This window comes from Zarconia sp., assembly GCF_057467645.1.
Genome location: NZ_JBRJXU010000169.1, coordinates 1 through 57,671, shown reverse-complemented (window position 1 = coordinate 57,671; position 57,671 = coordinate 1). Strand labels below are relative to the sequence as shown.

The following is a 57,671-nucleotide window of genomic DNA, read 5'->3' as shown; positions in this document are numbered from 1 at the left end:
GGGGTCTCGATCGTATTTTAGGCGATCGCTCCAAGGGCCGATTGCGGTATGAGAAGATAGACTCCATCCGTGCGATCCGATTCCGACGCGATACCCATGCACCCTATTCTGCAACGCTGCCATAACAGCCTTATCGTCTCTTGCCAAGCCCCGATCGACTCCCCCCTCCACGATCGGGCAGTGATTGCCGCCATGGCGCAAGCAGCGGTGAATCGGGGTGCTGTTGGGGTACGCCTGGATACCCCCGCCCACGTAGAAGCCGCCCGCCAACGCCTGCCGGATACGCCGATTATCGGATTATGGAAACAAACCCTTCCCGGTAGTGACGTTTACATCACCCCTCAGTTTCATCATGCCGAAGCGATCGCCGCTGCGGGGGCAGATATTATCGCGATCGATGCTACCTTGCGAGAACGTCCGGGGGGAGAAACCTTTGCCGATATCGTCGATGGCGTTCGCAAGAAACTGGGCAAACTGGTGATGGCAGATATCGATACCCTCGAAGCGGCGGAAGCGGCGGAAGCGGCTGGGGCAGATATCGTGGGGACGACGCTTTATGGCTACACTGCCCAAACCCAGCATCTGACACCACCGGGATTCGATCTGTTAGAACAAATGGTGAAACACCTCCAGGTTCCCGTCATTTGCGAAGGGGGAATTGCCTCCCCGGAAATGGCGAAACAGGCGTTAGCATTGGGGGCGGATTCGGTGGTTGTGGGGACGGCGATTACGGGAATTGATGCGTTAGTGAAGGCGTATCATTTAGCCGTGACGGGCGAAATGGAATAGAGTTTATTTGTACTCTTGAAAATTTGCCGATCGATGCAAATTCAGCTGGCTTTAACTTAAAAAAAGAGAGAGTCGGATATATTATGTATCCGACTCCCAAAATATCGATTTCAATCGATCGAAACAGAAGCGATCGATTAACGTTTCGCTAACTTCTTCGCCTTCATCTTCCGCAACCGAATCGACTGGGGCGTAATTTCCACCAACTCATCCGATCCGATGTATTCGAGCGCCCGTTCCAAACTCATATCGGCTGGGGCTTGCAACTGCACCAATTCGTCTCCGGTGGAGGAACGGTGGTTCGTCAGTTGCTTGGTTTTGCAGACATTCAAATCCAAATCCTGGGGACGATTGTTTTCCCCGACGATCATGCCTTTATAAACCTTGGTTCCCGGCGTGATGAAGAACACCCCGCGATCTTCCCCATTTTTCAAGGCGTAGAACGTGGCAGTTCCTTCCTCGAAGGCAATAATCACACCGTTGCGACGGGTTTCCATATTGCCACACAGCTGACGATAGTCCAGGAAGCTGTGGTTCATGATGCCCTCACCGCGGGTTAGACGCATGAACTCGCCCCGGAAACCGATTAAACCGCGAGCGGGAATGACAAACTCAAGCTGAGTCCGACCCATGCCGACGCGCATATCCTGCATTTCGCCCTTGCGTTCCCCCAGACGTTCGATGCAGCCACCGACGGCTTCTTCGGGTACATCGAGTATCAAACATTCATAAGGTTCGCAGGGCTGACCGCCAACCTCGCGGAAAATCACTTGGGGTTGGGAAACCTGGAACTCGTAGCCTTCCCGACGCATCGTTTCGATCAGGATACCCAGGTGCAGTTCCCCGCGACCGGAAACGGCAAATTTATCGGGGGAGTCGGTTTCGTCTACCCGCAGGGCGACGTTGGTTTCGAGTTCCCGCATCAGGCGATCGCGCAATTGCCGGGAAGTGACAAAATCTCCCTCTTGTCCGGCGAAGGGGGAATCGTTGATGGAGAAGGTCATCTGCAAGGTGGGTTCGTCCACCTTAATCAGCGGTAGAGCTTGGGGTTCGTTGGGGCAGGTAATGGTTTCGCCGATGTTGGCATTGGCAAATCCGGCAACGGCAACGATTTGTCCGGCACTCGCTTCTTGGAGTTCGATGCGCTTGAGACCTTCAAATCCCATCAGCTTGCTGACTTTGGATTTCACCAGATCTCCCGATTCGGTCACCAATGCCAATTGCTGACCCGCACCGATTTTACCGTTGTGGATGCGACCGATGACGATCCGACCCAGATAATCGGAGTAGTCGAGGGTGGTCACTTGCAGTTGCAGGGGCTTTTCGGGGTCGCCGACTGGGGGCGGAACGTGGCGCAGAATCGCCTCAAATAGGGGTTGCAAATCCTTGGGTTCCCCATCGAGGTCTTCTTTGGCGTAGCCATCTAAGCCGGAAGCAAATAGATAGGGGAAATCGCACTGGTCGTCATCGGCCCCGAGTTCGAGGAACAGGTCGAGGACTTTATCGATCGCACCGTAGGGGTCAGCTTGGGGGCGATCGATTTTATTCACCACCACGATCGGACGCAAGCCTTTCTCCAGGGCTTTTTTAAGCACGAACCGCGTCTGGGGCATCGGACCTTCGTTGGCATCCACGATGAGGATACAGCCATCGACCATGCCCAGAACTCGTTCGACTTCTCCACCGAAATCTGCGTGACCGGGGGTATCGACAATATTAATTGACGTATCTTTGTACTTAACGGCGGTATTTTTTGAGAGAATGGTAATACCCCGTTCTCGCTCTAGATCGTTGGAGTCCATGACACAATCGGGTACGTCTTCTCCCTCTCGGAAGATGCCAGATTGTTTGAGCAATGCGTCCACCAGGGTTGTTTTGCCGTGGTCGACGTGGGCGATAATAGCAACGTTGCGAATTGGGAGAGACATATTTTGTTTGTCTGCGATGTGCCTTGGACAGTTAGCAGGTAGTAAATGTAACGACGAATTATTTTTACAATAGAATTCTTAACAATTTTAACCGATCTCTTCCCATTGCGGAGGGGGAATTGGGGAGAGTAATGAACAATGAACAATTAATAATTCTCTCCTTGTCTCGCTCTCCCGAAGCCCCCGAAGCCCCCGAACCCCCAAAGCCCCCGAAGCCCTCAAATCTCAACGGCGATCGATAACGAACAGCCAGTCTTGCTTGTCTGGGGGGGTTAAAACGATCGCATCCTCAGAAGTCGCATCGGGTAGATCGGTATATTCACCCGATCGCGGGTTGAATTGGCGGATGCTGTAGGTTTGGCCCTTCTCTGCGGTATCGAGTGTCAGGGAAACTTCACGATCGGTATCCCGGATATAAACGGCGTATTGCTCGCCGGGGTTGGCTAACAGATAGTTCGTCCCCCGACCCTGAAGGCGATCTTCGCGGGGTTCGAGTTGCCACCAGTCGAGATCGGTAAAGAAGGTTTTGACGTGCTGCACCTGTTCTTCCCAATCGTCATTTTTGGGGGTATCCACGTTAAACGTATCGGGGTCGCGCCATCCGCCGAAATAGGTCGTTCCCCAACCGGTGACGAAATAGCCTCCAGCCATGGCAATATCCCAAGTTGCGTGGCGAATATCATCGACATCCTTACTATTGGGTTTATCCACCCGTCCGTCACCGTTTTTATCCCGCAGGTAGTAGGCGTACTCCGAGTTAATCACCGGTTTGGGCTGTTCGCGAGCATCCAGGATGCGCTGGCGCAGGCGGCGGTAGCTTTGTTGGAAGTCGCTAAAAGACATCCAATCTTCGGTGCCAAACTGCGCCACAGAAAAGGAGGCTTCCCCCGGATGAATTCCAATCGTGCGATCGTGGGGGTCGCTGCGGACAATTTCGTTGGCCAAATCCCGATACATGGATTTGGGTCCGTGTTCGTTCCATTCTCCAGCAACGTTAAACGCTACGTTGTAGGCACTGTAGCGGGCGATAATATATCGAGCGTAACGCAACCGCGCTTCATCGTCGGGAAATCCCCGCCAGTCTCCCACCTTGGCATCTTTAGCCCAGGCTAAAAATAGCATCACCATGATGCCGCGATCGTGGGCGTATTGCAGCCGCGCGTCCACTTCCTGCCAGAACGCGGGGTTAATCGTCTCGTCGGCATAACTCTCAAAAGCCGCTCCCCCATCGTTCTCATCTGCGAGTAAATTGGTATGGATGTAGTTAAATTGCTGCTCGGCACGCACGTCGATGTAGTGTTTGACCGTTTCGCGATTCAAGTTTTCGGCTTCGTTCGTACTCACCAAACTCCAGTTCGTATCCCCAAACAACCAATAGGGGGTTCCATCTTCATACTCAAAATGGTGAGGATGGGATTCTCGCACCCGAACGCCGCCGGAAAGATTGGATGGGACGCTCGTAAACGAACCCGTCTGACCGTTGAGGCCGCCATCGTTGGATTCGATTTTCCACTGCCAAACCCCTTCGCCGTTAGGGGAAAATCGAACGATCCAGCGATCGCCCCCATCCCAAAAGAGAGGAATCGATTTGGTCGTACCATCGGGTGCGGTAAAGGTTGCTGTTGCCGTGACTTCGTTGTAAGGATTGGTATAGTTGCCGGTGGTGGCGAACGATCGCTCGAATATTCCCAGGGACGGCACTTGCACCTCACCGGTGGCATTGACGGAAACCGTCACCTCGTCGCTGCCAGTCTTCTGGCCATCATCGGCACTCAGCTGCAACACGTAGGTTCCCGCCTTGGAAAATTGAACGGTGGTATCGGGTTGGCTGGCATCTTCAAAGGTCGCCTTTCCCGGTCCGGACACCTGCTGCCATTGGAGAGTGAGGTCGGTATCGGTTGGGCTATCGTCGCTGGCCGTACCGTCGAGTTGAATGGCTTTAGAAACCGCTACGGTTTGAGGAGATCCGGCACTCACGACCGGCGCGCGATCGATTGGCGTTTCCGGTGCTGTATTTTGGGGTGGGGCGGGTTGGCGGCAACCGACAGTGAGGGTGCAAGCGGCGATCGTCAAAGAGAGAGTTTTCGATCGAAGTGTAGAAGACCAGAAGGTTTTCATAGCAGGAAAGTTTGTTGCGCTCTCGGTATTCGTACAATGGGGAATCTTCCCTAAAGTGTAGACGAACAGCTATGGATACTGATACTTGCCCCCCGCCTGGTGGAGTGTCCATCAAAAGTGATACAAATCATGAGTCGGTGCGATCGCCAAAGCCATATTAGAAGAAGACAGTCTATCCCAACACGACGATGACGACCAATCTTCCCGGCTATCACCTGAGCGAAACTCTCTACCAAGGCACTCGCACCCTCGTCCATCGCGCCACTCGCACCAGAGATAGCCAACCCGTCATCATCAAATTTCTGCGAAACGAATACCCCAGCTTCAGCGAACTGGTTCAGTTCCGCAATCAATATACCATTGCCAAAAACCTCGATTTGCCCGGAATTGTCCAACCTTTATCTTTAGAAACCCACGGCAACGGTTACGCCTTGGTGATGCCTGATGATGGTTATGTTTCCCTCGGAAAGTGGCAAAAAGAACAATTTTCCCTCTCGGACTTCCTGACTATCGCCATTCAACTCGCCGAGATTCTCCACGGACTCTATCAAAACCGGGTCATCCACAAAGACATCAAACCGGCCAACATCCTCATTCATCCGGAAACCAAACAGGTCAAACTCATTGACTTTTCCATCTCTTCTCTGCTGCCCAAAGAAACCCTCCAAATTAGCAATCCCAACGTCTTAGAGGGAACCCTTGCCTACATCTCCCCAGAACAAACCGGACGGATGAATCGTGGTATCGACTACCGCACCGATTTCTATTCCCTGGGTGTGACCTTCTACGAACTCCTCACGGGAAAACTCCCCTTCCAAAGTGAGGATCCCATGGAGTTGGTACATTGTCACATTGCTAAATCTCCCATGGCATTGGGGAATGGGGAATGGGGAACGGGAAATGGAGAAGAGATTCCCTCGGTTATTTCCGATCTCCTGCTCAAACTAATGGCGAAGAATGCTGAAGATCGGTATCAGAGTGCTTTGGGGTTGAAATACGACTTAGAGAAATGTTTGTATCAATGGAAAGAAGCCGGCGAAATCGAGCCGTTTGAGTTGGGCGAACGGGATATTTGCGATCGCTTCACCATTCCTGAAAAGCTCTACGGACGCGAAGGAGAAGTCCAAACGTTACTCGATGCATTCGAGAGGGTGGCTCAAGGCGCATCAGAGATGATGCTGGTGGCGGGATTCTCCGGTATCGGTAAAACGGCTGTGGTCAATGAAGTCCACAAACCCATCGTTCGCCAACGGGGTTATTTTATCAAAGGGAAATTCGACCAATTCAACCGCAACATTCCCTTTAGTGCCTTCGTGAGTGCCTTCCGTGACTTGATGGGTCAACTCCTGAGTGAATCCGATGAAGAATTAGCCAACTGGAAAGCTAAGATTCTCGAAGCCGTGGGCCTCAACGGTCAAGTCCTCATTGATGTCATTCCGGAACTCGAGCGTGTAATCGGCTCACAGCCTCCTGCAACAGAGCTTTCGGGTACGGCTGCCCAGAATCGGTTCAATCTCCTGTTTCAGAAATTCATTGCCGTTTTCACCACCCCAGAACACCCATTAGTGATGTTTCTCGATGACTTGCAATGGGCAGATTCGGCTTCATTGAATTTAATGAACGTGTTGATGGGGGAGAGTGAGACGGGATATTTATTACTCTTGGGAGCCTATCGAGATAATGAGGTGTTTCCAGCTCATCCGTTGATGTTAAGTTTGGGGGAATTAGAAAAGCACAAGGCAACAGTTTCAAGCATTACTTTGGCTTCCTTGCCCATACTCAATATTAATCAGTTGATTGCTGAAACTCTTAGTTGTACCTCCAAGTTAGCTCAACCTTTGACCGAGCTAGTTTATCAAAAGACGAAGGGGAATCCATTTTTTACCACCCAGTTTTTGAAGGGATTACAGGTCGATGAGTTGATTATCTTCAATGGAGACTTGGGATATTGGGAATGTGACTTAGTTCGGGTTCGAGATGCGGCTCTGACCGATGATGTGGTGGAGTTTATGGCGACTCAGTTGCAGAAATTGTCCGAAGTCACCCAAGCTGTGTTGAAGTTCGCCGCTTGTATTGGCAATCAGTTTGACCTGGAAACCTTGGCAATTGTGTGTGAGTCCCCAGTTGAGGCTGTAGCAGCAGACTTGTGGAGTGCCCTACGAGAAGGCTTGGTTATTCCCATTACCCAAGCATACAAGTTTTTCCAGGTTGGGGAAAAAGAAGAAAAATATTCAGACGATGTTTCCGTTGGCTATCGTTTTCTACACGATCGCGTTCAACAAGCAGCTTATTCCCTCATTCCTGAAGACCAAAAACAAGCAAGTCATCTCCAAATTGGTCAACTACTCCAACAAAACTTATCAGAGATGGAGAAGGAACAAAATCTGTTTGAGATTGTTGGACATTTGAATTTAGGTCGGGAGTTAATCACTCAAGCTAAAGAACGAGAAGCCTTAGCCCGACTGAACTTAGCCGCCGGACAGAAAGCCTGCAATTCTACAGCCTATGTAGCCGCCAGAAGTTTTGTGCGAACCGGACTTGAGCTACTGACCGCGAACTGCTGGCAAACTCAGTATGAATTAACCCTTAATCTTTATGTGGCTGCGGCAGAAACTGCTTACTTAAATGGTAACTTTGAGAGCATGGAAGCCCTAGCCGTGAGAGTCTTAAAAGAAGCTCAAACAATTTTAGACAAAGTTAAAATTTATGAGATTCAAATCAGCGCACTGACAACCCAGAGTCAGATGTTGGAAGCGCTCGTCCTAGGTCAAGAGGCGTTGGGATTATTGGGAATTGAATTTTCATCTGAACCTGACGAAGTCTTGACACAAAAAGCACTACAAACCCTTACCGAACAACTCCAGGGCAAACAGATTGAGGAATTAATCGATCTACCGGTGATGAGCGATCCACAGACCATTGCCGCGATGCAACTGTTAGCAATGCTGTTTGCTCCTATTTTTCTGGCAAAGCCTGTCTTGCTACCCCTGCATTGCTCCATCATGGTAAGCCTATCCCTCAAATTTGGCAATGCATCTGCATCAACAATCGGTTATGCCGGTTATGGCATGGTGCTATCTGCCTTTTTGGGAGAGGTTGAAAGGGGCTATTGTTTCGGGCGAGCGGCACTGAACTTACTCGATTTGTTCAAGGTGCAGGAGTATAAGTCTCTAACTTTACTTTTATTTGGCGCTTTTCTCCAACATCGTCGAGAAGCACTGGGGACAAAAATCTCATCAACAGCGAAAGAGGGCTATCTCGCAGGAATGGAAACGGGTAACTTTCTATATGCTGGCTACAATATGAGCAATTATTTCCATCATAATTTCTTTGCCGGAGCATCTTTCGATGATTGGGAACCAGAAATAGATAAGTATTGTGTTGTCTTAGCGGGTATGAAGCAAGATTCGGCTCTAATTTACCTGAAGATACAACAACAGATGGTTGATAACTTGAGGAAATCTGTCAATGAACCAGATTTATTAAGTGGCACGGCTTACGATGAAACCTTGATGCTTCCTAAACATCATCAGGATAATGAACTCACAGCCATCGCTCGTATCTATATCGATAAGCTGATGCTTGCTTATCTCTTTGGTAACTATACCAATGCGCGAGACTACACTGCCCAAGCTAATCTCCATTTAATGGCTGTTGTCGGAACAATTCATATCCCAATTTTCTACTTCTACGCCGGATTAACCGATTTGGCACGATGCTCTAACCAGTCAGAAATTGAACTAGAAAATACTCTGACTTCAGTGGAAACCCATCAAACCACTCTAGCTCAGTGGGCAAATTATGCCCCCATGAATCATCAACACAAAGTCGATCTTGTGGAGGCTGAAAAATGTCGGGTTTTGGGAGAGAAAGTAGAAGCGATCGAATTATACGATCGCGCCATTGCCGGAGCCAAAGCCAACGAATACCTCCAAGAAGAAGCCCTCGCCAACGAACTCGCCGCTAAATTCTACCTCAACTGGGGCAAAGAGAAAATCGCCCAAACCTACATGGTGGAAGCCTACTATTGCTACGCCCGCTGGGGAGCGGGAGCCAAAACCGACCATCTTGAAGCCACCTATCCCCAACTGCTGACCCCCATCCTCCAACAACCCCAATCGTCCCTGACTCTAAACAGCACCACTACCCTCACCTCCGAACAAAGCGTTCGCACCTCTACCTCCACCACGACTTCCCTTCTCGATATCTCCGCAGCCATCAAAGCCTCCCAAGCTCTCTCGGAGGAAATCGAACTCGAAGCCTTGCTCTCCCAACTGATGCAAATCGCGATCGAAAATGCCGGAGCAGATAAAGGCGCATTAATCTTGAACAATGCCGAAACCTGGGAAGTCGTCGCTCAGTGCATCGAGGAAACCTGCAAGTTATCCGCTACTCCCCTCGATAATGCTCGGACTCTTCCAGCCAGCATCGTTCGTGCCGTCCAACGCACCCAAAAAACCGTCATTCTCGATCGCGCGGACAAAGACACTCGCTTTGCATCAGATACTTATCTGGGACAACAGCAACCCAAAAGCTTATTCTGCACCCCGATTCTTAACCAAAGTCGGCTCATTGGCATCCTCTACCTCGAAAACAACCTCAGTGCGGGAGCCTTTACTCCAGAACGAGTGGAAGTGCTCAATTTAGTCTGTTCCCAGGCGGCAATTTCCATCGAAAATGCCCGACTCTACGAACAATCTCAAAACTATGCCAAACAACTTGAAGGTACGGTGCAAGAACTTCAGCAGACGCAGCAACAATTGCAGAAATCGTTTGAAGACTTGAAACAAGCACAACTGCAAATGGTGCAAAGCGAAAAGATGTCGGCATTAGGGAATCTCGTGGCGGGTGTGGCTCACGAAATCAACAATCCCGTGGGCTTTATTGGCGGCAACCTCCAACCCGCTCAGGATTACGTAGACGACTTATTGGGATTAATTGACTTATATCAAGAGGAAAATCCCCATCCCAGTGAAGCCATCGAAGACGAAATTGAAGCTATCGACTTAGACTTTCTGCGCTCGGATTTACCCAAACTGATTGATTCGATGAAACTGGGGGTCGATCGCATCGCCCATATCAGTAACAGTTTGCGGACGTTTTCGCGCACGGACAAAGAACACAAAGTCCCCTTCAACCTCCACGATGGCATCGACAGCACTTTGCTCATTCTCAAACATCGTCTCAAAGCCAACGAACAGCGTCCGGCGATCGAAATCGTCAAAGAATACGGCAACATTCCAGAGGTACAGTGTTTCCCCGGACAACTCAATCAAGTATTTATGAATCTGATTGCCAATGCCATCGATGCTTTAGACGAAGGGAACGCCGATCGCCGTTTTGAGGAGATTGCTGCAAATCCCAACCAAATTACCATTCAAACCCACATCCAAGAGGAGGGAGTCACCATCAGAATTTCAGATAACGGGGTGGGGATGCCAGAAGAAGTCCAAAAACGGATATTCGAGCAAGGATTCACCACCAAAGGGGTGGGAAAAGGCACGGGGTTAGGAATGGCGATCGCTCGTCAGATTATCGAAGAGAAACATGGGGGTACGATATCTTGTACTTCCGAACCCGGAAAAGGAACCGAGTTCGCAGTCTGTTTGCGATAGATTGTGCACATCTGCGGGACACCCGGCAAAAAAAAGTGGCTCGACTTTCAGCTATACTTCGGCTCGACGCGATGGATCGAACTCGAAGCACGCGGGAACCGAAACAATCATCACCATCGAGACGTTCCCGTTGTCGCCAGGAGATGCGAACTGTTTGCGCTCCCCCCGTATCCGAAACCTCTCGGGTCAGACACGGGCAACTCCTGAAGCGTGAAAAACGACCCTGGCTCGGGGATAATAAGGGTGACGAACCTATAGGGTTCCTCTCGTGAGGGGTCATAAACCGGAATCATTCATGCACTTTCAACCGTTTTGGCGCTGGAGTCGGCGCATGGCAATCTCTCCAATCGTCAGGTTCGCAACGGTGGGATTCGTGCAACTGGGTAACGAGGGAATTCTATTCGAGCAACGATACTGCCGTTCGAGTCATGCAAGGAGGCAAAACACCGGCAGATTCCCCTCTCCCCTCCCCGAACGCAATCGAAAAGAATGTTGGGTGTGCGCTTCGATCGAATATATTTCTCTCTCCAGGTTTGCCAAAATTGACTCAATGGGTTCTGGAGTGGGTTCACCATGGAATACTCGTCAAATCGCGAGGATTACGAATTCGATCGGTCTTGAATTTCAACCTCCCCAGATGCAATTACCTGACGGTTTGGGTCCCAGAAACAAGATGATGAGGCAATTCATCTAACCCTGAGAGATCGTCTAATCCTAACAGACAGACCCGCAGAGGGAACTGTTAAAATCCAGTTAACTTTCGGCAACCGATTCATGAGTGATACCGTTCTAGACGTTCGCAACCTTCAAGTTCAATTCCAAACCAACGATAATCTCGTTCGAGCCGTGGACGGTATCGATTTCCAGGTTCGACGGGGTCAAACCCTCGGCATTGTGGGGGAGTCGGGTTCGGGAAAGTCCGTTACCTCCCTGGCAATTATGAACCTCGTCCCCACGCCACCGGGAAAAATCGCTGATGGGGAAATTTGGTTTCGCGATGCCGCCACAGACGATCGCCCGACGGAACCGGTTAACTTGTTGCAACTGTCTCCTTCCCAAATGCGAAACTATCGGGGAGGGCGGATCTCGATGATTTTTCAAGAACCGATGAGTTCCCTCAATCCGGTTTATACCATTGGGTTTCAGCTCGTCGAAGCGATTCGATTGCATCAAGATATCTCCAAATCCGATGCCCGCAAACAGGCGATCTCCAGCTTGCAGGAAGTACAACTCCTCCCTGACGATGACAAAATTCGGGAACAGGCACTCGACAAGTTGCGATCGAGCGCATCAGATGAGGCAACTCCTCACGCGCGGGAGATTACCCGGCAAATCGATCGCCTCAAACAAGAAATGCTCGATCGCTACCCCCACCAACTTTCCGGGGGGCAAATTCAGCGGGTGATGATTGCCATGGCGATCTCGTGCGATCCCACTCTGTTGATTGCCGACGAACCCACCACAGCCTTGGATGTCACCGTCCAGTCCACCATCCTCAATCTCATGCGGCAGTTGCGCGATCGTCGCGGCATGTCGATGATATTCATTACCCACGATTTGGGGGTGATTGCTGAAATCGCCGATACCGTGGCGGTGATGTATCGCGGGAAAATCGTCGAAACCGGAACCGTGCGCGATATCTTCCTGGCTCCCCAACATCCCTACACCCGAGGCTTGCTCGCCTGTCGTCCCACCCCCACCAAGCGGTTGCGATATTTGCCCACCGTTGCTGATTTTCTGAATGTCGATCGCAACGATGACACCTCCGAGGGCAATAATATTTCTTCCGATCGGGAAACCGCCAATGGATCTCCCCGGCAGGCTTCCCCCGCGCAAGCGTCACCGATTCAAATCGAAGAAGTCAGCGAAATCGAAATGGCCACCCGATTTGCTCGCTTGCGCCAACAACCCCCCTTACTTCAGGTGGAAAATCTGCAAGTGGGCTTCCCGATCCGGGGTTCCTTCGGGCAAACCCAACGTTACACCATGGCCGTTAACGGTGTTTCCTTTGAGGTTTATCCCGGAGAAACCTTGGGTTTGGTGGGAGAATCTGGCTGCGGCAAAACCACCCTCTCTCGCACCCTGATGCGCCTGATCGAACCCATGGGGGGACAGGCGATATTTGATGGTGCGAACATCTTCGAGATTCAAGGGAAACCCTTGCGCCAACTACGGCGGGATATCCAAATTATTTTCCAAGACCCCTTTAGCTCTCTCAACCCTCGCATTCCCATCGGCGAAGCGGTGATGGAACCGTTAAAAATCCACGGCAAAGACCAAAACCGCCGGCAAAATAGAGAACGAGTGCGGTATCTTTTAGATCGAGTGGGTTTAAATCCCGGGTGGAGCGATCGCTATCCTCACGAGTTTTCTGGCGGTCAGCGACAGCGAATTTGCATTGCCCGATCTCTGGCGCTCAACCCGCGATTTATTATCTGCGATGAGTCGGTTTCAGCCCTAGATGTGTCGGTACAGGCACAGGTACTCAACTTGCTCAAAGAGTTGCAGGCAGAATTCGGCTTAACCTACATTTTTATTTCTCACGATCTGAGCGTGGTCAAATTTATGAGCGATCGGATTATGGTGATGAACCGAGGCAAAATCGAAGAGATCGGCCCGGCAGAAATGATTTATCACAGCCCCCAGCAAGAATATACTCGCAAACTGATTGCGTCGATTCCCACCGGAGATCTAGAAAAACGCAACGTTCGGGTTCAAGAGCGGTGAGGTCGAATTGGGCCGAAAAAGAATGGAAAATTGAAATCTCTTTTCAAAGGGAAAAGCCATCGATTGAAACCGCGATCGGACCGTTCGCCCCCGGGTCGGCTCAATACTCGAAAACTAACAATGGCTGGTATGGTGGTGAGGGGGCAAATGGCGATCGGCTCTGAGCTTCGAGAGCGGTAGCTCAGAAATTAAGAGTGTCTTCTAATACTCCCAGACGCTCTCATTCGTTGCGTCTTCCAATCCATAGCCAGCTCGCCGATCGACCGTTTGCGTTCACCTCAAAACCCCACATCTTGGGGGGGTCACATGAGGATAAACATTTAATAAACTACCCACGAACAACGATCGATAGGGAAGCGGACGTATGAAACTCAAGTACCCAAAACATTCTCACATTTCCCTGGCACTGGCAATGGCAGCTTCCTCGATTCCGATCGCGGCAGCCTCTCCAACATGGGCGAAAACTGTAACGCCGTCAGTCAAAACCGCTACAGAACCCCTCGAGGAGATCTCCAAACTCCAACTCGACAGCATCGCCAAAGGAGAAACTTTACCACCGGTCACGGTCTCGCTCGAAACCCTCCAAATCGCCCAAACGCCCGCACCAGAACCGAACTTATCGCCAGAATCCGCATCCCCAACCCAGAGCGAGTCAGCAAGGTCGATCGATTCCGAAAACTCCGAGATCGCTGAGATTCGCGAACCGGATGCCCTCGATCCTCAACTGCAAGAACTTCAAGGTCAAGGACTCTCCCCACAGCAATTCTCAATCGATTATCGACCCCAATCTCCCATTCTGGGCGCTCGGGAGATTCAATTTTCCCCCGAAACCATCCGGCAAACCCAGCGCCCGAGGGCAGAAGAACTCGAATTTAACGACGAACATATCGGCGATCTGTCGAATCCCGTCCGAGGGCCTTTTAGAATTGAAGACCCGATCGTTTTCACCACCACCGACCTCGAAGAGCGAGAAACGGGTTTTTTCGCCGAGATTTCCCCCGCATCTAGCCGCGCGAAAGGGGCTTACGGAATTGCCACCCTCGGTGCAACGGGGTCTGGGGGGAATATCTTCGCCCTCGATATTGAAGGGGGACAGCGCACGGCCGGACTGGACCTGAGTTATACCCAAGCCGCTATCGTCGGGGAAAATGACAGCAGCATCGGCTATCGCATTAGCGCCTTTACCGATCGCGCCCCCAACGATAACTTTTTAGCGGGTGGGACGACGGTATTCCTGCCAATGGGATTTCGGCACGTTCCCTGGGTGAATCGCACCGGCGGGGAAGTGAGCGTGTTCGTTCCTTCTTCAGAGAACTTCGTGTTCGTTCCCAGCGTTCGTTACCAAAACGTTCAAATCAGCCGGGGGGCTTTCAACGATGAGGATATTCCCCGCGACGAGCGCGGCAATCGCCTCAGCTTTGCCGATGACGGCACTGACGATTTGCTTAGCGTGGGGTTAGCGGCTCAGTACGTGGATGTCTCGCGCGATCGACGTGCCGACGTGGTTGTCGAAGGGACTAAGTTTCAACTGGGCACCGAACAGTTTATTCCCATTGGAGATGCTGACGTAACGGCCAACCGCCTCAGCGGGGGACTCGTGCAATATTTCCCGGCGAATCTCTTTGGGTTTGCCGACGGTCCGAGCGTCTTCGTTATCGGTTTAGCCGCGGGTACGTTTATTGGCGATTTGCCCCCCTACGAAGCGTTTAGCTTGGGGGGTTCGTCTTCCGTACGCGGCTATGGAGATGGCGGACTGGGATCGGGACGTAGTTTTGTCAGTGCCACCCTTGAATATCGTTTCCCGATCGCCAACTTCCGCAGCGACACCATCCAAAATCTACGTGGTGCGCTCTTTGTCGATTACGGTTCGGCATTGGGTTCCCAGGGTAACGTCCCGGGTCAACCGGGGGAAGAGCGAGATAAACCCGGTAATGGAGCGGGATTTGGTGTCGGTTTGGGCGCCCAAGTCGATTTTTTGAACTACGTATGGGTCGATTTTGCGATTAACGATGAAGGTCGCACGGAATTTTCGTTTAATATCGGCGATCGCTTCTAATCGCTCTTTCTAAAAGCACTTTCTCAAAGACCTTTCTCAAAGCTCGAATCAAGGGTAGGCATCCCGACCGTTTGTCGGATTTTAGATCGCTAGACACGCTCTCGACGGAGCTACTCACTTGAGTTGGGGTTCACGATCGCATTGTGCCCAGTGCCAGGAAATGGTGGGGTGTTTGCCTATTTCTTGGCGAGGGTCGATCGGGGTAACGATCGATCTAAAACTGGCATGACTCGCAAAACCGGACTCCGATTCCCAGATGGCTGAGCCTACAGAGTGGGGGTTTGCCATTGCGATGGCGAGTCTAACCCGCAATGTTTTCGAGTAGCTGCCAGCAGTCGCTATTGGCGATCGCATCTTTGACCGTTTCAAACATCATGTGACAGTGGTTGTCTTTCTGAAGGGGTAATTCTTCGTTCTTAACGACAAACCTCATGCGTATTTCCTCTGTGAACTCAACGGGTCGATCGATGAGGACTTCCACGGAAACGAGCTTGGCAAACGCTACCCGACCGGGGACTTCGCGAGCCATCATGTAGTCCCCAGTATCGTAAACGATATCGAGATTGCAAGACTCTAGCACTTGGGCTAATTGAGTTCGCAGTTGCTCCAAGGGCGTAGAAATTGTAAATAATCCTGTGTAGCGAGCCATCGGTAACTCCAGGGCGCGACATCAAGATCCATCCTATCGGATCGAACCGAGAGTTGCTGAAGTTTGGATGACACTTCACGATAACCTCAATAAAGAGAGGGATTTGACTCTGAAGCAAAACTGGCGTTACTTAACTTCGGGGAATTTGCGAACTTGGTAGGCGAAGGAGTCGAGATATCGAAAGGTATGGCGACCCATTTTGCGCTTAAACGCGCGATCGGTTTGCTCTAAGACGGCTTCGGGAATGCTTTGCCATGCCTCAAAGGTTTGCCAGCGAATGACCAAAATTACTAGATCGTCGGCATCCGCTTCGATCCAGACTTCTTTGCCCAAGAAACCCGAATAGTTCTCGAGCATTTGCGTCCAAAGAAGCCGATCGAATTCTATGAATTTTTCTCGCATGGGGGGACGCACCTGAATTTTGAGCCATTCAATGACCATCGATGGTTGAGTTTTTGGGGAATGGGGTGTTGGGTGATGGGGGGATGGGGAGACAAGGGGACAAGGGGACAAGGGGACAAGGGAGACAAGGGAGACAAGGGGACAAGGGAGACAAGGGGACAAGGGAGACAAGGGGACAAGGGAGACAAGGGGACAAGGGAGACAAGGAGGATCTTGGAAGAGTGTCGCCACTAATCCATTGTCAATTGTGTATTGTCTATTCACTCCTTCCCTGCCCACGGTCACTTGTATCCTAACCAATGTTGCGATTGTACGTATGGCAGTCGCTACTGTAGGCGCGGACATGGGGTGATTGTGATGATTGACACGCGAGCAAGATGTTTGTACGCTCCGCACACGCGCGCGAATGCACGAATTGTCCTCACGAACAGGCGCGGTTTCTATCTTTCTATATCTGAACGAACCCGGGGACATCGACGATCGGGTTAAATCCGGATATTTAACCCCTAGATAATTATCGATCGAGTAGCGTCATCACTCGATCGAAACTTATAATTTCAGGCAAATCCGTCAGTTCTAAATAAGCCGATCGAATGCAAGTAAAATAGTTTTGAATACGGAAATAGCTAAGTTACGCATAATGGCTGATGAAAGCAAATCTGTAACAGCTTATTCTAAATAAAAAAGTGATTTGATTCGGTACGCTTTGCGATCGTAATTACATACACCTCGGTTGCGATCGGAATCACATATAAACCGTTCCCCGATCGCTGACAATCTTGACTTTATGCGTTCATTGCTTTATGTTTAGTGGTGCGACAAATCATAGGCTGACAGCTCTAAGCACTCAGTCTTGTGACCCGAAAACCTCTCTATAATTAACCCAAAAAAAGGTTGACATAGAGAGGTATTTCGGTATAGTTTCTTTAAGTGAGTGTAATATCGATACAAGCATCCAAAATGCGGTTGAGCCTATGATTTGTCGCAAAATCTACCAGGATTCCTCCGTTTTCGTGCAAGTTGAGAGCGCACCACTGATTAGCTGAAGTCGGAAAAACGAGAATTTTTGGGTGTAACTCCACGGCTGTTTTATGTCTTGGATATTGTCGTTCGAGCTGAGGAGACATTCTCAGTTCGAGCGACCCTTAGAGTATTGCTATCCCTGTAACAAAAACCAATCTCGTCAATTCATCGTTTTTTCCGTTCTGATGCCGATCGCTACGAACTTCTAATGCATGCCAAAAAATAGAAAATCATGGAATCCAAGCATCACGAAAACGAACAAGTGGCATCGGGTTTGATTTCTCTGAAATTCAACCTCACCCAAAAAACCATTATTGCCATTCTCAGTTCGCTCTCTTTATTCAGTAGCGGTTTCTACGCTGGATTTGCCCACGGGTAGAATCTCTCGAAAATCGGCGAACCCCCATCGCTAGCCGCACCCGAACCATCTGAACGCTCTTAAGGTTCTTTTTAAATCGGTGTTCGATTCGTTCTCGACTTTAAAACTGAGGTGGAACCGATGCGATCGCCTATTCTGGTGTGATGAAGGCGATCGCAATTGAGTCGCATTTTTATCGCTCTGGCCCGAGATCGTTGGGGGATTGCGTGAGGTCTATTGCTAAGCCGAAAATCTCAGTCATCGCATTGACCGGTGGCACACCAGCAAAACCTCCTCACCAATAGGTATTATCCCCCCGAAGCCCCCGAAGCCTCCGAAGCCCATCGTCACTTGTGTCCGCGCCCGATATGGTGACTGCTATCGCTTCGACCGAACGACCTCATCGGTAAATAGTTGGGTTGAATCCCTTCTTTCGCCTTCGATCGCACCTTGTCAAATCCATTCAGAATCTTGCTATTGACCCCCATTTCAGATCCGGATTGCCCATCGCCTGCACCGTTAACTGAAATAATCCGAAAACTCAAGACAGACACTTCGTACCGATCGTGATTCATTCCTTTGGCATTTCAACCCAAGATAATGTAACCCCAAATTCCCCTCTCGAGCGTCCTATCAAAATTATGGCCTTGGGGGATTCGATTACCGATGGCTACCACATTCCGGGGGGATATCGCACCGACTTGTGGTACCGCCTGACCAAACGCGGGTATCCCATTCGCTTTGTCGGTTCCCTGAGTAACGGCCCGGAAATCCTCACCCAGAAGCAGCATGAAGGACATTCCGGCTGGACGATCGACCAAATCCGCCGCCAAATTGAAGGATGGTTGGCTCAGTCTCAACCGGATATCATTTTGCTCACCATCGGCACCAACGACGCGATCCGATCTCCTCAAATCGAAGGTGCTGTCGAGCGCCTTAACTATCTAATTGACGAAATTTTCGCCCAACTGCCTCAGGTAGATCTTCTCGTCGCCTCTCTTCCCCCCATCGGGGAACCGGTCATTAACGAGCGAGTGTTGTACTACAACCACCAGGTGAAGGAATTAGTATCGCGAAAACAGAGCGAACGGCAGCATCTCTATTTCGTCGAGACCCACTATATCTTCGACTTGGACGACTTACCCGATGGAGTTCATCCCAATCGGGAAGGGTTTCGCAAAATGGCGATCGTCTGGGATACTGCTCTAGTGCCAATTTTGAACCAAATGTGCTGACGGCTCAGGTCGGAACCAACTCTCCCGGACGGAGTTGAGACCATTTTCCCTGCTCTAGCTTAAAGCTCTCGCAGCCGACGACATCCCATTCCATCTCGACGAGATCTTCCTGGGGACGGATATTGACGTTTATCGTCGGTTCGACGGGTTCAAAATCTGGGGTGCTGGTTAGATGCGGCTGTTGGTGCTGCATCTCAACAGCGTGGTACGTTAGACAGCGATCGACATAGTGACAGTTTACGCAAATACACATAATTCGACCTCCAGGGATTTGTTCCTATATCTTAGGCAGAAAATCCATTTCTGGGGCATTCAATGGAGTTTCGTTAAGTCATTTGGCCCCTCGGTGGGGGCGCATTTAAATTGGGGATGAGGGAATAGACGAGGTGACGCAGTACGCCCAGAGAGAATAAGGGGGATAATAGAAAATTTAGGTTCCGCTGGGCCAGCCGAGCTTTCTCTGCTTTCAAGGGAATGCTTTTCGCAATAGATGGGTTCGCGAAGCGTCTCTTGCAGCAGAATCTCTCGTCGGGAATCAACATGATGTTGAAGGTTTTGCTCCCCCCGCTCACATTCACCAAAATCTAAAAAACCCATCCTTGTAAGCTCTACCCCCAAGAGCTACCGAAGCCGACGGTCGCTTGTCTCTAACTCACCAATGTAACGACTTACATATCCTCTCTACTCACTTATCCCAATGTGCTAATGTTTCCTCGCAGCACCATCTGTACTCTATCTCCTCAAACCTGGCCCTTTAGTTTGGAATGGTTGCCCCCATCGACGTATCTCGTCGGGGGTGCGGTGCGTGATGCCTTACTCGATCGCGCGTCGGACTATTTCGATCTCGACTTCGTGCTGCCGGAAAATACTGTAGAAACCGCTCGCAAACTGGCCCGCCAGTACAATGCCGGATTTGTTCTGCTCGATCCCCAGCGACAGATTGCCCGCGTCGTGTTTGAAGCGGGAACGGCAGATTTTGCCCAGCAGGAAGGGGAAACCCTCGAAGCCGACTTGCACCGCCGGGATTTTACGACCAACGCGATCGCCTACAATCCGCACGCGAAAACCTTTTTCGACCCCCTGGACGGTCGTGAGGATTTGCAGCGCCGTTGCCTGCGGATGGTGACCCCAGAAAATCTCAAAGACGATCCCCTGCGATTGCTAAGGGCGTACCGACAAGCGGCGCAACTGGGGTTTACCCTGGAACCGGATACCGAGGCGGCTATTCGTCAATTTGCCCCGCTTCTGGAGCGGGTGGCCGCCGAACGGGTCAACTCCGAATGCGGCTACCTCCTGGGAACGGCAAAGGGGACGCCATGGCTGATTCGCGCCTGGGAAGATAGATTGCTCTGTGTTTGGTTTCCATCCGCGAGTGCAGAGGGCATCGCGCGGCTGTCACAAATCGATCGGGTCGTGGAAGAGGCGATCGCCGCTCACCCGGATTTAGCCCCCCTCCTGATGCGAGAAATTCGTCCCACCTTGAGAACCACCGGCATCGCGATCGCCAAACTCGCCACTTTGGTAGCACCCGACCCCCAACTCGCGGAACGGGAACTTCTGCGACTGAAGTATTCTCGTCCGGAAATTCGCAGCGTTGTCTCCTTGCTCGCGGCTTGGAGTCAAGCCAATTCCACCGAAGCGATCGAACAATTATCGATTCGGGAGCTATTTTTCTGGTTTAAAGGGATCGGTGACGTGTTGCCGGCGTTTGCAGTCTTTGCCCTCGCCTCCGGTGTTTCCCCAGATGCGATCGCCCCCTTAGTCGCGCGCTACCTCGATCCGGACGATCCGGTGGCGCACCCGCAACCCCTGGTGAGTGGGAAAGACTTGATGCAGGCGATCGATATTCCCAAAGGTCCGCAAATCGGTCGTCTGCTAACAGCAGTTCAGATTGCCCGCGCTCAAGGTAAAATTTCGACCCCCGGCGAGGCGATCGAATTTGCCAAAATCTTGCAATCGGTGGAAGAGAGTGGGTGAGAGCTTCGGGAGCAGGGGAGGCTTCGGACGCTCCGGATGCGGAGAGGGGGAGACAAGGGAGACAAGGGAGACAAGGGAGACAAGGGAGACAAGGGAGACAAGGGAGACAAGGGAGACAAGGGAGACAAGGGAGACAAGGGAGACAAGGGAGATGAATTTTCCCCACACCCAACACCCCACTTCACGGTGAAGCGCGAAGTATTCAACCGAACGGGATGTTCACATGGCTGAATTTTCATGGCGTAATTCACACTCTCCATCCCCGCGTCTCCCCGTCTCCCCGTCTCCCCATCACATTCCCCCTTCCCGAGAAACTCGTAGCGTCAAGAGCGCAAACAGCTATCTGTGTAAAAATCAAAGCTAAATCCTTACATTTCTTTAGAGTTGAATCCAAATGCCAGTTGTCAGCTTAATTCCAGCGCGTTCCTACCAACTCGATTCGCTGCGATCGCTTGTGGAAACCTTGCTCGAACCGATGGGGGGAATGGCAGCGATCGTCAACCGAGGCGATCGGGTTCTTCTCAAGCCCAATCTTCTCACCGGAGCGCGTCCGACGAAAGAATGCGTGACTCGCGTGGAGTTGGTCGTTGTCGTTGCCCAGATGGTGAAAGAGGTTGGGGGAAAACCCTTCCTCGGTGACAGTCCCGCCTTTGGTAGCGCCCGGGGGGTTGCCGAAGCTAATGGGTATTTGCCCCTCCTCAAACAGTTCGACATTCCGATCGTGGAGTTTCGCGGACAGCGATATCAAACGAGCGAAGGTGACTTCAACCATCTGCGATTGAGTAAAGAGGCGATGGAAGCCGACGTGCTGATTAATTTGCCCAAAGTTAAATCTCACATGCAGCTGACGATGACGTTGGGGGTGAAGAATCTTTTCGGTTGCGTTCCCGGTAAGATGAAGGCATGGTGGCACGTCGAAGCTGGTAAGGATGCCGATCGCTTTGGGACGATGTTGGTCGAAACCGCCCGCACCCTCGCTCCCAATTTAACGATTATCGATGGGATTATCGGTCACGAAGGCAACGGTCCCAGTGGCGGCGAACCTCGCGAACTGGGGGTTTTAGGGGCATCCCGAAACGTATTCGCCCTCGATCGCGCGTTGCTCGATATCCTCCAAGTCGAACCGGAAATCGTGCCAACCGTTGCGGCTTCTCAACGGCTGGGGTTGTGTCCGGAACTCAGCGAAATTGAATTTCCCCTATCCCATCCCCGCGAATTGCAGTTCGCGGACTGGAAACTCCCCGATGCGATCGCCCCGATTGATTTTGGGTTGCCTCGAATTGCCCGTTCGACCTTTAAACATCTCTACATTCGCTGGATTAAGGAACCCATGAATGCCTATGGGAAGCGCTAAGCATGGGTTTAATGTTGAAGACTTGAAGACGCAATCCCCATTGGTGACAGGTTTTGCTTATGTGCTATCGGTCAAGGGTTGTGGGGTGTGGGGTGTAGGAATTAAGCGCAACCCGAGCCATCTCTTCTTTTAAGTCTCTCGGTCGGCGTTTCCTTGCGCAAGGGGAGCGTTCCCTGGCGTCTGTCGCGCGAACTCGGGGTCCGACCGTTCCCCACGCCCCCAAAGCTCCCGATGCCCCCGATGCTCACTTGAACCGGAATAGTCAGCATTGAACCAAACGCAATCTTACCCGGCCATAGACCCTTGCAGCTCCATGCGTCTAGACCAAAGCAAATTTTTATACGCTTCGTGTTCCACTTTGAACACTTGAGAATTCAAGCTGGCAATAATTTCTTGACCTTCTTGGGTGACTTCGAGATGCTCCAAGGCTGTTTGAATGAGGGGATGGACCACATTCCAGTAAAAGTCGGGGTAGCCTCGACGTAAATCTCCCGGATGTCGGTATCCGAGGGTTTGGTTCATCCCCGTTTCTTCAAACTCGTAGAACAAAGCGCTAATTTTGTGCAAGTAGCGCGGGTCTCCCAGTTGTCCGATCAGGTCGGCAGCCCGCAACAAGCCGGGAAAATCAGTCGTATCTCGATGGAATTCCCCGACTGGAACTGGGAAACGAGTCAGTTCGATGAGTTGCTTGATGAATTCTGTATCGATGAGCCTGTGACTTGCGAAACGCTCCTCGATGAAGAGTTTACCGCGATCGACATGATAGGGGGTGAGGCTAGCATCCGTGGCTCCTGGGGGCAGTGCGACAATGCGATCGTTGACTCCCGTGGCGTACAATCGATCGGCTGCCGAATCGCGACGACAAACGCCTTTGACGTAACCGACATCGTGACATAGAGCGGCAATCGTAAAGTGCAGCCACTCTTCGGGAGAAATTCCGCCATGGGAAATATGCTTGCCTCGCAGAATTTCTTGCCCGACTAACGTCACGAAAATCGTATGTTCGACATTGTGATAGAGGGCATCGCTATTGGCAATTTGTTCGAGTGCCATGCCACCGACCCAGGCAATCAGCTCGGTATAGTTGGCATTAAAACCACCATAAATATGATGATAACTATCTTGTAAACGAGCGATAAAGTTATCGATCGTCAGTCGTGTTGGATTGTACATATCGATTTTGTACCCCGGTCTGTCAGGAGAGTTAGCTTACCCTAAAGCCATATCAAAAGTTTGGCATGACTTTCTTAAAGATGGAACCAGGAAAACTCATAGATTTTTTATATTTTAGTGAGCCTTTAAGCGCTTCTACAACCCGTTGGCGACTCATTTGAAAAAACCTCATAAAATCTCATAAAATCTCATGAAATTTTCAATGGGTAGCGATGTGAGTCCGAGCAACTGCTGTTGAAAATCAGTAAAATTGCTTATTGTTACTAGAATCTTTACAAAACAGTTTGCCAAAAATACCGATTTCGGAGATCCTTGCCTCAACAATGGGCAAACAGCGGGTATAAGGTCGGGATCGCCCAGGCTGACGACCAAAATTCGCCCTCTCGGCTGTGAACGGTCCTGGGTGAATAGACGGAGTTCGTACCCGCTGAGGAAAGATTGCTGTAAAATTAAACGACCCTGGGTTTGGGTTGGCAAGATCTCGAAAAAACTGCGATCGCTTTGACAAATTCACTGTGGTGGGTTCGTTTGGCTCGACCGCGGTCTCTCTCTCTCCTCGCAAATCGAGCCTATCGCTACCAATTTTGTCGTGATGGATAGACAAGTCGCCTTAGAGTTTATCGATCGATTAACGTTTGAAAAAACGGGAAAACATTTAAGCGATCTCGAGCGTAAAGTTTTTTTGGGGTCTTGGGAAGGGAAAACTTACGAAAAAATTTATCCGATCAACCCTCAATACATTGAAAAAGATGTTGGATACAAACTTTGGAAAAAACTCTCTCAGGTTTTAGGAGAAAAAGTTAAAAAAAAGACAATTAAAGGTGCGATAGAACGAGCGCATCATGATGACGATTGGCGAAAGACTGCTGCTTCGATCGAACCGGAACAAAAGTCGCGCTCGCAACCCAAAACCCTCTTTATTTCCTACCGAGCCGAACAGCCAGATTTAAGTTTGGCAGTCGAACTGAGTCGGATTGCAGTGCGCGCCGGATATCAAACCAATCTCGGTCGAGATGAATTAACCCACATCGATCGACAGTTGCAACAATGCGATTACTTTATCCTTTTGTTATCTCCCCCTTCCGCCGGTCGCGAGATGGCCATCGAACAGTTGCGACGCATCAAAGAATTACGGGATGCTCGGGGGACATCTAAACCCATGGCGATCGCCATTCGGATCGATTGTCCCTGGGATTTCCCGCTCAACCACGATCTGCGGGAGTACCTCCACCACAGCTATCAATATGAATGGCACTCCCGTGCAGATACCCTCGAACTCATCCGAGCCGTTTTGAATTTGCTCGATCGAAACGAGATGGCACCGCCACCGACGGCATTAAAATCCTCATTGGATGCCACGGGTGAAACTGGCAAAATCCCGGCGATTTTCGATTCGTTACCCTTACCCGTTGCCGAACCGGAACTACCCAACGGACAGGTGCGACTGGCAAGTGCGTTTTACATCGAGCGATCGCCCAACGAAAAACTCTGCTACAAGGAGATTGCCACACCCGGGGCGTTAATCCGGATTAAAGCCCCCCGCCAAATGGGTAAAACCTCCCTGATGGCACGCATTCTCTACGATGCTCGCGAGCGCGGATATCGAACGGTTCCCCTCAGTTTTCAACACGCCGATACGGCTGTTTTCACCAATTTAAACCAGCTTTTGCAGTGGTTTTGTGCCAAGATTGCCTGGAAGCTGCGGCTGCCTTACCAGGTCGACGAACATTGGAGCAGCTATTTTGGCAGCAAAGACAACTGTACGGCCTATTTTGAAGATTGTCTGCTGTGCGATACCGAAGCCCCCCTGGTGTTGGGTTTAGATGAGGTCGATCGGGTTTTTCAACATCCCAAAATTGCCGACGATTTCTTCGGCTTGCTGCGTGCCTGGTACGAAGAGGCGGGGTACGGCGATGGTAACAGCCAGTTGTGGCAGCGGTTGCGCTTGGTGGTGGTTCATTCGACGGAAGTGTACGTTCCCCTAAATGTCAACCAATCGCCATTTAACGTCGGATTGCCCATCGAATTACCAGAGTTCAATATCGAACAGGTGCGCGATATCACCCAACGCCACGGACTCCAGTGGTCTAAAGATCGGGTGGAGAGATTGATGGGATTGGTGGGGGGTCATCCCTATCTCGTGCGGTTGGCACTGTACCACATTGCCCAAGGACAACTGACCCTCGAAGCGCTATTGCAAACGGCGGCAACGGAAGCGGGACTCTACGGCGACCACCTGCGCCGCCACCTTTGGAGTTTGCAGAAGCACCCGGAACTGGCCGATGCTTTCGGTCGGGCGATCGCGAGTTCTACTGCTGTCGAACTCGAATCGGCGATCGCCTTCAAATTGCACAGTATGGGACTGGTTCACTTGCAAGGCAATTACGTGATGCCTCGCTTTGAGTTATATCGGCAGTATTTCGTCGATCGTTTGGGGGAGGGATTGAAAAGTTAAAGTTATAGATAAGTACCCTTTTCATTACAAATTTTCAGCCATGGGGAATAGGGAATGGGGAGTGGGGAACGGGGAATGGAAAATACTTGCTCCCACCGCGTGTTCTAACACGACGGCATATAGCTATAACAACTGCCACAGTGATAATTTTTCGATTTCGATGCTATTAACGTCAGTTTTGGATAAGACTGTGACCGGTGAGGATGGGGAATGGGGAATGGGGAATGAAGTACCCAACTCACCCGCAAGGAGATTCTCCCTGCTGACGATCGCTCTATTTTGCCCTCAGCTTTCTACAAGCGACCCTCGCCGGCACAAAACCCAATACAATTCGAGCGGGGCAACGCCTTCGGACAGAGGAAATAAGCGATCGCCCTTCGCCCAGGGTACGAACCAATCCGTCGGCGGCCAGGCTTCCGGTGCGAGGTGAGTTCGTTCGTACTCCACCACCGACTCTTCGGAAACGATCTCGAAAGGTAAATCCGCCATCGCCTCGGCCAGTTGCGCTCGGGTAAAAATATACGAATCGGTGACGCGGCTCATTTGCTGGGCGAGCAAATCCGGTTCGTATCCGGGTGCGGCTAAAAATAGACTAAACAGCAACCACCCCCCCGGTGCGATCGCCTCCCACAGCTTTTCCATCAAATGCCGTAACTGTTCCGTGGCGTTGAAATGGGGAATCACTTCCGATAACACCACCAATTGGTAGCGTTGGGGAAGCAGTGACAATTGCCCATCGAGTATATCGCCCACCGTCCCCCGCACCTTCAACCGTTCGCCATCGGCTTCCCGTTGCAATTTGGCGACGAACTCGCCCGATAACTCGATCGCATCCACGGGATGTCCTAAACGCGCCAACGGCAGGGTATTGCGCCCGGTTCCCGCACCGATATCGAGAATGGGAGTCGTGGCAGGGTTTCCCGCCAGAGTCCGGGCAACGGCGATCGCTTTGGCATCGGGATAGCGACCGAAGAAGGGTTCGTCGTGGTTCGCAGCTAATCGATCGCACCGTTCGGCAAGGGTTTCGATCGTGGTGGCAGCGCGGCAGGCTAACCCTTTTCGCGGGGGTGAGGCGGGTTGGTATTCGACGATGAGGCGAGAGTAGGGTGAGGCGAGATAGCCTTTGGCGAGTTCGGCAACTAATCCCCGCCCGAAACTGATGCGTTCGCGATCGGATAGGGGTTGACCCAAAATCGCAAACAGCTGCCCGAATTGCTCGACGTAGCGATCGATGAGGGTGGGAACGCAGGGCAGACTCCAGGTGCCGTGGATTTTGGGTCGATCGGTCACCAGCGACAACTGACCGGTTATTCCGGCTTGGCAGGGTGGCGCGGTTTCGTAGCTAAAAACCAGCCACTGGCGATCGCGATACCCTTCTTCTAGCTTGCTGGCAAATGCCTGACAAAATTGACTCCATTCCGAGGGCGATAGAGGATTCCCCAGGAGAGCGAACAGTTGCTGCAATCGCTGGAGGTCCGCTTTTTGCCGATCGGGTTCGCAGGGAAATGCAACCTCCCCGCGAACGGCAGACCAAAAGGGCAGACCTGCTAGGAGGGATTTGTGGAGAAGATTGGGTTCGGTGACGGGATTTGGGGACACGGGGGTAGGGGAGGCTATATTTCTTCTGTTTCCGTTGGCATAGCTTGCGCTCTGCGCAGATTTCGCGCTTCCGAATTCGTTGTCTGTCGTTTCTCCCCACACCCCACACCCTACACCCCACACCCCCTTCCAACCAAAAACCCGCTTTCGATTGCGAAAACGGGTTTCCTAAAACTTTGCCATCGGTACAAAAGTTTTTTCGAAACTGGGGCTATTTACACCCGGTAAACGTAACTTCTGGAAAACGAGTTTGAGCGACAGCCATCGGTTGCCGTTTTCCTTCTTCCTGCCAGTAGTTAATTACTTCCGTGGCTTTGTTGAGAAGTTCGACTCGTTCGAGTTCGGAAATCCAGTGTTTGGCTTCCATTTCGGCTTTGAGCTGTTCCCAAGCATCGTTCCGAGGCCAAAAGAAGTAGGATGTGAGGGGGCTAGTACCTTTGCCGACTACTTGGTCGACGGCTAGGGCGACATTATCATCTAGCCAGAGAACTTTAAGAATGAATCTGGACAATCAGACCTCCACAGACCAACTTAACGTTGCATATAAAGTTTTACAAACATTTACTATACTACATTCAGGTCGGGGATGGAAAGGCATTCCCACGTTGCAATTGGGGAAATAATAGGGGATGAGTCAAGAATCCAAGAGAATGACGGCTAAAACTGGCGCGATCGCCGTATTTGATATCGATGGGGTGATTCGGGATGTGGGGGGGTCTTATCGCCGCGCCCTCGCCGACACGGTGGAACAGTTTACTGGGGGCGCATTTCGCCCGACTCCCGAAGATATCGATCGCCTCAAAGCAGAGGGACAGTGGAATAACGACTGGGAAGGGTCTCAGGAGTTCGTATATCGGTATTTCGAGAGTCTCGGACGCGATCGCTCGGAGATCGAGATCGATTATGACGAGTTGGTGGCATTTTTCCAATCCCGCTATCGAGGGGAAGACCCGGAAAATCCCGATCGATGGACGGGGTATATTTGCCAGGAACCGCTACTGGTGCGTCGGGAGTATTTTGAGGGACTGACGGCTTCGGACATCGCCTGGGGCTTTTTTAGCGGCGCGACACGGGGTTCGGCAAGTTACATTTTAGAAAAACGTTTGGGGTTGACAGTTCCGACGCTGGTAGCGATGGAAGATGCACCGGGAAAACCCGATCCGACGGGATTGCTCGATACGGTGGCACAACTGGAACAACAGCATCCCGATTGCCAGAACCAGCCCGTTCTCTATGCGGGAGATACCGTTGCCGATTTGTATACTGTCGAAAAAGCCGCGAAATTGTATCGGGATCGTCGCTGGATTGCGGTTGGTATTTTACCCCCTCACGTCCAAACGTCTACAGCACGTCGCGAGGCGTATATTCAGTTACTCGAAGATGCGGGGGCTGCGGTAGTTTTGGAGAATATCGAGCAGTTGGATGGGGCGAAGATTCGATCGCTCCTATAGCTACATCGCCATATGGTTAGGGAACAGTAATCGTAGGCAGGGGAGGCTCCAGGGTGCAGAGGGAGCAGAGGAAGAATGGGAAAAATGCACGCTATGTTTGGTGTCCGAACTGCCTTGGAGATGGCTATATCTCTTTAAATTTTCAAGGGGAGGTCAATCGATTTAATGCAATACATAAACAGCTCAAATAGTGACTCGCAAAATCGACTCGAATGGCTCAAAGAGGAACTCGATCGAGGTAATGTTTCACCGAAACAATTAGAACTTGCAGCGTATTTGGGAGATTTAGACGCGAAAACTTTAGTTGATGTTCGGGAGTCACCAAATCTGGGAGATCTAAGGAGTTGGCTTTACGGTTTGAATATGGGAGGAAAAGCGGCTCTGGTTCGTATTTGTTTCCCTTTTGCACGGGATTGCCTGAGTAATTGGCACTCCTGTATCAGCGATTGGCATTCCGACAAAAATCGGTCAACGAATGGGAACATGGAATGGTTCGATCGACTTCCTAGAGAAGAATGGTTTGAGAATTTTTCAAAAGCCGTCGAAGTGTCCGAACGTTGGGTTTTACAACCCAGTCGAGAGTCCATTCGACTGGCAACAAAACTCCAACACCAACTCTACGATATTCTTTGTCAGATCGATCTGCTTTGTAGCGAGGGAGATTTCCCTGATGAGGGGCTTTATATTGCCCAAGTTTCCTATTATACGATCGGGGCAACGGCATGGAAGGTTGATGAGGCAACTGCTGACTATATCGAGTCAGGAAAGCTGGCAGAAGTAGAGGCGATCGCTAACGCCGGACCCGCTTACGAAATGGTGGAAACGGTCACCATCGCTAACAAAATTTTAAAACAAAAAGATGATGAAATTCGGGCTAGAATTCAAGGTATTTTACGACCTTGGATCTTCAATTCAGAGAAAAAGTCTGATGGCTGACGGCTAATCCCTGAATGCTTCCCTGCCAAATTTTCCAATTTGCGTCACGATACAATAATTAAGAATCGTAAACAAAACGCAAACCAGCCTGCGCACCGCCACATCTACCGGGGAATCATGACCAACTCTCACCGCCCATCCTCCACTGTTGAATCGACTGAGTCTATCGATCGCCTCGAAACCCCGATCGAAGAGCATCCCCAAGAAGCAGCCCAAGAACCGGTCCAAGAACCCCTACGAGTAGCCGAATCCTCACCGCCACCTCCGATGCGCTGGTGGGTGATTTTGGTGATGGCGATCGTCCTGGCGGGAGGTGTGGGATTTTGGCAGGGACGGCAATCCCAAACCCAGTCGGCAGCCCCCTCCGAAGGTAGACCCAGTCGCCCGGTGAAAGTCGATCTAACCCCCATCGAACCCCAAACCCTCCAGGATGCGGAAAGCTTCGAGGGCAACTTAGAAGCGGAAGAACAAGCGGTGTTGCGGGCGGAAGTGGACGGCCGGCTGGTGGATATTTACGTGAGATCGGGGGATTTTGTGGAACGGGGGCAGGTTATCGCCCAAATCGATCGCGCGGAAGCGGAGGTGGAGGTATCCCAAGCAGCAGCCCGTTTGAGCCGTGCCGAGGCGCGTTTGGCGCAGCTTCAGGTGGGGACGCGGGAGGAGGAAATCGCCCAGGCTCGATCGCGGGTCGATCGGGCGGAGGCGGAAGTTCGGGAGGCGCAAGCGGATTTGGATTTACTCAAAGCCGGAACTCGTCCGGAAGAGATTGCCGAAGCCGAAGCGAGTGTGGCGGAAGAAAACAGTGCCGTGGCGGAAGCGGAGTCGCGGTTGGATTTGGCGCGCGATCGCGTCCGGCGCAATACCCAACTCGAAGCGGATGGGGCGATTTCCCGCGACGATCTCGATGCGGCACTGGATGAAGAACGGCGAGCACAGGCGAATTTAGGGCAAGCGAAAGCCGCCGTTGCCGAAGCCCAAGAACGGGTGCGACGACTGAAAAACGGTTCTCGAACTGAGGAAATCGATCGGGCGGCGGCGGAGGTGGCGACGGCGCAAGCAGAGGCAGAAGAGGTGCGGCAGGAGTTGCGAGAGTTGGAAAATGGGGCAACTCCCGAGGAAATCGCCCAGGCGCAGGCGGATGTGGAGTTAGCCCTGGCAGAACTGGAAGCCTCGGATGTGGGAGTGCGGGAAACGGTATTGGTAGCTCCGATTTCCGGGATTATTGGCGATATCGAACCCAAGGTGGGGGACTACCTGCGGGAGGGAGACGAACTCACGAATGTGATTCAGAATTCGGTGCTGAAGCTGAATTTGTCGGTTCCCCTGGAAAGAGCCGCTCAACTGGATTTGGGATTGCCGGTGGAAATTTTCGATACCTTCGATACGGAAGAAAAAGAAGTGTTGGGGGTGGGACGAGTGAGTTTTATTTCGCCAAGTGTCGATGCGGATTCTCAGCTAAAGCCGATCGAAGTGTTAGTGGAAAATGACAATCCTCAGTTAAAAGACGGGCGAGGGGTTATTGCGAAAATTGTGTTTCGCGAACGTCCCAGCGCGATCGTCGTTCCATCTAATGCGATCGTCTTTCAAGGGGAGCAACGATTTGTTTACGTGGCCGAGGGTTCGGAGGAGTTGGTGGCGAAGAAAGTTGCTGTCGAGTTGGGAGATAATCAGGGCGATCGAACGGAGATTATTCGCGGATTGCAACCGGGCGATCGATTAATTGTATCGGGATTGCAGAAAATGGCGGATGGAAAGGCGATCGTGACGGGGGAAAAGTGATGGTTGTTTTCATCCTACTTTAAGTAGGATAGAATATATTACCGATCTCCTGGTGGCAAAAATAAAAACTAAAATATCAGCCACAATAGATACTAAATTGCTCAGTAACCTGGAAGAGCGAACGGGCATGGTGCGATCGCAGCTTCTAGAAATGGCTCTGCGGCACTACCAACGCTTTCTGATTCAGGAAGAACTGGAGCGATTTTACTCGCAACATGAGGAAACTGAGGACGAGCAGTACGCTGCTGACGTTGCTCAGTTTCCTCATGTTGCGATGGCAGATGATTAAGCAGGGATAAGTTTATCTGTTTAAAGCGATTTCCAGTTCCGGAGATAGCAAGAAACGTCCATGGGTTATCGTTTCAGAAAATACCCGAAATCAATATAGCTAAGCGCATGGCGCTTAGGACAAACAGCACAGAGCAGCATCGACAGCTTCGCGCAAGGTTTTTCCTGACTCAATTAGCCGTCGGGCGATTGATTTCATTCGCGCCCACCAACGCTCAATGGGGTTGAGATCCGGTGAGTAGGAAGGTAGCTTCCCTCCTGGCTTGAATTTAAGCCCACAAATTCCACAGCCCGTGCACTCGCACGGGCTGTGGAAGAGCTACAGGGCAAGTGTTTCTCTCCTGTGCTCTAGCTCCCCATCCGGTTCGTGTTTCCCAAAAACAATCAGAATTCTCCCGAGCGCGTGAAATCATTGTACTGAGGTATATTCCGGCTTCTGAGTTTTGTCAGTCAACCAGGTCATTTTCCCTATAGAACCCATGTGACATCTTTCTCGGTGGTGTCTGGCTTTGAAGGAAGTCGTTCATCCAGTTGCTTCATGACAGAGCTGCCTGAGTCGAGTCATTTGCGACAAACAAAGAGTCAATCGATCTAACTGTAAGGCTTGTGGCTCAAAGATGAGATCTCAAATGGGTTCTATACAGAAAAAATGGCGCACGAAAGTGCGCCAGGGCAAGCAATCAGTTAAACGAACTAGGGTTTAGGAATCAAAATTCCTTTTGTAGGAACAAAGACAAGTCAAGTCTAGATACTATTCGCACAGTCCCGTATCGGGATTAAACCGGCCAATCGCACAAGAGCCTGCTAATGCCGATGGAATGAGGGTCACTTCGCTAAGCCGACCCATGTGCTTCATGACAGGCTTTTGGTAAGCACGAACCTTAGAATTGAGTTTGATTTTCATGATTATTGGTACTCCTTGGTAGACCACGCACGAGCGCGATACGTACGTGTTATTACGGCGGTATGCGTGTTATTACTGAATAGTATCGGAAGACCAATGGAAAATCTATATGATTTTGATAAAGATGGCTTGTTTTTTTTAAAGTTAAAATAAATTTGTCGGAATCCAAAGACTGGCAAAACTTGCAAAGTATTCATAGCAAAAGATTTGCCAATTTTTTATCAAACTCACTTTGATAAATTGCATCCAAGTCTTTCCAAAATATGCATCCAAAAGAATAGATTTATAGCTTTAAAAACATGATTTAAATCATCTGCACGTGCTGGGTCAAAATCGTGGTAGTAATTGGCCAAGGGAAAAGATAAGTAACGTCAGTTCGGGTGAAGGATACTTGAAAGTTCTGGTACTGATGTGGATTCGAGTCATGAGTAGAAGAACCTCTCACCCCACAGGCTCTATTCGACTCTAAGCACTCGCGATCGCCCCCGACTCTATCCCCTCCCTACACCCCACCCCCAACCGACACTTTTTATCCCGAACTGACGTTAAGTGCAAAAGTACTCACAATACCCTTCCTCTGAGACCCTAGAAACATTCTTGGTGTTCTAAATCGGTTACGAGAAGACCTTGCAAGTGACACCCGGAAGGGTTGGTGGGCAGTCTATCTGGCGCAAGCTGCACTTTTCTACGAGCGATCGCACTGCTTGCCCGGTACATTTCGACTACTCGCGCACGATTCCCCATACCCCATACCCCATCCTCACCCGAAACTGTTATCCCGTGCCGGACGTTAACTATCCTGAATATCGCTCTAGACTCGAGGAGCGCAACACCGGGTGAGTTCGGGCGTTGAAGTTTGACCGCACCCAGTCATTTTGGTGAGTCAGATGAGCGCCCTTGGAGTTCCCTTTTGGGAGGACGAGCTCGTGGCGAGATGGCAAGACACGAAGCACCCAATGAATTTAACATGGAAGTAGACTGAGACTAGTGTATGGGTGCATCTGCTCCAGGCAGCGACAAGATTTTCAAACCCTTTCTCTATCGAGAGTGGCAATTTTTATGGGTGTCAGTACCGCCAAGTTGATAACGTTCCCTCATGCATCGATGAACCCCGAACAAACCTTTAGGCTGATCGATCGAGTCATTCCTTTTGAAGTATGCCTCTACCATCAGGTCATCCCCTTATCCCTTGAAGGTAGCCGACTTTATATCGGTATGGTCGATCCAGAAGACCATACCGCTCTTTCCTATTTGCGCCAGCTTCTAGGTTATCTCAATTGTTCTTTGGTGCCTCAAGAGATCGAGTCTCAAATGCACCAGACTTGGCTGTCGGCTTACCTCAATCACACCAACAAAGCCAAGCAAGGTCAAGCCCGACCCCAAGGACACCCCACAGAGACCAACACTGAGGAGACCCATCTCCCCTCGCCATCGGAAACGCCCCCGCTAACACCAAGCCACCTCGACCCACCTCAAACCGCCCCCCCAAGCACAAAGCTGGAGACCGTCCCCCCACCCGTCCCAATCCAGAACCTGGTGACGTGCGAGTTACCCGAATTGAAAATCAATCCCCAGCACCTGGCGAGTCCTGCCGAGGTGTTAATCGTGCTACCGCCCCCCCAACTCCTCGAGGAATTGCTCGGACGGGTACTCATGGGTGGCATCGGTCGGCTGTATTTCGAGCGTCAAGCCGATTGCGGACGGGTTCTCTGGAGCCAGGATGGAATGTTGCAGTCGGTCTTAGAAGAACTTCAGTTACCGATATTTCAGGGAACCATCAACGAGTTGAAACGATTAATGGGATTGCCGTTAATTCCCGTCAAACACATCAAGCAGAGCGAAATCGAACGGCGCTATCAACAAGATCGACTGTTGCTGCGTTTTCGGGTCAAGCGAGGGGATTGTGGGGAAGAAGGGACGCTGCAAGTCTTGCGAGGTGCAGCCCTAAAATTCTACCAACAACAAAAAATCGCCGATTTGAGTCGCGATGCGCTGATGACGGCCCAGCAACTCCACAAAAGACTGCACGAAATTCGCCAGTATTACGATCGCCATCAGAATCTCTCGACCCAACAGTTAGAAGTTCTACCGGCGATGGAGCAGATTTTGCAACTCGTGACGACGGAAATTGACAGTTTGCGCAATCGGTAAGTCTTCTTCAGGACTCACTTCCCTCGGAAGTCTCGACCCAGAATTTTCCAGGTTCTAACCATGGGGAGAGTCAGTGATACTATAGAGTTCTAGCGTTCGGGTTGAGGATCTGTTGATAAGCGAACATATAAATCTCAAACTTATCCACACCATTGGTGAAAAAGAAGAAAAGCGCACCGGGCAATGGAATCAGTTCTTTAACAATAGAGTCAGCCACCAACAGGCTCTCATCCTCGAAAAACCAAAAACGCTCGTTCAAACGTACCGTAGGGCATACGGAAACGAGGAAGTATCGACTTCCTAAACGCTTGCGGACAGCCACCACGCGCGGTCTGTTCCGTGTCGGCTCGATTCTCATCCGTCCTATGGGTCTAAAGACGGTAAAATTAGCGGGGATCGAAATCGCGGTCTCGATCGCACGCAAAGGTTGAGGGTTGGCTGGATGAACCAAGAATCTCCGCGACCAAAAGTCTGGAGAGTGCCACATAGACTTAAGGATGTAGTATTTAACATTGAGTAGAGGTTCGTGCATGGCATCCATCCGCAAACTGCACCAGCAACTTGTTAGTAAAGAACGATCGGCCGTTGAAATTACCCAAGAGACCCTGCAACGCCTGGAGACCGTGGAGCCGAAGATCCAAAGCTTCCTGTGGGTGGGAGCTGATGCGGCCCTAGAACAGGCCCGGCGCGTGGATGCTAAAATCGCCGCCGGAGAAGACATCGGGCTGCTTGAAGGTATTCCCATTGCCCTCAAAGATAATTTATGTACCCGAGGCATTCCCACCACCTGCGCGTCTCGCATTCTGGAAAACTTCGTTCCCCCCTACAACGCAACGGTGGTCGAAAAGCTGAGTGCAGCCGGTGCGGTGGTGGTGGGGAAAACGAACCTCGATGAATTTGCCATGGGGGGATCGACGGAAAACTCCGCCTATCACATCACCGCCAATCCTTGGGATCTCACGCGAGTACCGGGAGGCTCTTCGGGGGGATCGGCTGCGGCAGTGGCCGCCGAGGAGTGCGTCGTTTCTCTAGGTTCGGATACCGGGGGATCGATCCGCCAGCCCGCTTCGTTTTGCGGCGTGGTGGGGGTGAAGCCCACCTATGGATTGGTATCTCGTTATGGATTGGTGGCGTTTGCCTCGTCTTTAGATCAGATTGGACCCTTCGGTCGCACCGTGGAGGATACGGCGATTTTGCTAGAGGCGATCGCCGGACACGATCCCAAGGATTCTACCAGTATCAAGACGACGATTCCCAACTACTTGGAATGTTTGAAACCCAATCTGCGTCCGAAAGGTCGCTTGAGAGTCGGGGTGATTCAGGAAACCTTCGGTCAAGGGTTAGATCCGAGCGTCGAAAATGCAGTGAAAGCGGCGATCGAACAACTGCAAGAATTAGGCGCCCAGGTACAAGTCGTCTCCTGCCCCACCTTCCGCTACGGCGTGCCGGCTTATTACGTGTTGGCCCCCTCTGAAGCGTCGGCGAACCTGGCGCGATACGATGGGGTCAAATATGGGATGCGCGTTCCCGATGCAGATAATTTAGTGACGATGTACGGCAAAACCCGCGCTCGCGGTTTTGGGGCGGAAGTCAAACGCCGGATTACCATCGGCACTTACGCTCTTTCTGCCGGATACTACGATGCCTACTACCTGAAGGCGCAAAAAGTCCGCACTCTAATCAAGCGAGACTTTGAGAAAGCTTTCGCCCAAGCCGATGTTCTGGTGAGTCCGACGGCTCCCACCACTGCCTTTACCCAGGGAGAAAAAACCGACGACCCCCTGAGTATGTATTTGTTGGACTTGATGACCATCCCCGTGAATTTGGCGGGTTTGCCCGCACTGAGCGTGCCTTGCGGTTTCGACGAGGGAGGATTGCCCATTGGAATGCAACTGATCGGCAATCTCCTTCAGGAGTCTACGTTATTTGAAGTGGCTTATGCCTACGAGCAATCGACTCCCTGGCACCAGAAAAAACCGACACTGTAGGTTAAGGAGTTGGGGAAACTGGGGGGAAGACTTCGTTGCGTCTTCTCCCGTCAGCAATGTGTGGAAACAGGACAGTTTTCCGCGTGACAAACGCCATCCGATCGAAAGGGGCTGAAGAGTTGCGAGGGTGCGGGCTTTGTCGATCGATCCAAGAGATATTACAATCGCCATCGATCGCCCGATCGGGGGTATAACTTCAAGGGAGGATAATGCAAATTTTGCTATTCAATGGGTCTAAGTTGCCGATGTCTATCGTCTTATTACTGAGCGCGGTATATGGGGGGATTTGTCTGTTTCTGTTGTTTTTTCAGCAGCGACTGATTTTCGTGCCATCATCAGAGGTGACGGTTACTCCCAAGGAATTGGAACTCGACTACGAAGATGTTTGGCTACCCGTACCGCCGAGTTCTCCGGGGGAGGTGGAAAAAATTCACGGTTGGTGGATTCCACAGACGAAACCCGCAGAAGATGGCAAGGTTTTGCTATATTTCCACGGCAATGCCGGTAATATCGGTATCAATCTTTATCAAGCACAACGATTCTACAAACTTGGATTTTCGGTGCTGTTAATTGACTATCGAGGGTATGGAAATAGTAGCGGACCGCATCCAAACGAAGCGCGAGTTTATGAAGATGCAGAAACGGCATTAAATTATTTGATGGGCGATCGCGGAATTGACCCCGATCGCATTTTTTTATACGGTCACTCCTTGGGAGGGGCGATCGCGATTGAAACCGCAACCCGCCATCGAGATATTGCTGGCTTGATTATTCAATGTTCTTTTACCTCAATTTTGGCAGCGGCTAAGAGTAGACCGACGTACTCAATTTTTCCCCTCAAATTTTTACTCGAACCCGAGTTTAATTCGATCGAAAAAGTCCGTTCTCTTGCGATGCCCATCTTATTCATTCACGGCAAAGAAGATACGATCGTTCCGTCTTATATGAGCGAAGAACTCTACGCCGCGACATCCGCCCCCAAACAACTGCATCTGATTCCCAATGCCGGTCATAACGATGTCGCTTCCGTGATGGGCGATGAAAACTATTTCGAGCTAATTCGTCAGTTTTTAGAAGAATTTAAAAATTCAAAACAGATAAACTAGCGATTTTAGAATTTCTAGCTAGTGCAGCGCGGCAGGAATAAGTGACCAGCTCTGAATCCGTGAAAGCCCTCTGTACTCTTAATTTTGCATTTTTAATTCTGCATTTTTAATTATTCTGGGGTGACGCAGGAATGGTTGTATTGGTACGACGAACTCGGAAACCGCTATCTCACTCCTGAAGAACGAGTCAAGCTCGAAGTCCAACGCGCTGAAGATGCCACTCGACCCGCCCAAAAACTCGCTCCCAAGTTAAGAGAGTTGGGAATCGATCCTGAAACTTTATGATTTGGCATGGAGAAAAATACTAAGGCTCGATATCGTAAAACAGTCAGTTTTCAATTCTCCGGTTCGAGTTTTTTTCGCTCGAACGAGGGATTCTCGATGACTCGATGTTGACTTATAGCGCTTCGTCATCAGTTTATTTACACGAATCGAAGAAATAGGTATTTTCTATTCTCCATTCCCCATTCCCCATTCCCCATGACGGAAAATGTGTAATGATACCGGCGCGAACTTCTATAAAATCGTTGTAGCAACCGTAAAATATTTAGCCAATCTCGATCGATGTAGTTTTGCGCAACGAACCTCACCCAATCCCGTCACGGATACTGCCACCTGCCACCGATCGAGTTGGAAGAAAACTCTGGTGCATTTCAGGCGTTTTCCCTCTAATCTATGAATTAAGCGAGTACGGATTGACTGTCTTACGGGCGGAAGATCGAAGAGAAAAAGCAGAGGAAAAAGTTTTTAAACATCGCTTCTCGGACTTGGCTCCTCTTTTTTCCGCCCTGGTCTTTTCTTCACTTGCACGTATCGATCGAACTCTATCGGCGAGGAGGCACGAGCGCTGTGACATATCCCCACAAATTTTCTCGGATTCTCTTGGGTACGGCGGCTGTGCTAATTCCACTCAACATTTTCACCTCAGCCGGGGCTTACGATCGCGACGATTTAGAAGATTTACTCGATAATAATTCCTGCCGTCGGTGCGACCTGCGAGATGCAGACCTCGAAGGGGTGAACCTGCGCGGGGCCGACTTAGAAGATGCCGACTTGCGCGGGGCAGATTTAGAAGATGCGAACCTGCGCGGCGCGAATTTAGAAGATGCGAACCTGCGCGATGCCAATCTTCGGGATGCGAACTTGCGCGATGCCGACCTGCGCGATGCCGACCTGCGCGATGCCGACCTGCGAGATGCAGATTTACGGGATACCCGATTGAGAGGAACCCGATTTGGGAACACTCGCATTAACGATCGCACCCGAGGTTTAGACGATTATTTAGATGATGACGATCGCGATCGCCATAACGATCGAGATCGGGACCGGGACGATATCCGCAGCCGAGAATACGAAGATGAAGTCGAGCGAATTTACCGCGAAGTTCTCGGTCGCCGTCCCGAACGCGACGGTTTGCGCAACTACGTTCGCCTTCTCGAACGCGGGGAGTCCTTGCGCGAAATCCGACGGGAAATTTCCCGCAGCGACGAGGCGCGCAGTTTAATTAACCAAATTTACCGCAACGTTCTCGGTCGCGATGCCGACAATGATGGTTTGCGCCACTATCGGGAAAAACTCGAAGAGGGTTGGGATATCGATCGGGTACAACGGGACATCGAACGCAGCGATGAAGCCCGCAGTCGCAATAATCGATGGTTGCCCGGTGGCGGCGTTGCCCCCATTCCCGAATCGGGCGATCGCGAACGGATCGAACTTTAGCCCTCACGTCAGTTCGGATGGGTTGCAAACTTCATATTGCGATCGTGCGAGCTGCCGATTGGCTCGCAATATGACCCGAAAAAGCGATCGGAACCCGAACTGACGTTTGATTAATTTGACGGCTCAAACAAATACAAATGTAGAAGTGTCTGACAAGTCCAGTTCGATCGTATCCTGAACCACAGCAATTAATTCTCGTACGGAATCTGTGGTGTCAAAGATTTTGGTATGACCGCGATTGGTTTCTCGTAACTCATAATCGGACTCAGCACCACTGAGTTGAATTGTGTCAACCTCAACATCAAAGCCTTTGACGATCGCCCGGTCAGCGTTACCACCTTCAACGTAGAATGGGGTCGTTGTATTTCCCAAAATGAATAAATCTGCCCCATTGTTGCCAATGAGAACATCCCGTTCTCCTGCACCTGGAGTCATACTGTCTCCATCAACTCCGATTAGGGTATCGTTGCCATTACCACCCGCAAGAACGTCATTATCGCTCCCACCGATGAGTCGGTCATTACCCGAACCGCCCTTAAGAGTGTCTCGATCTAAACCCCCCTTGAGAGTGTCATTACCATTTTGACCGAACAGTCGATCGTTACCAGCATTACCAAATACATCATCATTCCCGCCCTTAGCTCGGATGATATCATTTCCGGCTAAGGCATCAATAATCTCATCTGCAACGGTATAGGTCAGGTCGTCATCACCGCTAGTAGGAGTCGGTCCATCATTGACGCCATCGATCGTAATATTGACTGTCGCCGTATCCGTACCACCATTGCCATCGTCAATTGTATAGGTGAAGCTGTCGAAGCCTATGTCTCCAGTATTGAGAGATTCAAATTGGCCGTTGGGGTCGTAATTAAAAGTACCATCGCCCTCTAGAGTTAACAACGCACCAGAAGCCAGTGTCACTTGAGAACCGACATCAGCCGCAACACCATTCACTTCAGTCACCGTTAAGGGATCGCCATCCGGGTCACTATCCGCACCGTTTTCATTGTCAGCCAACACGCTACCGTTGAGGGCGCTATCTTCGTCAGTCGCGACAATATCGTCTATAGCATTGGGTGCAGTATTCTCGGGTAGGACTAAATCGGATTGGGCTTCCCAATAAGTGGCTAATTTATTCCAGGGGTTGTCCGTACAGCCCGGACCGAAATCTGGGTTACAAACATCATCCGTAATGTATATCATTCCGACATTACGCGATTTCGCCAATTGCACGTCCAGTTGCATATCTGATTCGAGTGATTCAGTATGAATTAGGTGTGCGAAACGATCTGCACTGTAATTCTCGACCCAATCCGGTTGATTGTAGTTTTCGCGATAATTGATACCATAGTTCTCGAAAGTCACGAGGGTATCGACGGTATCGACATATGCTTCAATTGTCGAGGTGCCAGGATTGCCAATAATTTTGTCTGAATCGGGAAAGGTTGATTTGATATAGTTTTTGATTTCGGTGTAGTAAGCAATTTTCTCGGGGTCGTTCTGGTTCGACATCTCATCGAGAAAAATACCATCTAGCTGAAAGCCTGTATTGTAGTAGTATTCAGGATCGTTGTAGCGATCGATTTCAGCCTTCACCTCCTCAATGGGTTTATCCCCAAAAGTGGTTGCAACGTAACCGTAAATCACCCCTCCCGCATTTTCAAGATCGAGTAAGGGACTCGATCGATCGGGGTTAGGATGAATGTAGTTTGGATCGATCTGGGAACCTCCCGGCCCGCTACTGGGATTCAGGATAACATTGAGCTTCACGTCCGAGGTGGCTGCCGTCTCAATGAGCGTGTTCCACATATTAGAACCATCAGGGTTGGCGGGATTGCTATATGCAGGTACGAGCAATTCAAGTTCGTTCATTTTTTGAGTTCTGTTCGTTTAACAATCGATCGATAATCGGCGTGAAAGCGAAGGGATGTGCGCAAAAATAATACCTTCACTTTAAGGGTCAAGAGTCTTGGACTCCTATCCGGTATCTTGAGAGGCACGGGTACTTTATTTCTTTGTCCGTCTCTAATGCCGTGCAGCAGAATTTTTTACCCAGTAACATCTCTGGCAAAGTCGGAAATATTAGAGGATTGACAAGTTGAGTGAGCTAGGTACTTTCCGATCGGGTGTATTTAGCCTGCATTATTCATGAGGTTCGACGAAAATTGCCCCAACCCTGGTCTCGCAAGCAGATTGGCACTTTACCAGAAAAACAGTCTGTTTTTTGAGATTCGAGAGAGAGCGGGATTTGAGCTTTTGATGAATAATCCAGGTTAGACCAGTCAATTCGAGTGGAGAACTGATTTTAATCCGCACGCCATTCGATTGGAATTGAAGTGAATTCAATCCCAGTTGAATCTTTGATATTTTTGATGACAATCAAAAATAATTTTTATGATTTAGATATCACACTAGAGCCACAGAGAAACTCTAGACAGAGATACCTAAACCGACAAATCTTGCCAGATAATGGTACGACAAAGCACCATCGTATAATCTTGTTTCTATCTGAAGTGTGGGTGCTTTCACCTCCCCCTTCAGAGCCTGGGTTTTTAGTAGCCCTCAGCTAATTTCAACGCGCTCGCAACCAATTAAAATAGCTGCTTGGGTTGAGGCTTGAACTTTGAGGATGGCGTACTCTATGAGTTCAACACTATAGCTGCGATGGCTGTTAACTTGATTTTCTAGAGTGCTTTAAATATTGCAGATGTCAGTATAGCACAGTCCTAGACGAATAGACATATGGTAGAAATAAAATATAAAATCGATATCTATAGTTCAGTCATCAATTTCTTCTCGCTTTCCCCTTTTACCCTTACGTAAACTGAAGAGTTCGATCGCCGTTTAAGAAATGAATGGAGTCTCAATTCCAACCCTTTGAGACAAGCCTTTGCTCGGACAGAATTGAAAAATAAGCCGTAACGCATCATAAACGGAAACGATGCGTTACGGCGCGATGGGCGACCTTTTACATTTTTCGCCAGTGTCTCAAATGTGCCTCACACATCCGACATCAAGATAACTTCGACAAAATCCCTAACAGCCACTTCGTCCGGGGGGTGAGCAACGTGCGGCGATAGGCATCGGCAGCTTTCTTAATCCCCTCTGCCTGGGTGGGATAGGGATGGATGACCCCAGAGAGGGCGCTTAACCCCAAACCCCCAACAATCGCCGTGGTCACTTCGCTAATCATTTCTCCGGCGTGGCGGGCGACGATGGTAGCCCCGAGAATCTTGTCGGTGCCCCGTTGGTGGAGGATTTTGACGAAGCCTTCCGTTTCTCCATCGGCGATCGCCCGATCGACGCTGCTAAAATCGATTTTAATCGTCTCCGTCTCGATACCTTTGGCTCGAGCATCCCGATCGTACATTCCCACATGGGCAATTTCCGGGTCGGTAAACGTCACCCAGGGCATCACCAAATCGCTGAGTTTGGATTTGCCCAACCCAAAGGGAGAAAACAGGGTATTCTTGATGACGATCCGGGCGGCAGAATCGGCGGCATGGGTGAACTGCCAGGCCATGCAAATATCCCCAGCGGCGTAGATTTTGGGATTGGTGGTTTGCAGGTAATCGTTGACCTTCACCCCTTTGCGATCGTACTCGACGCCAACCCCTTCCAGGTTCAATCCTTCCACGTTCGGGGCCCGTCCTGCCCCCGCTAAAATCTCATCCACGACAACGGATTCTTCTTTGCCGTTACGCATGAAATACAGCACCTTACCGTCAGGGGTCTGTTTTGCCCGAGTCGGCGTTGCCCCCACCACCAACTTAATCCCATCCCGAATCAGCGATTTCTGAACGATATGGGCCCCATCCGCATCTTCCCGGTTGAGAACGTGGTCACCGCGATGAATCAGCGTTACTTGTGCCCCCAATCGTTGGAATGCCTGGGCCAACTCGCAGCCGATGGGACCGCCGCCAATCACAGCCAGGCGTCTGGGAGATTCGGTGAGGGAAAACACTGTCTCGTTGGTGAGATAGCCCACCTCTTCAATACCGTCCACGGGAGGACGAACGGCCCGGGCCCCGGTAGCGATGACGGCTTTCTTGAATCTCAGGGTTTTGTCGCCGACAACGATGGCTTCGGAACTGGCAAACTTGGCACTTCCCAAAAACACATCAATGCCCAAATTCCGGAAGCGTTCGGCGGAATCGTGGTGGCTGATACCCGCCCGGAGTTTGCGCATCCGCTGCATGACGGCTGCAAAGTCCACCTGAATTTCTTCGGGGGGAAACACGCCGAAAGGGTTGGCATCGCGGATATCGGCTACGACCCGAGACGATCGAATCAAACATTTAGACGGAACGCAACCGACGTTGAGACAATCGCCCCCCATCAGGTGACGTTCGACGAGGGCCACTTTCAACCCCAAATCTAAACCCGCAGCCCCGGCAGCCACCACCAATCCGGCGGTTCCCGCCCCAATCACCACTAAATCGTACTGGTCTGCGGGGGTGGGGTTCGTCCAATCGGGGGGGTGGACGTGGGAAATTAACTGCTGGTTGTACTCGTCCATGGGGGGCATGGTGACGGGTTCAAATGCGGAATGTGTCATGGTTTTTTGGGGTGTGGGGAATGGGAAATGGGGAATGGGAAATGGGGAATGGGGAATAGGGAATAGGGAATAGGGAATGGGGAATGGGGAATGGGGAATGGGGAATGGGGAATGGGGAATGGGGAATGCACGCATTCTCTCCCCTTGTCCCCCTCCTCTTATTCTCCAGTGACCGAGAACTGAGTCTCGTCGGAAACGGCTTCATCGAGGGCTTTTTTGGCGACGCGGGTGACGTAGACGGTGACGGCGACGGTGGCTGCAAAACCGATGATGCGAATCGCCCACTGAATGCCGGGATTGGTGGGTTGGTCTGCCCCGCCGATGGTGGCGAGACTGCCGGCGAGGGAACCGATGTAGACGTACATCACCGTACCGGGAATCATGCCGACGGAACCGAGAACGTAGTCTTTGAGGGAAACGCCGGTGAGTCCGTAGGCGTAGTTGAGGAGGTTGAAGGGAAAGACGGGGGAGAGGCGGGTGAGGAGGACGATTTTGAATCCTTCTCGTCCTACGGCTTCGTCAATGGCGGCAAATTTCTTGTTGCCTTCGATTTTTTTGGCAATCCAATCTCGGGCGAGGTAGCGTCCGACGAGGAAGGCACAGGTTGCACCGATGGTTGCGCCGATGAAGACGTACAGGGAACCGAGACCGACGCCGAAGACGACTCCCGCCCCCAGGGTGACGATCGATCCGGGTAAAAAAGCAACGGTCGCGACGATGTAGAGCAGTATAAAGGCAATTGCCCCGGCCGGCCCTAAGTCTTGGATTTGTTGCAGGGCATTTCTGAGGAGTTCTTGGGGATTGAATCCTTGGCTGCTGGCTTCTTGGGCGAGGGCGGGAAGGGTCGCCCCCAGGAAGAAAATGGCAGTCAGTCCGAGGGTTTTGAGACCGTGTCTGAGGTGGATGGGTCGGTTTTTGAGGGGAGGTTTCATCGGTTTATCGAGGGATTTGACTTTGGGGTAGAACTTAGTTTTCGTTCGATCGAGATGTCGGGAGTGGCGACCCGAACTCATTCGGGCTTCGATCGCAACCGCCATCGCAATTAGGACACTGATAAAGGCGAGTTGGGGGAGAGAATTTTAAGGGGGGAGCACACCAATTTTAATTTCGGAATTGGGGATTTTTTTGGGTGGCATTTGCACTCGATATTTGCGGGATTTAACTAAATTGATTCGAAGCAGTTTGCAAGATTATTTCAGGGTTAAAGTTCCCCAAATTGGGTACTTTTTGTTATTAATTTTGCAAAAAGATAAACCCGAACACTGAGTTTTTTTGATTTTTGGATAAATTAATTTTTTAGATGAAGTTATCATCCAGTTCTATTGCAGTTTTGCGTAACCGAAGGTAACATTAAACTGACGGCACCAAATCGCCACCGAACCAAAATTTTGGCGCTCGATATCTTCCGGTAGCGCATATCGCTGGGAGCCTCGAATCTCATTTAAGGGAGCCAGGGCAAAATAATCACTTTCGTTTAAGGCACTGGTTTGAATTTGAGGGGAACGGTGGAGAACGACGACCAAATCCGGTCCGGCATCTGTTTTAAAGTCTTCGCTAAACTCTAAAAATTGGCGATCGCCTTCGGTTACCAGTTTAACCTCTCCGACCGTTGGATGGTCGACAGCGACGAAGGAGCCAGAAATGCTTGGTGGTGAAGTCTCAGCGGTCGGGTCGGGCGTAGAGGATGTTTCGATCGCACTGGAATTAGATGGAGAAGAATCTGTCGGTGTTTCTACCGTAGCTCCTTGAGAAGAAGAGGTATCCGAAGTTGAAGTAGAAACGGGTTGTTTCGAGCAACCAATAGATAATAATAAGACGAGATTTAAGACTAAAACATAGTTGAGTTTCATAATATAATCTCTGTCAAGACGAACAATATCGAGTCAGTTTTTTACCGACTCTTTCACTTTAACAGGGCAATTCCGAATTTAGATGAATCCTTCCTGAGAGGAAAATTGTAAGATGGAAATAACCGAGAGGCGATTTTCTCAGAAACTTTTCATCAATCCATTCGGTCTGCTTGAAAGACCCAGATATTTCACAGAATGCATTCCTCCCCCTTGGCACAACGTACCCTTAAATTGCTCTCATCCCTGAGTTACCGCACCGGAGAACTCGATGGCTATTTGCACGAAATTGCCGTTGGCGTAAGTCAGATTGTTGGTGTGGATTGGTCGGTGGTCACGCTGTTGCTCGAAGAAGATCCCGATTCTCCACCGGGGACGCTGCGCGATCGCCTCCTTGCCAGTAATATCGATTTAGGAGAGGGCAATCGGGTCTACTCCATCCACGGAACCCTCACGGCAACGGTAATTCGTCGCGGTTGTTCTCTGGCGGTCGAAAACGTTTTGGCGCGCACCGAGTACGGCCAAGCCCCAGAGGGATATTGCGCTTATCTGGGGGTTCCCCTGCGGGCGGCATCGGGAAAAACCATCGGTACGATTTGCTCCTTTCACCGCCAACCCCGCCAGTTTAGCGCCGAAGATCTGAGTACGGCAGAACTGTTTGCCGAACGGGCCGCCACGGCGATCGATAACTACCAACTCTACCAGGAGCAGTGCCAGTTCAACCAACGCCTGGAAGCGGAAGTGCAACGGCGTACTGAAGAGTTGCACCAAGCCCAAGCCCAACTGGTGCAACGGGAACGACTCGCCGCCATTGGAGAATTCGCCGCCACCATCGTCCACGAAATCCGCAATCCCCTCACCACCATCGGTATGGGGTTGAACTACTTCAAAAAAACCGCCCTTTCCGAACCCGCCCAAGCCCGAGTCAATCTTTCCCTCGACGAAGCCTCTCGCCTGGAACGATTGTTGGGGGAAATTCTCCTCTACGCTAAACCCCACGCCCTCAACCGCACCGAATTCGATTTGCACGAACCCATCGGCGAAATCCTCGAAGCCATGGGAGAACGGCCGGAAATCCCCCCGATCGAATTTTCCTGTGCTGCCCAAATCCTAACGGTACGAGGCGATCGCGATAAACTCAAACAAGTTTTCATCAACCTGGTGCAAAATGCCTGCGAAGCCTCACCTCTCGGAGAAGCCGTTGCGTGGCGGGTGGAATGCGATGGGAGTTATGTCACTTTGCAAATCTGCAACGGTGGCGAACTGATACCCGCCGATGTCATCCCCAAACTGACGCAACCCTTTTACACCACCAAACCGTCCGGAACTGGGTTGGGATTGGCGATTGTCAAACGCATTGTCGAAGCCCACGACGGAGAATTTTCGATCGCCTCAAATGTGGAAACGGGAACGACGGTAACGGTGCGCTTGCATGGGATGGGTGTTTGAAAAGGGAGATCGTAATTTTCGGTTATTGTGCAAATGTATCGCGATCGGTTTGAGGTCTAGTGCTGCTACGCAGAATTAAAAATGCGTCTTGAAAAGTTGAACGGGACAGAAACTGACACCGCTCACTTTTCGCAAAATGAAAAATGCAATCGGGAAGAGTACATAGAGCTTTCACAGGTTAAGAGCTAAGTCGTTATTTCTGCCGCGCTGCACTAGAGAGCTGTATCCCAGTCATTAGATATCTCCAGAAATCAAAAATAAAATCAATTTAGATACCGAATTGATACATTTTTTAACCCTTTCCCCCTTAACCCTTAACCCTTAACCCTTTTCCTCCAGAAGTCTATTGGAGGCGAGCGCTTGGGATTCGATTCCCTACACCCCACACCCCACACCCTACACCCTTCACCCCATTGGTGTGCAGTTTTGCAAGTGTCCTTGACTGTTGTATTCTCGATCGCTTTAATTTGACATTAAACCGGCATTTGAGTCACATCGAATCGTGAAAATCGAGAAACCGTCCATTTGATGGGCAATACCCCCCAGGAGTCTCGTACCTTGAAATTAATCGCTATTGAATTTTCAAGGTTCGTCATGAAAAAAGCAATCTTCTCTATCGCCCTCGCTGCTGCAACCGCCACACTCGGCGCGAGTTCTGCCCTAGCGCACAACGCCTTTGGAAACGAGCATTTTCAGTGCCACGCCACCCTCACAGCCGTCAATCCCAACGCTCAAATCACCCTACGTTCGGGCCCTGGAACCGATTATTCTAGCTTGGGCTACGGCCTAGTGGGAGATGAAGTCGCCGTTCTCACCGTTGCCCCCCCCGAAATGGATTACGAAATCGATCGATTCGGCTACGGCTGGTATCGCGTCGGCTTCGACGAAAGTGGCGCGAAAGGATGGATTCGCGAAGACTTACTCAACGTGACGTGCGATCCCATCTACGACTAATTGAATTGTCACTCGACAATGGCTAGATAATTGCGATCGCCATTTGACGCAGATTGAGATTCTGGTTGAATATTCATAAATCGGGTAGGGGTCAACGGCAGTTGACCCCTACAGTCCTTGCGTTACAAACTTGACTGTCCTAAGCGCGCTGCGCTTGGGTAGAACCCCTTTCAAAGGAAAGATTTCCCAAAAATCTTGCCCACCCTACCACTCTGACTCATTGTCAATTGTCAATTGTCAATTGTCCATTGCCCCAATTCACATCCGCCGAATCCACCCATTGAGGGTAAACCGACTATCTTCAAACTGTTGAGACGGACAAGATACCGGCATCACCTCGTGGCGGCAACGGCTGTTGAAAAAGACGATCGTGTTATTGGCCGGTTCGATCGTCTTAAAATTATCGTGACCGATGACCGCATCCCCCTGGAGCTGGGTATCGTAAAGCCGCAGTTCTCCCCCCGAATACTGTTGCGGCGTGTTGTTGAAATAGTAAACGTAGGTAAACTCCCGCGTGGCCGTTTTTTCGCTCCCCGCATCGTTGTGAACTTTGTAGAAACAGCCATCGTTATGGGCAGTCAGCTGCATTTCCACCTTCGCGATGGGAAACGAGGGATGCTTGAGTGCATTGAGAACCGAGGGTAAGGTTCTTAAAATTTTTTGCTGGAGAAAATCGTAAAATTCCGGAAAGAGGGTGGCGTACAGCACCGAAGACTGACGGTAGTTTGCTGCTTGCGTCGTTGTGGTAGAGGCAACGAAATCATCGGCATGCGTTAGAGCCATTTCTAGGGCGCGAGCGTTTTCTTGGGCAGAGAGAAAGTTATCGATACGAACGTAGCTGGCGGGTAAAAATTCCGATCGGGGTTGGGTTGCAGTTGCCCCACCCCCAACCTGGGAACCGTTACCGGTGGATGCGGTGGCATACCGAGTCGGCTCTTGAATGGCACCGGCAGAAGAGCGACCCGAAGAGGCGCTGACAGAACCGCCATTGGCATCCGATAAACTCAGTTGAGAGGCCTGGATTTGCGGAGCCGTTCCCGTTATCTCTAAAATCCGAAAGGCGACCTCCGCCCGTTCGAGGGGTGAAAGTTCCTGACTCTTGAGGAGAGTTTCGAGAGTATCGATGGCTTGAGTTGCCAAGTGCTGGAGTTGCTCTCCAGAGGCGAGATTGTTACTCATGCAGTCTTTGAGTTCCCGGACTCGATCGAATTCTGTTACCAGGATACGATCTTTACTCGATGTCCCAACTCGATATCCGATGCTCGAGATCCAACGACAATCGGACCGACGCGGCAATGCTAGAGACAGCCTTTGCGAAAGGCTTTGCGTCAGTCCGATAAATTTTTAGCGAGATTTGAGAAATTCGGGAGTTACTGCCATGACTAGGCGCGCTTCTTATTGCTCATCACTTTGAACGCGCCACCGATGGCGAGCAAGCTCATCGTGGTTGCCATGCCACCCGGTAAGGGTTCGGGAACGGAGGGAGGCTTGTTTCCAGTCGGTGCCATACCGAGCAGCTTGCTGCTACCGTTGCGTGCTCCATCCTTATTTTCGACACTCGTAAAGCGAGCGCCGAATTGTTGTCCGATGAAGTTATCGATCGACAGAGCTATGGCATTGTGAGAGACCGTGAACGTCGTCACTTGAAAATCATCGCGTCCGCCACGAAGACCGTTATTCCCGATCGATAAACCGATGTCGAAAGGATTAGCCTGTCCACCGCCACCGTTCAGATTGTTGCTATTACCACCAACGGTGGTCACGCTGTTGTCACCGATCGCTTGGTCGGTGATGTTAGCACCAGAAATATTTAAGCCACTCAGAAGGGAAGCATCGTTAATATTGAACCAGATACCACGGATGTCAGCGGCCTGATAGCTTCCCGCATCAAGGGTAAACTGAACGCCACCGTTGCCGTTGTCTTCCAGGGTAAACAGACCTTCCGTCGTACTACCATTATTCGTAAAATCGTTGACGCTGAACGAGGTAGAAGCAGCATTTGCTGGGTTCATTGCCGAAGAGAGAAGAGCGAGGCTACCGGCACCAAAGGCGGTTATCAAAGCTGAATTAATTTTCATGGCTGCGATTTTTTGAAGTTTCTAGTTAGGACGGAATGCGAGAAGTTTACTCAATCGAGTTGTGATAAAAGTCACTGACGTCATCGAAACAATCAGTTATAAACGAAAATTATTCGTGTTTTCTCGATTGATATATATCCAACTTAACCGTTTTTTTTGTATTAGAAGATAAATAACTTTATCTTTACTAAAGTCATACAAAAATTCGCGTTTTACGAATCTTCGATCAAAAAAAATGGTTGCAAACCCGATCGCAAACATCGTTGTTTTTCAGTATTGTTCGATCTCAGAATGTGAATTGAGGGGACCGCTCCGGGTGCGATGTGCCAATAGTCTTGATATGCTTCTAGAATAATGACGACTCCCAAGCTTTCATTGAGTCACCCGTCATCGATATAGATACATAAGATGAGCGCCCCTCGCCTGCACCCCGACACCATCGAAGAAGTCAAGCAACGTGCCGATATCCACGATGTCGTCTCCGAACATGTCGTCTTGCGCAAGCAGGGCCGAGAATTTATCGGCTTGTGTCCCTTTCACGAGGAAAAAACCCCCAGCTTCCACGTCAACCCCTCCAAACAGATGTACTACTGCTTTGGTTGCGCCAAGGGAGGCAACGCCATCACCTTTCTCAAAGAAATCGGGCAGCAATCTTTTACCGAAGTGGTGCTGGGGTTGGCACAACGCTACCAAATTCCCGTCAAAACTCTCGCCCCAGAACAGCGTCAGGAACTCCAGCGCCAACTCTCGCTGCGGGAACAACTCTACGAAATTGTGGCGGTGGCGGCGAGTTTCTTTCAACATGCCTTACGGCAACCTCAAGGCAAACTGGCCCTAGATTACCTGCTAGATCGGCGCCAACTCTCTGAAGCCACCCTGCAACAGTTCCAACTGGGGTACGCGCCGGAAGGGTGGGAAACCCTCTACGGCTATCTGGTGCGCCAGAAACACTATCCGGTGGAGTTGGTGGAAAAAGCCGGACTCATCGTTCCCAGGCAATCGGGAAGCGGCTATTACGATCGCTTTCGCCATCGGCTGATGATTCCCATTCACGATACCCAGGGACGCGCCATTGGGTTTGGGGGTAGGACGCTGACGGACGAACAGCCAAAGTATCTCAATTCCCCGGAAACGGAGTTATTTGATAAAGGAAAGACGCTATTTGCCCTGGATAAGGCGCGTACGGCGATTTCTAAGGAAGATCGAGCGGTGGTGGTGGAGGGATATTTCGATGCGATCGCCCTCCATGCTGCGGGGATTTCTAATGTGGTGGCTTCTCTAGGAACGGCACTGAGTTCCTATCAGGTCAAACAACTCCTGCGCTATACCGAATCCAAACAAATTATCCTCAATTTCGATGCTGATGCTGCCGGAGTACGCGCTGCCGAACGCGCCATTTCGGAAGTGGAAAATTTGGCGTATCAAGGGGATGTACAACTGCGAATTATGAATATTCCCGAAGGGAAAGATGCCGATGATTTTCTTAAAAGTTCTTCTGGCGATCGATATGTAGAATTAGTCGAAAACGCACCGCTGTGGTTAGACTGGCAAATTGAAGAGATTATCGGCGATGGCGATTTAAAGCAAGCCGATCGCTATCACAAAGTCGCTCAAGAGATGGTCAAGCTTTTGAGCAAAATTGGCAATGGCAATACCCGGACGTACTATACAAAAAAATGTTCGGAACAACTCAGTCAAGGGGACTCGCGACTGGTTCCGTTATTGGTCGAAAATTTGGGGGCGCGGATTCGGAAACAGCGATCGAAAACGGACCCCGATCGCCCGGGTTCTAATACCGTCGCCCCGCTGCCAATGGGTGCCGATCGTACGTCGGTGGAGCGCTCGGAAGCCTTACTGCTGCGAATTTATATTCATTGCCCACCCCATCGGACGACGCTCCTTCAAGAAATCCAAAAGCTCGAAGATCACGAAATTTCATTTAGCATTTACGCCTATCAAATTTTATGGCAAAAAATGCTAGAACTTGAAAATACCTTAACCTTAGAACCGACCGAACTCATTTCAAGAATTCAAGAGCAACTTGAAGCGTTTCCCGAGGAACTCGATCGCCTCTCTTCCATTCTCCATTTAGATGAAAAACTCGAACGGGATATCCTCCGAACTCCTCTCATCGTTCGCGCGGCGTTCGCCTGTTTGGAAAAAGCAAATCGACAAACCCGCTACCGCCATTTTATGCAGTTATGGACGCAAACCGACTGTGCTGAAGAACCCGAACTTGCCCGACAGTATCAAGAGCAAATTTACGCAGAAAAACGGCGAATTGCCGAACTCGATCGTTACCGTTTCCCCAGTTTTGAAGAGTTAATTCGCCATCCCGTTGATTCTTAAGTAATAAAGTAAACATTCAGTCGTCAGCTATCCGCTATCCGCTAATTACTCTTGGGGAACGCAAAAAATTGAGGGGTTTTATAGCCGTCGCCAGAGCAATTAGGACACTCATGAAGGTGGGCTTCGGGGGCTTCGGGAGTAGGGGAGGGGAAGACTTCAGTCAGAGCGCACAGTTGTCTGGTGTTATCCGCGCCTAGAGTGGCGACGGCGACTGCTATAGCCAGCTTAATTTGAGATCTCATCTTTGAGCCACAAGCCTTACAGTTAGACCGATTGACTCTTTGTTTGTCGCAAATGACTCGACTCAGGCAGCTCTGTCATGAAGCAACTGGATGAACGACTGCCTTCAAAGCCAGACACCACCGAGAAAGATCTCAAATGGGTTCTATACAAAAGGGAACGATCGCCGGAGATCGAGAGTCTGCCATCGAGTGACCTGCGATTGCCCGACTCACATCAGTGCCCTTGCGATCGAAAACTGCATAAGTTCTTTGGCGCTAGATGTATATAGAAGTAAGAGCAGGTTTTATCGGACTTGTAAGACTAGGGGGCTACTACAATGAATCGCATCCACGATCGCCAAAATAACCGTGGCTATTCCGATCGCAATCCGGCGATCGAGCCTCAACCGCCGCAGAAGGGGGCAGACTTCGATTTACAGCAACTGTGCGTCGAACTCGATCGCTTGGAAGCCCAAAGACCCAATCCCTCACCGTCACAGAAGCCAGAGGGCGATCGCTAATTCGATCGCATACTCAAATCCAACCAAGTCGATCGAGTAATCGGGGCGCTGCTGGAGATATAGTCTACGCCAGTTTCGGCAACCGCGCGGATATTGGCGAGGGTGACATTCCCCGATGCTTCGATTTTGATGCGATCGCTGGTGGCTCGAATTTGGGCGACGGCTTCGCGCATCATCTCCACGGACATATTATCGAGCATGATAATATCGGCTTTGCAGTCGAGGGCTTCTCGAACTCGCTCCAGGCTTTCTGCTTCCACTTCAATCGTCAGGGGATAGGGAACCACCGCTCGAATCTGCTCGATCGCTCGTTCGATGCCCCCCGCGAGGTCGATATGATTATCCTTAATCATCACCGCATCATCTAACCCCATGCGATGGTTCGTTGCTCCCCCAACTTGGGTCGCGTACTTTTCGAGCGATCGCAATCCCGGTGTCGTCTTGCGAGTATCCACCAATCGCGTCGGTAAATCCGCAATTTCGACCACGTATTTTTGCGTCATCGTCGCAATCCCGCTCAGTCGCATCGCCAGATTGAGGGCAACCCGTTCCCCTGTCAACAGAGCATCCAGGGGGCCTTCAATGTTGGCAATTGTCGTACCGCGATCGCAAGATCGACCTTCTGCAACGGTGGGGGTGAATTTCACGCGATCGTCGAGTAATTGAAACACCCGTGCGGCAATGGGTAATCCGGCGATCGTTCCGGCTTCTTTGACGATCCAGTATGCTTTGCCGATTTTGTCGGTTCCCTGGGGAAATAAGCTTTGCGTAGTGCGATCGCCCCGTCCGATATCTTCCAACAGCCAGCTTTTGAGTAACGGGTCTAGCGCTAAAAGAGGAGGCATTACAGCAGCGATCGTCATGTCTGGTAATTGTGAGAGACAGCCGCCATTCAGGTTAAAACAGTGCGGGGGGGCTTGACAACCAATAGATCGATTTTATTTTCGCAGCTTCCAGGAGGAACATATACGGGAGTGTTGGTGAGTCAAAAGAAAGATGCTCAATTGAAGCTGTTAACATCTTAAAAATATTAGATATAAATTTTTTTCAAAATCTTATAAATATTCTTGAAATAAGAAGTTTTTTTACCCATCTATTGGATAAATTCCCATAACGTTTTAGCTTCGGTTCCTACAGTTTGAATTCTAAATTTTTCACTTAATCGCTGAGTTTGCGATGCTGAAAAATGCGACTTCCAATCTCCTACTGTTCCTTTGCGAATAAATGGAGACATATGAGGCGGACGTTGGCTAGACCAACGACTTTGGTTTTGGCTCATACGAGTAAAACTCGTGTGTTCGAGAATACTTTCTAGAATTTGGGTATTTTTGAGTTTTTCAGCATAGGGATAACCCAAAAAGTTAGCAATTTCCAGAATGGCCGTTTTAAGATTTACTTTCATCGATTCATAGGTCAAAAATAAAACATTCGCATCATTTTTGTGTTGCATCCAAGGAACTAAGTGGTCGAAGTAATCTCCCCAGTCAACTTCTCCATCAATGAAACATTCAAAAAACTCATCAAATGTCCCTTCTGCAAAATCATAATGTTTCACAAATCCTTTTGTATGATAAAAAAAAGACACAGCACAATCAAACGGATTGCGAGCAATATAAATATATTTTGCCTCGGGATGATGGGGGGTTAGATCGTAAGTCAGATGTGTTTTAATAAAGCGAGGCTCAGATAATGATTCCACAAACTTACTTCCTACTTCTTCGAGATGAGGAACTTCTAGATTAATATTTTTACCGACAGGTAATGGTTCTCCATCGTGGGACATCATCCAAATAATATGTTGAGTCCAAGTTGTACCGCACTTGGGATAAGTCACAATAAAAGTATCTCCTTTATGAGCTTTATATGTCAGTCCCGATTCAAAGTTTTCTGGACTAAATCCCATGGGTAAGCGAAATTTTTTGTAACGGACGTAGCTTGGTTTCATAATTAATTTAATTAAATATAGACTGACTCTTACTTCAACCCGTGTATGTTAGCAGAGTCACCTCTTTGAAATCCCGTCTTTTGACTATCTCGCGGTTATTCAAAATGAGTTCGATCGTTACTTATCGAATAATAATTCCTCGGATTTATGAGATACGCTTGAATTTTTTTTGAATCCGGTTAAAGAGAAAGGCTCCTACACCGAAGCAGGAGCCTTTATGCAATACAAACTTATCGTTTGTTTAGCTTTAGTCGATCGATAAACCCTCGACGATATTAGTCAAGCGGGTTCATCGCCAAAGTCGGTTCGTTCTCGCGATCGATACCTTTCTCGAAGCCAGCAACAGCCGCGCGAGCGCGACCGGCGTGCCACAGGTGACCGACCAAGAAGAAGAATCCCATGATGAAGTGGAATGCTGCCAACCAAGCGCGAGGATTCACGTAGTTAAATCCAGAGTTCGGCTCGGTGATAATGCCACCCACGGAGTTGATCGAACCGTTGGGAGCGTGAGTCATGTACTCAGCCGCGCGGCGCAATTGCCAAGGCTGAATATCGTTCTTGAGCTTGTTCAAGTCCAAACCGTTCGGACCGCGAAGAGGCTCGAGCCAAGGACCGCGGAAGTCCCAGAAACGCATGGTCTCTCCACCGAAGATGATTTCCCCAGTCGGAGAACGCATCAGGTACTTACCCAAACCGGTCGGGCCTTGAGCCGAACCGATATTCGCGCCCAGTTTTTGGTCGCGAGCGAGGAACACGAACGACTGAGCTTGAGAAGCTTCGGCGTTGGTGGGACCGTAGAATTCGCTAGGATAAGCGGTGTTGTTGAACCAAACAAAGCAAGAGGCGATGAATCCCATCATGGATAAAGCGCCCAAGCTGTAGGAAAGATAAGCTTCACCAGACCAGATGAAAGCGCGACGCGCCCAACCAAAAGGCTTGGTGAGAATGTGCCACACTCCGCCGGAAATGCAGATCAGACCTAACCAGATGTGACCGCCGATAATATCTTCCATATTATCGACACCGACAATCCAGCCCTTACCACCAAAAGGAGAAGTGGTGAGGTAACCGAAGATTGCGGCCGGGTTCAACGTCGGGTTAGAGATGATGCGGACGTCTCCGCCACCGGGTGCCCAGGTGTCGTAAACGCCACCGACGAACATAGCTTTGATGACGAGCAAGAAGCAACCACCGCCGAGCATCAGCAGGTGGAAACCGATGATGTTGGTCATCTGGTTCTTGTCCTTCCAGTCGTAGCCGAAGAAAGAAGAGTATTCTTCGAGACGCTCGGGACCGCGAACGGCGTGGTAGATACCGCCAAGACCCAACACCGCAGACGAAATCAGGTGCAGAACACCGATAACGAAATAGGGGAAGGTATTGACGACTTCACCACCGGGGCCGACACCCCAGCCGAGAGTTGCGATGTGGGGCATGAGAATCAAGCCCTGTTCGTACATGGGCTTTTCGGGAACGAAGTGGGCGACTTCAAACAAGGTCATCGCACCAGCCCAGAAAACAATCAGACCGGCGTGAGAGACGTGAGCACCCAGCAGCTTACCCGATAATTCGATCAGACGAGCGTTGCCAGACCACCAGGCAAAACCTGTCGAGGCTTGATCGCGCCCCGCACCGGTCATAGCAGTGTTAAATGTCGAGTCCAAGGGGGAAAACCTCCATTGAATTTGGGTTTTTCGTTTGGGAGGTAAAGCGGTTTTAGGACTTGGTCAACCGCTTTACGTCTAGCTAAATAGGATTATGAGACGAGATTTTAAGGTTCGATCGAAAGTTCTACCTTAAGTTAATAGCTTATCTCATATCTTTACAAAGCGTTACCGCGAGGCAGAACTTCTTCGGGGAACTCAAAGCCTTTGTGAGGCTGGTCTGCCGGAGACATCCAAGCGCGAATCCCTTCGTTGAGCAAGATATTCTTGGTGTAGAAGGTTTCGAACTCGGGGTCTTCTGCAGC

45 protein-coding genes and 1 pseudogene are annotated in these 57,671 nt (G+C 50.5%); 22 read left to right on the top strand and 24 right to left on the bottom strand.

Annotated elements, in window-relative coordinates; genetic code table 11:
- Nucleotides 1-96: 96 nt before the first annotated feature.
- Nucleotides 97-789 (top strand): N-acetylmannosamine-6-phosphate 2-epimerase, encoded by a 693-nt coding sequence (locus tag AC2215_RS24755; protein WP_486812695.1) that lies wholly within the window; start codon nucleotides 97-99, stop codon nucleotides 787-789.
- A 137-nt stretch (nucleotides 790-926) separates the two neighbouring features.
- Here the strand turns inward: AC2215_RS24755 and typA are convergent, their stop codons facing one another.
- Nucleotides 927-2,717, bottom strand: coding sequence for a translational GTPase TypA (typA, locus tag AC2215_RS24750; RefSeq protein WP_486812694.1), 1,791 nt, complete (start codon nucleotides 2,715-2,717; stop codon nucleotides 927-929).
- A 225-nt stretch (nucleotides 2,718-2,942) separates the two neighbouring features.
- Nucleotides 2,943-4,835, bottom strand: a complete 1,893-nt coding sequence (locus tag AC2215_RS24745) for a glycoside hydrolase family 140 protein (protein WP_486812693.1) — start codon at nucleotides 4,833-4,835, stop codon at nucleotides 2,943-2,945.
- 188 nt (nucleotides 4,836-5,023) lie between these two features.
- Here AC2215_RS24745 and AC2215_RS24740 point away from each other — a divergent pair, with 188 nt between their 5' ends.
- The 3 genes from AC2215_RS24740 (at nucleotide 5,024) to AC2215_RS24730 (ending at nucleotide 15,233) form a co-directional block, all read left to right on the top strand.
- Nucleotides 5,024-10,450 (top strand): trifunctional serine/threonine-protein kinase/ATP-binding protein/sensor histidine kinase, encoded by a 5,427-nt coding sequence (locus AC2215_RS24740; RefSeq protein ID WP_486812692.1) that lies wholly within the window; start codon nucleotides 5,024-5,026, stop codon nucleotides 10,448-10,450.
- 774 nt (nucleotides 10,451-11,224) lie between these two features.
- Nucleotides 11,225-13,177 (top strand): ABC transporter ATP-binding protein, encoded by a 1,953-nt coding sequence (locus AC2215_RS24735; RefSeq protein WP_486812691.1) that lies wholly within the window; start codon nucleotides 11,225-11,227, stop codon nucleotides 13,175-13,177.
- Between the two features lie 364 nt (nucleotides 13,178-13,541).
- The gene (locus tag AC2215_RS24730) at nucleotides 13,542-15,233 is read left to right on the top strand and encodes a BamA/TamA family outer membrane protein (protein WP_486812690.1); all 1,692 of its coding nucleotides are present in this window, start codon (nucleotides 13,542-13,544) and stop codon (nucleotides 15,231-15,233) included.
- A gap of 114 nt (nucleotides 15,234-15,347) precedes the next feature.
- Here AC2215_RS24730 and AC2215_RS24725 read toward each other — a convergent pair whose 3' ends face one another.
- The 3 genes from AC2215_RS24725 to AC2215_RS24715 all read right to left on the bottom strand — a co-directional run bounded on the left by AC2215_RS24725 (nucleotide 15,348) and on the right by AC2215_RS24715 (nucleotide 16,323).
- Nucleotides 15,348-15,521: a hypothetical protein gene (locus tag AC2215_RS24725; RefSeq protein ID WP_486812689.1), complete on the bottom strand. Its 174-nt coding sequence runs from the start codon at nucleotides 15,519-15,521 to the stop codon at nucleotides 15,348-15,350.
- Nucleotides 15,522-15,534: 13 nt separating this feature from the next.
- The gene (locus AC2215_RS24720; protein ID WP_486812688.1) at nucleotides 15,535-15,882 is read right to left on the bottom strand and encodes a hypothetical protein; all 348 of its coding nucleotides are present in this window, start codon (nucleotides 15,880-15,882) and stop codon (nucleotides 15,535-15,537) included.
- Between the two features lie 126 nt (nucleotides 15,883-16,008).
- Nucleotides 16,009-16,323, bottom strand: a complete 315-nt coding sequence (locus tag AC2215_RS24715) for a TIGR03792 family protein (RefSeq protein ID WP_486812687.1) — start codon at nucleotides 16,321-16,323, stop codon at nucleotides 16,009-16,011.
- A 1,216-nt stretch (nucleotides 16,324-17,539) separates the two neighbouring features.
- Between AC2215_RS24715 and AC2215_RS24710 the strand changes: the two genes are divergently transcribed.
- Complete coding sequence (locus AC2215_RS24710) at nucleotides 17,540-17,686, top strand: hypothetical protein (protein ID WP_486812686.1); 147 nt, start codon at nucleotides 17,540-17,542, stop codon at nucleotides 17,684-17,686.
- 326 nt (nucleotides 17,687-18,012) lie between these two features.
- Here the strand turns inward: AC2215_RS24710 and AC2215_RS24705 are convergent, their stop codons facing one another.
- Nucleotides 18,013-18,240, bottom strand: coding sequence for a hypothetical protein (locus AC2215_RS24705; RefSeq protein WP_486812685.1), 228 nt, complete (start codon nucleotides 18,238-18,240; stop codon nucleotides 18,013-18,015).
- Between AC2215_RS24705 and AC2215_RS24700 the strand changes: the two genes are divergently transcribed.
- Nucleotides 18,232-18,900, top strand: coding sequence for an SGNH/GDSL hydrolase family protein (locus tag AC2215_RS24700; protein ID WP_486812684.1), 669 nt, complete (start codon nucleotides 18,232-18,234; stop codon nucleotides 18,898-18,900). The genes AC2215_RS24705 and AC2215_RS24700 overlap by 9 nt on opposite strands.
- 4 nt (nucleotides 18,901-18,904) lie before the next feature.
- Here the strand turns inward: AC2215_RS24700 and AC2215_RS24695 are convergent, their stop codons facing one another.
- On the bottom strand, nucleotides 18,905-19,153 hold the full coding sequence (locus AC2215_RS24695; RefSeq protein ID WP_486812683.1) for a Ycf34 family protein: 249 nt from the start codon (nucleotides 19,151-19,153) through the stop codon (nucleotides 18,905-18,907).
- 452 nt (nucleotides 19,154-19,605) lie between these two features.
- Here AC2215_RS24695 and AC2215_RS24690 point away from each other — a divergent pair, with 452 nt between their 5' ends.
- Nucleotides 19,606-20,877 (top strand): tRNA nucleotidyltransferase/poly(A) polymerase-related protein, encoded by a 1,272-nt coding sequence (locus tag AC2215_RS24690; RefSeq protein WP_486812716.1) that lies wholly within the window; start codon nucleotides 19,606-19,608, stop codon nucleotides 20,875-20,877.
- 394 nt (nucleotides 20,878-21,271) lie between these two features.
- Nucleotides 21,272-22,231 (top strand): Npun_F2552 family protein, encoded by a 960-nt coding sequence (locus tag AC2215_RS24685; RefSeq protein ID WP_486812682.1) that lies wholly within the window; start codon nucleotides 21,272-21,274, stop codon nucleotides 22,229-22,231.
- A 285-nt stretch (nucleotides 22,232-22,516) separates the two neighbouring features.
- Here AC2215_RS24685 and AC2215_RS24680 read toward each other — a convergent pair whose 3' ends face one another.
- On the bottom strand, nucleotides 22,517-23,404 hold the full coding sequence (locus AC2215_RS24680; protein WP_486812681.1) for an Npun_R2479 family HD domain-containing metalloprotein: 888 nt from the start codon (nucleotides 23,402-23,404) through the stop codon (nucleotides 22,517-22,519).
- Nucleotides 23,405-23,996: 592 nt separating this feature from the next.
- On the opposite strand from AC2215_RS24680, the gene AC2215_RS24675 reads away from it, so the two are divergent.
- On the top strand, nucleotides 23,997-25,859 hold the full coding sequence (locus AC2215_RS24675; RefSeq protein ID WP_486812680.1) for an AAA-like domain-containing protein: 1,863 nt from the start codon (nucleotides 23,997-23,999) through the stop codon (nucleotides 25,857-25,859).
- A 285-nt stretch (nucleotides 25,860-26,144) separates the two neighbouring features.
- Here the strand turns inward: AC2215_RS24675 and AC2215_RS24670 are convergent, their stop codons facing one another.
- Entirely contained in the window at nucleotides 26,145-27,458 is a 1,314-nt protein-coding gene (locus AC2215_RS24670; protein ID WP_486812679.1) for a class I SAM-dependent methyltransferase, read from the bottom strand.
- Nucleotides 27,459-27,669: 211 nt separating this feature from the next.
- Nucleotides 27,670-27,969 carry a 30S ribosomal protein PSRP-3 gene (locus AC2215_RS24665; RefSeq protein WP_486812678.1) on the bottom strand — a complete coding sequence of 100 codons (300 nt, stop codon included), beginning with the start codon at nucleotides 27,967-27,969 and terminating at the stop codon, nucleotides 27,670-27,672.
- Nucleotides 27,970-28,087: 118 nt separating this feature from the next.
- Between AC2215_RS24665 and AC2215_RS24660 the strand changes: the two genes are divergently transcribed.
- From AC2215_RS24660 to AC2215_RS24645, 4 genes are all read left to right on the top strand, one after another.
- Nucleotides 28,088-28,909, top strand: coding sequence for a TIGR01548 family HAD-type hydrolase (locus AC2215_RS24660; protein ID WP_486812677.1), 822 nt, complete (start codon nucleotides 28,088-28,090; stop codon nucleotides 28,907-28,909).
- Nucleotides 28,910-29,074: 165 nt separating this feature from the next.
- Nucleotides 29,075-29,845, top strand: coding sequence for a hypothetical protein (locus AC2215_RS24655; protein ID WP_486812676.1), 771 nt, complete (start codon nucleotides 29,075-29,077; stop codon nucleotides 29,843-29,845).
- Nucleotides 29,846-29,962: 117 nt separating this feature from the next.
- A complete protein-coding gene (locus tag AC2215_RS24650; protein ID WP_486812675.1) occupies nucleotides 29,963-31,624 on the top strand; it encodes an efflux RND transporter periplasmic adaptor subunit in 1,662 nt (553 codons plus the stop codon).
- Nucleotides 31,625-31,721: 97 nt separating this feature from the next.
- Nucleotides 31,722-31,913 carry a hypothetical protein gene (locus AC2215_RS24645; RefSeq protein WP_486812674.1) on the top strand — a complete coding sequence of 64 codons (192 nt, stop codon included), beginning with the start codon at nucleotides 31,722-31,724 and terminating at the stop codon, nucleotides 31,911-31,913.
- Nucleotides 31,914-32,027: 114 nt separating this feature from the next.
- Here AC2215_RS24645 and AC2215_RS24640 read toward each other — a convergent pair whose 3' ends face one another.
- On the bottom strand, nucleotides 32,028-32,195 hold the full coding sequence (locus tag AC2215_RS24640; RefSeq protein ID WP_486812715.1) for a transposase: 168 nt from the start codon (nucleotides 32,193-32,195) through the stop codon (nucleotides 32,028-32,030).
- Nucleotides 32,196-32,663: 468 nt separating this feature from the next.
- On the bottom strand, nucleotides 32,664-32,816 hold the full coding sequence (locus AC2215_RS24635; RefSeq protein WP_486812673.1) for a hypothetical protein: 153 nt from the start codon (nucleotides 32,814-32,816) through the stop codon (nucleotides 32,664-32,666).
- 1,047 nt (nucleotides 32,817-33,863) lie between these two features.
- On the opposite strand from AC2215_RS24635, the gene AC2215_RS24630 reads away from it, so the two are divergent.
- Nucleotides 33,864-34,967: a GspE/PulE/PilB domain-containing protein gene (locus tag AC2215_RS24630; RefSeq protein ID WP_486812672.1), complete on the top strand. Its 1,104-nt coding sequence runs from the start codon at nucleotides 33,864-33,866 to the stop codon at nucleotides 34,965-34,967.
- Nucleotides 34,968-35,046: 79 nt separating this feature from the next.
- Here AC2215_RS24630 and AC2215_RS24625 read toward each other — a convergent pair whose 3' ends face one another.
- On the bottom strand, nucleotides 35,047-35,418 hold the full coding sequence (locus AC2215_RS24625; protein ID WP_486812671.1) for a hypothetical protein: 372 nt from the start codon (nucleotides 35,416-35,418) through the stop codon (nucleotides 35,047-35,049).
- Between the two features lie 79 nt (nucleotides 35,419-35,497).
- On the opposite strand from AC2215_RS24625, the gene gatA reads away from it, so the two are divergent.
- The 4 genes from gatA to AC2215_RS24605 all read left to right on the top strand — a co-directional run bounded on the left by gatA (nucleotide 35,498) and on the right by AC2215_RS24605 (nucleotide 39,780).
- A complete protein-coding gene (gene gatA, locus AC2215_RS24620) occupies nucleotides 35,498-36,955 on the top strand; it encodes an Asp-tRNA(Asn)/Glu-tRNA(Gln) amidotransferase subunit GatA (protein ID WP_486812670.1) in 1,458 nt (485 codons plus the stop codon).
- A gap of 245 nt (nucleotides 36,956-37,200) precedes the next feature.
- Nucleotides 37,201-38,061, top strand: coding sequence for an alpha/beta hydrolase (locus AC2215_RS24615; protein WP_486812669.1), 861 nt, complete (start codon nucleotides 37,201-37,203; stop codon nucleotides 38,059-38,061).
- Nucleotides 38,062-38,181: 120 nt separating this feature from the next.
- Nucleotides 38,182-38,346, top strand: coding sequence for a hypothetical protein (locus AC2215_RS24610; protein WP_486812668.1), 165 nt, complete (start codon nucleotides 38,182-38,184; stop codon nucleotides 38,344-38,346).
- Between the two features lie 564 nt (nucleotides 38,347-38,910).
- On the top strand, nucleotides 38,911-39,780 hold the full coding sequence (locus AC2215_RS24605; RefSeq protein WP_486812667.1) for a pentapeptide repeat-containing protein: 870 nt from the start codon (nucleotides 38,911-38,913) through the stop codon (nucleotides 39,778-39,780).
- Nucleotides 39,781-39,903: 123 nt separating this feature from the next.
- Here the strand turns inward: AC2215_RS24605 and AC2215_RS24600 are convergent, their stop codons facing one another.
- From AC2215_RS24600 to AC2215_RS24585, 4 genes are all read right to left on the bottom strand, one after another.
- On the bottom strand, nucleotides 39,904-41,652 hold the full coding sequence (locus AC2215_RS24600) for a spherulation-specific family 4 protein (protein WP_486812666.1): 1,749 nt from the start codon (nucleotides 41,650-41,652) through the stop codon (nucleotides 39,904-39,906).
- Nucleotides 41,653-42,793: 1,141 nt separating this feature from the next.
- A complete protein-coding gene (locus AC2215_RS24595; protein ID WP_486812665.1) occupies nucleotides 42,794-44,338 on the bottom strand; it encodes a mercuric reductase in 1,545 nt (514 codons plus the stop codon).
- 158 nt (nucleotides 44,339-44,496) lie between these two features.
- Nucleotides 44,497-45,375 carry a TVP38/TMEM64 family protein gene (locus tag AC2215_RS24590; RefSeq protein ID WP_486812664.1) on the bottom strand — a complete coding sequence of 293 codons (879 nt, stop codon included), beginning with the start codon at nucleotides 45,373-45,375 and terminating at the stop codon, nucleotides 44,497-44,499.
- Nucleotides 45,376-45,657: 282 nt separating this feature from the next.
- Entirely contained in the window at nucleotides 45,658-46,188 is a 531-nt protein-coding gene (locus tag AC2215_RS24585; RefSeq protein ID WP_486812663.1) for a DM13 domain-containing protein, read from the bottom strand.
- A 195-nt stretch (nucleotides 46,189-46,383) separates the two neighbouring features.
- Here AC2215_RS24585 and AC2215_RS24580 point away from each other — a divergent pair, with 195 nt between their 5' ends.
- Complete coding sequence (locus AC2215_RS24580) at nucleotides 46,384-47,634, top strand: ATP-binding protein (protein WP_486812662.1); 1,251 nt, start codon at nucleotides 46,384-46,386, stop codon at nucleotides 47,632-47,634.
- Nucleotides 47,635-48,228: 594 nt separating this feature from the next.
- Nucleotides 48,229-48,588, top strand: a complete 360-nt coding sequence (locus tag AC2215_RS24575) for an SH3 domain-containing protein (protein ID WP_486812661.1) — start codon at nucleotides 48,229-48,231, stop codon at nucleotides 48,586-48,588.
- Nucleotides 48,589-48,846: 258 nt separating this feature from the next.
- Here AC2215_RS24575 and AC2215_RS24570 read toward each other — a convergent pair whose 3' ends face one another.
- Complete coding sequence (locus AC2215_RS24570; RefSeq protein ID WP_486812660.1) at nucleotides 48,847-49,767, bottom strand: 2OG-Fe(II) oxygenase; 921 nt, start codon at nucleotides 49,765-49,767, stop codon at nucleotides 48,847-48,849.
- A gap of 203 nt (nucleotides 49,768-49,970) precedes the next feature.
- Nucleotides 49,971-50,666 carry a hypothetical protein gene (locus AC2215_RS24565; RefSeq protein ID WP_486812659.1) on the bottom strand — a complete coding sequence of 232 codons (696 nt, stop codon included), beginning with the start codon at nucleotides 50,664-50,666 and terminating at the stop codon, nucleotides 49,971-49,973.
- 408 nt (nucleotides 50,667-51,074) lie between these two features.
- Between AC2215_RS24565 and dnaG the strand changes: the two genes are divergently transcribed.
- Complete coding sequence (dnaG, locus tag AC2215_RS24560) at nucleotides 51,075-53,015, top strand: DNA primase (RefSeq protein ID WP_486812658.1); 1,941 nt, start codon at nucleotides 51,075-51,077, stop codon at nucleotides 53,013-53,015.
- 41 nt (nucleotides 53,016-53,056) lie between these two features.
- Here dnaG and AC2215_RS24555 read toward each other — a convergent pair whose 3' ends face one another.
- On the bottom strand, nucleotides 53,057-53,257 hold the full coding sequence (locus AC2215_RS24555; RefSeq protein WP_486812657.1) for a hypothetical protein: 201 nt from the start codon (nucleotides 53,255-53,257) through the stop codon (nucleotides 53,057-53,059).
- A 317-nt stretch (nucleotides 53,258-53,574) separates the two neighbouring features.
- On the opposite strand from AC2215_RS24555, the gene AC2215_RS24550 reads away from it, so the two are divergent.
- Nucleotides 53,575-53,757 carry a hypothetical protein gene (locus tag AC2215_RS24550; protein WP_486812656.1) on the top strand — a complete coding sequence of 61 codons (183 nt, stop codon included), beginning with the start codon at nucleotides 53,575-53,577 and terminating at the stop codon, nucleotides 53,755-53,757.
- Here the strand turns inward: AC2215_RS24550 and nadC are convergent.
- From nadC to AC2215_RS24530, 4 genes and pseudogenes are all read right to left on the bottom strand, one after another.
- Nucleotides 53,754-54,602: a carboxylating nicotinate-nucleotide diphosphorylase gene (nadC, locus tag AC2215_RS24545; protein ID WP_486812655.1), complete on the bottom strand. Its 849-nt coding sequence runs from the start codon at nucleotides 54,600-54,602 to the stop codon at nucleotides 53,754-53,756. The two genes, AC2215_RS24550 and nadC, sit on opposite strands and share 4 nt — an antisense overlap.
- Nucleotides 54,603-54,850: 248 nt before the next feature.
- On the bottom strand, nucleotides 54,851-55,702 hold the full coding sequence (locus AC2215_RS24540) for a sulfotransferase domain-containing protein (RefSeq protein ID WP_486812654.1): 852 nt from the start codon (nucleotides 55,700-55,702) through the stop codon (nucleotides 54,851-54,853).
- 275 nt (nucleotides 55,703-55,977) lie between these two features.
- Nucleotides 55,978-57,342, bottom strand: coding sequence for a photosystem II reaction center protein CP43 (psbC, locus tag AC2215_RS24535; RefSeq protein WP_486812653.1), 1,365 nt, complete (start codon nucleotides 57,340-57,342; stop codon nucleotides 55,978-55,980).
- 182 nt (nucleotides 57,343-57,524) lie between these two features.
- Nucleotides 57,525-57,671 (bottom strand): annotated as a pseudogene (locus tag AC2215_RS24530) (photosystem II D2 protein (photosystem q(a) protein)); the annotation flags it as partial.

What these genes read in the sequence shown, in the direction of transcription:
- AC2215_RS24755 (WP_486812695.1), top strand. Translation starts at nt 97, where the DNA reads ATGCACCCTATTCTGCAACGCTGCCATAACAGCCTTATCGTCTCTTGC.
- typA (WP_486812694.1), bottom strand. Translation starts at nt 2,717, where the DNA reads ATGTCTCTCCCAATTCGCAACGTTGCTATTATCGCCCACGTCGACCAC.
- AC2215_RS24745 (WP_486812693.1), bottom strand. Translation starts at nt 4,835, where the DNA reads ATGAAAACCTTCTGGTCTTCTACACTTCGATCGAAAACTCTCTCTTTG.
- AC2215_RS24740 (WP_486812692.1), top strand. Translation starts at nt 5,024, where the DNA reads ATGACGACCAATCTTCCCGGCTATCACCTGAGCGAAACTCTCTACCAA.
- AC2215_RS24735 (WP_486812691.1), top strand. Translation starts at nt 11,225, where the DNA reads ATGAGTGATACCGTTCTAGACGTTCGCAACCTTCAAGTTCAATTCCAA.
- AC2215_RS24730 (WP_486812690.1), top strand. Translation starts at nt 13,542, where the DNA reads ATGAAACTCAAGTACCCAAAACATTCTCACATTTCCCTGGCACTGGCA.
- AC2215_RS24725 (WP_486812689.1), bottom strand. Translation starts at nt 15,521, where the DNA reads ATGGCAAACCCCCACTCTGTAGGCTCAGCCATCTGGGAATCGGAGTCC.
- AC2215_RS24720 (WP_486812688.1), bottom strand. Translation starts at nt 15,882, where the DNA reads ATGGCTCGCTACACAGGATTATTTACAATTTCTACGCCCTTGGAGCAA.
- AC2215_RS24715 (WP_486812687.1), bottom strand. Translation starts at nt 16,323, where the DNA reads ATGGTCATTGAATGGCTCAAAATTCAGGTGCGTCCCCCCATGCGAGAA.
- AC2215_RS24710 (WP_486812686.1), top strand. Translation starts at nt 17,540, where the DNA reads ATGGAATCCAAGCATCACGAAAACGAACAAGTGGCATCGGGTTTGATT.
- AC2215_RS24705 (WP_486812685.1), bottom strand. Translation starts at nt 18,240, where the DNA reads ATGAATCACGATCGGTACGAAGTGTCTGTCTTGAGTTTTCGGATTATT.
- AC2215_RS24695 (WP_486812683.1), bottom strand. Translation starts at nt 19,153, where the DNA reads ATGTGTATTTGCGTAAACTGTCACTATGTCGATCGCTGTCTAACGTAC.
- AC2215_RS24690 (WP_486812716.1), top strand. Translation starts at nt 19,606, where the DNA reads ATGTTTCCTCGCAGCACCATCTGTACTCTATCTCCTCAAACCTGGCCC.
- AC2215_RS24685 (WP_486812682.1), top strand. Translation starts at nt 21,272, where the DNA reads ATGCCAGTTGTCAGCTTAATTCCAGCGCGTTCCTACCAACTCGATTCG.
- AC2215_RS24680 (WP_486812681.1), bottom strand. Translation starts at nt 23,404, where the DNA reads ATGTACAATCCAACACGACTGACGATCGATAACTTTATCGCTCGTTTA.
- AC2215_RS24675 (WP_486812680.1), top strand. Translation starts at nt 23,997, where the DNA reads ATGGATAGACAAGTCGCCTTAGAGTTTATCGATCGATTAACGTTTGAA.
- AC2215_RS24660 (WP_486812677.1), top strand. Translation starts at nt 28,088, where the DNA reads ATGAGTCAAGAATCCAAGAGAATGACGGCTAAAACTGGCGCGATCGCC.
- AC2215_RS24655 (WP_486812676.1), top strand. Translation starts at nt 29,075, where the DNA reads ATGCAATACATAAACAGCTCAAATAGTGACTCGCAAAATCGACTCGAA.
- AC2215_RS24650 (WP_486812675.1), top strand. Translation starts at nt 29,963, where the DNA reads ATGACCAACTCTCACCGCCCATCCTCCACTGTTGAATCGACTGAGTCT.
- AC2215_RS24635 (WP_486812673.1), bottom strand. Translation starts at nt 32,816, where the DNA reads ATGAAAATCAAACTCAATTCTAAGGTTCGTGCTTACCAAAAGCCTGTC.
- gatA (WP_486812670.1), top strand. Translation starts at nt 35,498, where the DNA reads ATGGCATCCATCCGCAAACTGCACCAGCAACTTGTTAGTAAAGAACGA.
- AC2215_RS24615 (WP_486812669.1), top strand. Translation starts at nt 37,201, where the DNA reads ATGTCTATCGTCTTATTACTGAGCGCGGTATATGGGGGGATTTGTCTG.
- AC2215_RS24600 (WP_486812666.1), bottom strand. Translation starts at nt 41,652, where the DNA reads ATGAACGAACTTGAATTGCTCGTACCTGCATATAGCAATCCCGCCAAC.
- AC2215_RS24595 (WP_486812665.1), bottom strand. Translation starts at nt 44,338, where the DNA reads ATGACACATTCCGCATTTGAACCCGTCACCATGCCCCCCATGGACGAG.
- AC2215_RS24590 (WP_486812664.1), bottom strand. Translation starts at nt 45,375, where the DNA reads ATGGCGGTTGCGATCGAAGCCCGAATGAGTTCGGGTCGCCACTCCCGA.
- AC2215_RS24585 (WP_486812663.1), bottom strand. Translation starts at nt 46,188, where the DNA reads ATGAAACTCAACTATGTTTTAGTCTTAAATCTCGTCTTATTATTATCT.
- AC2215_RS24580 (WP_486812662.1), top strand. Translation starts at nt 46,384, where the DNA reads ATGCATTCCTCCCCCTTGGCACAACGTACCCTTAAATTGCTCTCATCC.
- AC2215_RS24575 (WP_486812661.1), top strand. Translation starts at nt 48,229, where the DNA reads ATGAAAAAAGCAATCTTCTCTATCGCCCTCGCTGCTGCAACCGCCACA.
- AC2215_RS24570 (WP_486812660.1), bottom strand. Translation starts at nt 49,767, where the DNA reads ATGAGTAACAATCTCGCCTCTGGAGAGCAACTCCAGCACTTGGCAACT.
- AC2215_RS24565 (WP_486812659.1), bottom strand. Translation starts at nt 50,666, where the DNA reads ATGAAAATTAATTCAGCTTTGATAACCGCCTTTGGTGCCGGTAGCCTC.
- dnaG (WP_486812658.1), top strand. Translation starts at nt 51,075, where the DNA reads ATGAGCGCCCCTCGCCTGCACCCCGACACCATCGAAGAAGTCAAGCAA.
- AC2215_RS24555 (WP_486812657.1), bottom strand. Translation starts at nt 53,257, where the DNA reads ATGAGATCTCAAATTAAGCTGGCTATAGCAGTCGCCGTCGCCACTCTA.
- AC2215_RS24550 (WP_486812656.1), top strand. Translation starts at nt 53,575, where the DNA reads ATGAATCGCATCCACGATCGCCAAAATAACCGTGGCTATTCCGATCGC.
- nadC (WP_486812655.1), bottom strand. Translation starts at nt 54,602, where the DNA reads ATGCCTCCTCTTTTAGCGCTAGACCCGTTACTCAAAAGCTGGCTGTTG.
- AC2215_RS24540 (WP_486812654.1), bottom strand. Translation starts at nt 55,702, where the DNA reads ATGAAACCAAGCTACGTCCGTTACAAAAAATTTCGCTTACCCATGGGA.
- psbC (WP_486812653.1), bottom strand. Translation starts at nt 57,342, where the DNA reads ATGACCGGTGCGGGGCGCGATCAAGCCTCGACAGGTTTTGCCTGGTGG.